A 55,488-nucleotide genomic window follows, 5' to 3' on the forward strand; every position below is an offset into this window, starting at 1 on the left:
TGATCCGACGGGTAATGCGGCGGTCAATGCCGAATTGTCGAAGAACCGTGCGCAGAGCGTCAAGGGAGCGCTGGAGAAGCTTGGTTTTGCAGCGGACAAGGTCGTGCTGGAAAAGCCCGCCGAGGCAACAACGACGGCTACCGACAATTCGGCCGCACGTCGGGTCGAGGTCACGGTCAAAGGCTGATCGGTCTGCAAATGCGAGAAAGGAGAGCGGGGCCCTCGGGCTCCGCTTTTTTTTTTGGCCGAGTCGCGACTCGCTGTGAAAGAAAAGCGGCACCGATCGGCTGATGAGTCGATGAGTCGATCCAGATTTTTGAATCCGAAAATGCTGCACCGATGTTACAAAAATGCTGCGGTGAATCCGCTTGTTGCTAATGCCGGACTTATCCACAAGCGAAGATCGTTCGCCGGGGCTTTTTGCTCCTTTTTTGTTGGCGACCCGAAAGCTTCATGTCAGCTTCAAATCATCGGACGACAGAGACGCAAACCACCGGGACATCAAGGGTAGTTGCAAGACTAGCCAGAAGAGAACGGACGGATTGACGAGGACATCGACCGATAGCCTGGTCACGGAACGTAGCGATTCCCACGAGTTGATACGGACCCGATCGGGTACAGGAAATGCAGTCCATCGCTTGGACAGCGACTGTTTCGGCAGACGCAAGAAAAGATGATGAAGGGCTTTCCAGGTGCGGCCGGCCCCCGAAAGGGGGCCGACCAAACCGTCGCCGGATTGTTCCGGCGTGCGCCGCAACGCATCGTTTTGCGGGCTGCTGATCGCAAGAGAAGCGGACCGGGATGGAGTGAGGCGGGGTACGTGGGGCAAAGTCGGATAGTGGGGGTTGGCAGCAATGCCGGCCCCCATTTCGTATGCGCGCGCGATCGAGCTGCACGCATCGCTGCGCACAGGGCGCCATATTCTCTCCCATTTTATTTTCGTCCCAGTGACTTTCGTCACACCAGCGTCAAATGCGGCTGCTTAGTTGCATCTTGCGACCCGGAGACGTTCCCGATCAGGAACCGATCCCACTTTCCCGGCCGAGCCCACGCGGGCCGGCCGGGAACCTTTCCCTTCCTTTCCGCATTGTCTCGTCATCGTTGAAACGATGTTCGGGCGCGACCGAACGTTCACAAGTCTCCGGGCATCAGCGTGTGTCCGGCGGGTTCAGAAAGGGTAGAAATCATGGGTTTGATTATCACATTGATCGTCGGCGGTGTCATCGGCTGGCTCGCCAGCATCGTCATGCGCACCGATGCGCAGCAGGGCATCATTCTGAATGTCGTCGTTGGCATCGTCGGGGCATTTCTCGGCAATTTCCTCGGCAGCTTTTTCGGCATGGGTGCCAGCCTTGACACGTTCAGCCCGATCGGGCTGCTCTGGGCCTTTATTGGCGCCGTTGTGCTGCTTGGCATCATCAACCTGATCCGCCGCGGCAGCGTCCGCTGAACGGCATGGCGGCGAGGATATGCCTCGCCGCCATTGTGCTAGGCGATGTCAGATATTTGAGTTACCAATGTGATGCCTGCAATGTCAGGCGCCAACAACGATCGTAGGGGGTCATCATATGACTTGGATTATCGCTATCATCATGGGCGGCATCATCGGCTGGCTCGCCAGTATCGTAATGCGCACCGACGCTCAGCAGGGCATTTTCCTCAACATCATCGTCGGCTGTATCGGATCGATTCTCGGCCGCTTTCTGTTCAGCAGCTTCCTCGGCGGCGGGCATCTTCGTGGCGACGCCTTTGATCCGATGACCTTGCTCACCGCATTTCTCGGCGCGGTGATTCTGCTCGGGATCGTCAACCTTGTGCGGCGCGGTCGCGTCCGCTGACCGCAAACCACTATCGCCGGGCCTGTAGCGGCCGGCGGAAAGAAGAGGGTGGCCGCCGCCGGGCGCGCCGCCCTTTTTCATGCCTGCAACCCACTGGAAATAAAAAGAAGACAGGCCTATGGGCCGCGGTCCAGGACACAAGGGGGTCGTGAAGTTTCGCCTCTTGCAAGGGGTGATTTAATTAGGTAATACACCTCGTGCAGGATTGATCCTGTCATGCGGGGTTGAGGGGACAGGTGCTGTTGCGCCTGCCGCACGATATGCCGCGCAAGGCGGGGGAGGGATTCGGCGTGAACTACGAGCGGAAAGTGGATTCGATGGACAGCCTGGCGGGCACGCAGAGCTATTATGAAGAGACGGATAGCCGTCGCAACCGGACGCGGCTGATCGTGGCACTGGTGCTGATCGCGCTTGCGCTGGCGGCGACATGGTACGCCTTCAACGCTAGCAAGAGCGGTGCGGCAGGCGCCGACGGGGCCGCGGCGGGCGGACCTGGTGCAGCAACCGTTCCCAACATCACCGTCGTTATTCCCGGCCGCCAGTCGGTCGAAGCGACGATCTCGACTAACGGCACGATCGCGGCACGCCGCGAAATGCCGGTCGGCGTCGCCGGCGAAGGAGGCCAGGTCGTGCGCGTGCTCGTGGAACCCGGTCAATGGGTTAATGCCGGACAGCCGCTCGCCATCATTGATCGCTCGGTTCAGGCGCAGCAGGCGGCCAGCCTCGCGGCGTCGATCCGTGTAGCGCAGGCCGATGCCGATCTGGCGCAGGCCGAACTGACGCGCGCTCAGGCGCTGGTTTCGCGCGGTTTTATCTCAAAGGCCGATATGGACCGCAAGCGGGCGACCCGCGATGCGGCTAATGCGCGTGTTCGCGTCGCGCAGGCGCAACATGCCGAGGCGCAGGCGCGTAACGGCCGTCTCAACATCGTCGCGCCGGCCGCCGGGCTGGTTCTGACGCGGCAGGTGGAAACGGGTCAGATCGTCGGCGCCGGTAGCGGCGTGCTGTTCCGCATGGCGCGCGGCGGCGAGATGGAATTGATGGCGCAGATGGCCGAGGCCGATCTGCAGCGTGTGCGCGTCGGCACGCGTGCGACGATCAGCCCGGTCGGCAGCAACCTGCAGATCGCGGGTCAGGTATGGCAAGTTTCGCCGGTCATCAATCCCGACACACGGCAGGGCATGGTCCGCATCGCGGTTCCGTATAGCGCGGCGCTGCGTCCGGGCGGCTTTGCCGATGCGCGGCTCGTGTCGGGTACCGAAGAGGCGCCCATGCTGCCGGAAAGCGCTGTGCAAAGCGGCCCCGAAGGCAATTTCGTCCTGATCGTCGACAACAAGAACGAGATTCAGCGCCGCGCGGTCAAGGTCGGCACGGTGACTGACGATGGCGTATCCATCGCGTCGGGCCTGAGCGGTAACGAGCGCGTTGTCGTGCTCGCGGGCGCTTTCCTCAACGTCGGCGACAAGGTGAAGCCGGTCGTTCAGAAATCATCGCAGTAACCCGGATCGGTCGCGCAGTCTTTTGGTGCACAAGGGCGTTTGAATCATGAGCTTTCGCAACATCTCCGCCTGGTGCATCCGCAATCCGGTGCCGCCCGTCGTCATGTTCGTCCTGTTGCTGCTGGCGGGTGTCGTCAGCTTCAACCGGATGGACGTGAACGACAATCCGGACGTCGAGTTTCCCGCGGTTCAGGTCATAGTGGCGCAGCCGGGCGCGGCGCCTTCGGAACTTGAAACGCAGGTCACGCAGCGTGTCGAGGCGGCGGTTCGCGGTGTCAGCGGCGTCGATGAAATGTCGTCTTATGTCGGCGAAGGCAACAGCCGGACGATGGTGCAGTTCGCGATCGGCACGCCGATCGACCGCGCCTATAATGACGTCAATCAGGCGGTTTCGCAGATCCGCAGCGACCTGCCCGACGGCATTCTCGAACCGCAGGTCGTTCGCGTCGACATCGCGGGCGGTCCGATCACCTATTTCGCCGTCGAAGCGTCGGACATGACGCTCGAGCAATTGTCGTGGTTCGTCGACAACAGCGTCGCCAAGGAATTGCTGTCGATTCCGGGCATGAGCCAGGTCCGCCGTTCGGGCGGCGTCGATCGGGAGATTCGCGTCATTCTCGACCCCGCGCGCATGCAAAGCTATGGCCTCACCGCCAGCCAGGTGAATCAGCAACTGCGCCAGACGAACGTCAACGCCGCGGGCGGTCGCACCGAAATCGCAGGGTCCGAACAAGCCGTCCGTGTGCTCGGCAACGCCGCCAATGCTTTCCAGCTCGGCGACACGCGCCTTTCGATCGGCAATGGCCGCACCGTTCGCCTGTCCGACGTCGCCAAAGTCACCGACGGCTATGCCGAACAGCGCAACCTTGCGAAGATCAAGGGGCGGCAGGTGCTCAGCTTCTCGATCGAAAAGGCCAAGGGCGCCTCGGATGTCACGATCCACGACGAGACGATGAAAAAGCTTGCGGAGATCAAGAAGAACAACCCGAAGGTCGACTTCAAGATCCTCTTCACGCGCACCGAATATACCAAGGAGCAATATCGCAGCTCGATGGCCGCGATGATCGAGGGCGCGATTCTCGCCGTCGTCGTGGTGTTCCTGTTCCTGCGCGACTGGCGCGCAACGCTGATCAGCGCGCTGGCGATCCCGCTGTCGGCCATCCCGACCTTCTGGTTCATGGACCTGATGGGCTTTTCGCTGAACAGCCTGTCGCTGCTCGCGCTCAGCCTGGTCGCGGGGGTGCTCGTCGACGATGCGATCGTCGAGATCGAGAATATCGTCAGGCATATGCGAATGGGCAAGACCGCCTATCAGGCGTCGATCGACGCCGCCGACGAGATCGGTCTGGCGGTCGTCGCAACGACGATGTCGATCGTCGCGGTGTTCCTGCCGGTGGCGCTGATGCCGGGCGTTTCGGGCCAGTTCTTCATCCAGTTCGGGATGACCGTCGTTTTTGCGGTGCTTGTCAGCCTGGCGGTCGCGCGCATGATCACGCCAATGATCGCCGCCTATTTCCTCTCGGCCGAGGGCGAACAGGACCATGCTGCGGGGCCTTGGGTCGATCGTTACGAACGGCTGCTCGCCTGGACGCTCGACAGCACGAAGCAGCAAGCGAGGAAGGCGCGCTACGAAGATGTGCCGACGCAGCTGACCTATCTGGCCGTTCCGCTTGTCCTTGCCGGCCTTTCCGTCCTGTTTTCGATCTATTCCTATTTCCAGCCGGTTCCGGTCGGACAGGACGCGCCAAACGCGGCGCTGCATTTCCTGCTGCTGACGCCGCTGTCGGCGATCGGCGTTTTCCTTGCGGCAAGCTTGCTCGCGATCCTTCTCGGGGCGCTCGCTTATGTGATGGGAATGCGCGACTGGGCTTTCACCCGCTGGGCGACGTTCATGGTTCAGCGCGCCTGGGCGCGCCTGTTCGACCATCGCGTATGGATCGTCGGGGTTGGCGTTCTCGCCTTTGCGCTCAGCATCGTGCTGTTCATGACCTTGCCGCAGCAGTTCCAGCCGACGACCAACAGCGATTATAGCCAGGTCCGTTACGAACTGCCCCCGGGCTCGACCTTGGCGCAGAGCGAAACCATTGTGCGGCAGATCGGCGCGATCCTCGACGATAGCCCCGTGGTCGAAACGGCGTTTTACGACGTCAATGTCGGCGGCGGAAACGCCTTCATCACGCTCAAGAAAAAGCGGCCGATGAGCAGTGTCGAATGGGAACGCAGCCTGCAGCCAAAGCTGGCGGCGATCCCCGACGCGCGCGTGTCGTTCCAGAGCCAGTCGGGCGGATTTTCGGGCCGTGACATCACGATGGTCATCGGCGGCGACGATCCGGTCGCGCTCGACAAGCATGCGCGCCTGATCGTTTCGCAGATGCTGAAGCTGAAGGAGCTGCGTTCGCCGCGCGTCGAAGGCGACATTCCGCGTCCTGAAATCATCGTCAATCCGCGGATGGATCTTGCCGCCGAACTCGGCGTGACGACGGCATCGCTCAGCCAGACGATCCGTATCGCGACGCTCGGCGATATCGACCAGAATGCCGCCAAATTCTCGCTGTCCGATCGCCAGATCCCGATCCGCGTGCTTTTGTCGGAAGATTCGCGCCGCAGCCTTGCGACGATCGAGAATCTGCCGGTGCCGACCTCGCGCGGCACCACCGTACCGCTGAAGTCGGTCGCCGAAATCGGTTTCGGTGCCGGGCCGACCGAATTGCGCCGTTACAACCAGACGCGGCGCATCGTGATCGGCGCCGATCTGGCACCGGGCCTGGTGACGGGCAACGCGCAGGAAAAGATCGACGCGCTGCCCGCGGTCAAGAATATGCCGCAGGGTATCCGCAAGGTCGTCCAGGGCGACGCCAAATGGCAGGCCGAACTGATCCAGAACTTCCTGATCGCGGTGGTTTCGGGGCTGATGTTGGTCTTCTCGACGCTGGTGCTGCTCTATCGCCGCTTCCTGTCGCCGCTGGTCAACATGTCGTCGCTGCTCCTCGCGCCGCTGGGCGGACTGCTCGGATTGCTGATCACTGGCATGGAAATCTCGATGCCGGTGTTCATCGGATTGCTGATGCTGCTCGGCATCGTCGCGAAAAACTCGATCCTGCTCGTCGATTTCGCGATCGAGGAAATGGACCATGGCGTCAGCAAGATGGACGCCCTGCTCGATGCGGGGCGCAAGCGCGCGCAGCCGATCGTCATGACAACGGTCGCGATGGTCGCGGGCATGGTGCCGACCGCGCTGTCGCTGTCGGGCGACGGCGCATGGCGTGCGCCGATGGGCGTCGTCGTGATCGGCGGCCTGATCCTGTCGACGATGCTGACGCTGCTGATCGTTCCTGCGGGCTTCAGCCTCGCCGACAGCATCGAAAAGCGGCTCGGTCGCTTCTTCTCGAGCAACCTGCTCACCTACAAGAAGGGCGACGACACCAAGCCGCATGGGGAGCCGGCGCCACATCCGGCCGAATGAGGATGCGTTCCGGTTGCAACCTTTGCCCGGTGACGCCATTTGATAATCATGACGGAAAGCGTTTCGCCGCAAACTGATACTGGACACGCCCACCCTTTGCGGGTGGGCGTTGCCGTTCCGACGGGTGGGCTGAACATCCGCGTCGTGGCGACCGGCATGCTGGTCTTCATGGCGTTCGTCTTCATCGGCGCCAAATATTATCAGGATGTCCATCCCGCCATCGGCTTCGTACGTGCCTTTGCAGAGGCGGCGATGGTTGGCGGGCTCGCCGACTGGTTCGCGGTCACAGCGCTGTTTCGTCACCCGATGGGCATCCCGATCCCCCACACCGCGATCGTCCCGCGCAACAAGAACCGCATCGGCGACACGCTTGCGCGCTTCCTGCTCACCAATTTCCTGCTGCCGCGCCTGATCGCGCGCAAGATGCAGACGGTCGACGTCGCGGGCGCGGTCGGCAAATTCCTGTCGCAGCCGGGCGAGGGCGGGGGACGGCTGCGGCTTGGCGCCTCGCGGATTATCGCCGACGGGCTCGGCGCGCTCGACCAGCAACGGCTGGGCGGCATGGTCAAATCGGCGATCGCCGACCGTTTGCGCGAACTCGATGTGGCACCGCTGCTCGGGCAGGCGCTACAGGCCGCGCTCGCCGAGGGACGGCATCAGCCCCTGCTCGACGCGATGGTGAAATGGGGATCGAAGACGCTCGAACTCAACGAGCATCTGATTCACCAGATGGTGCATGACAATTCGAACGCGATCGTCCGCTTCACCGGGCTCGACGAGAGCATCTCGAACCGCATCGTCGCGGGGCTGTCGAAACTGCTCAGCGAAATGGCGGTCGACGAGACGCATCCGCTTCGGATCCGCGTCGAGGAGGGCCTCGCCAAGATGGCGCTCGACCTGCAGCACGATCCCGAGGTGAAGGCGAAGGTCGCCAAGGTCCGCGACGAGCTGCTCGAAAACAAGGCGGTCAAGCGCTGGCTCGACGGTTTGTGGGAGCAAGGGCGCACCGCGTTGCTGAAAGCGGCACGCAACCCCGACACAATGCTGGCGGGGCGGATCGGCGAACTCGTCACCCAGTTCGGCTCGATGCTGGGCGAGGATGCCGCGATCAAGCGCACGCTCAACCGCTACGCCCGCCGCGCGGTCGTCGGCGTGGTCGACAGCTATGGCGAAACCGCGCTCAAGCTGGTGTCGGACACGATCCGCGGCTGGGATGCCAAGACGATCACCGACCGGCTGGAAAGCGCCGTCGGCGACGACCTGCAATATATCCGTATCAACGGCACGCTGGTGGGCGGGCTCGTCGGGGTGCTGATCCACACGGTCGATGTGCTGATCTAGATATCGCGGACGAGGCCCTCGCGAAACGTTGGATAACATAGTGTCCAGTTGAGCAGGCGTTTTGCCCTGCCATTCGCGACGCGGCGATTCTCGGCGTAGAACGCGCGGGCGGCGGGCGACAAGCCCGCTTCCTCGATCGATTGTAGCGGGGGCAGAGGAGCGCCAAGCATCGCAGAACCCCATTCGACCAGCCGGTTCTGGTGGCACGGCTCGTCGTCGGCGAGGTTGTAGACACCCGCCGGTCCCGTGAACGACGCGATGACCCCACCCGCGATATCGTCGACATGGACGCGACTGAACACCTGTTCGGGCAGGTCGATACGATGCGCGCGGCCTTCGGCAATCCGATCGAGAATCGAGCGGCCGGGGCCGTAGATGCCGGGAAGGCGAAAGACGCTGACGTCGCTGCGTAGCGCCTGCCACGCGGCATCGGCGGCGTTGCGATCGGGGCGGCGGCCGCGAATGGGCGCGCTTTCATCGACCCACGCGCCACTCGCATCGCCATAGACCCCCGTGGAGGACAGATAACCGACCCAGCGTGCGGGGGCGAGCGCGACGGCATCGCCGTAACGCGCGAGAACCGGATCGATACCTTCCACCGGCGGCACCGACGACAGGATATGCGTTGCCCCGCGCAGAGCCGCGAACACGGCTGCCTCATCGCCGAAAGCCAGGCTGTCTCCGCGCCCGTCGCGTGTCGTTCCCGCGACCTCCCAGCCGCGCGCCCGCAGGCGGTTCGCTAGGTGGCTGGCGGCATAGCCCATTCCGAAAATCAGCATCTGTCCCATCGCGCGCCTTATTGCGCGTCGGCGCCACCATGCCTAGATCGATAAGATGACCGATGCCTCTTCCACACCCGTCCTTCCCGTCACCATCCATCGCGGCGACTATCGTCCACCTGAATGGCAGATCCCCGATATCGTGCTCGATTTCACGCTCGGGATCGACGCGACGAAGGTCGGCGCGGCGCTGTCGGTGGTGCGCCACGCCGATGCGCCGGTGCCGCTGCTGCTCCGCGGCGACGGGCTGAGCGCGGCCGCGGTGCGCGTCGATGGTGAGGTGTGGAACGACTGGCGGATGGAGGGCAGCGATCTGATCGTCGACCTGGGCGAACGGACCGCGGCGACGGTCGAAGTCGATACGGTGATCGACCCCGCTTCAAATACCCAGCTTTCGGGTCTCTATGCGTCGGGCGGCTTGCTCTGCACCCAATGCGAGGCCGAAGGATTCCGCCGCATCACCTTCCACCCCGACCGGCCCGATGTGCTCAGCCGCTACAAGGTGCGGATGACGGGAGACAAGGCAGCCTTCCCGATCCTGCTGTCGAACGGCAATTGCATCGATCAAGGCGAAGAGGGAAATGATCATTGGGCGCTGTGGGAAGACCCGTGGCCGAAGCCCTCCTATCTCTTCGCGCTCGTCGCCGGCGACCTCGTGGTGAACCGCGACAGCTTCACGACGATGTCGGGGCGTCAGGTCGAACTCGGCATCTGGGTGCGGGGCGGCGATGAGGATCGCACCGGCCATGCGATGCAGGCGCTCAAGGACAGCATGGCGTGGGACGAGCGCGTCTATGGCCGCGAATATGACCTCGACCTGTTCAACATCGTCGCGGTCAGCGATTTCAACATGGGGGCGATGGAGAACAAAGGCCTCAACGTCTTTAACACCCGCTACATTCTTGCCGACGCCGACACCGCGACCGACGTCGATTATGACGGCGTCGAGGGCGTCGTCGCGCACGAATATTTCCACAATTGGTCGGGCAACCGCGTCACCTGCCGCGACTGGTTCCAGCTCAGCCTGAAGGAAGGCTTCACGGTCTTTCGCGACCAGAGTTTCTCGGCCGACATGGGGTCGCCCCCCGTCAAGCGGATCGAGGATGTTCGCCTGCTTCGCGCCGCGCAATTCCCCGAGGACGCAGGGCCACTCGCGCACCCGATCCGGCCCGACAGCTTTCAGGAAATCTCGAACTTCTATACCGCGACCATCTATAACAAGGGCGCCGAGATCATCCGCATGATGGCGACGATGGTCGGTCCCGAACGCTTCCGTAAAGGCACCGACCTCTATTTCGACCGCCACGATGGCGAGGCCGCGACGTGCGAGGATTTCGTCCGCGCGATCGAGGAAGGCGCGGGAATCGATCTGGCGCAGTTCCGCCTGTGGTACAGTCAGGCAGGAACGCCGCGGCTCAAGCCGTCGCTGGCCGAAACGGGGGGCGAGTGGTCGCTCGATATCGTGCAGACGGTGCCGCCAACGCCGGGTCAGCCCGAGAAGCTTCCGATGATGATGCCGCTGCGCCTCGCCGCCTTCGCCATGGACGGCAGCGGAGACGCATTTGCCGACACACTGATCACGGTCACGGGTGCGACCCAGCGCATTGCGCTCGGGAAATTTGCTGCGCGTCCGGCACTGTCGGTCAACCGCGGCTTTTCGGCGCCGATCATCCTCGATTTCGAACGCGGGCCGGGTGAACTTGCCTGGCTCGCCGCGCATGATGACGACCCCTTCGCGCGCTATGAGGCATTGCAGCAACTGATGTTGGACACGCTGGTTGCTACGATATCGGGAGAGGCGAGCGATAACCGGGCGGTGATCGACGCGATCGGGCAGACGCTGACGGGCGCGACAAGCGACCCCGCTTTCGTCGCCGAGGCTGTGCTGCTGCCGAGCGAAGCGTTCATCGGCGACCAGATGGTCACCGTCGATCCCGACGCCATCCGACGTCAGCGGCTCGCGTTACAGGCGGCGATCGGAACCGCGCTCGAAAGCGAGTGGCGGAAAATCCTTGGCGGGGCTGCACCGCCCGCCACCGATTTGTCGCGCAAGGCGAAGGGCGGCCGCCGCCTGCGCGGTGTCGCGCTCGCCTATCTCGCGGCCACTGGGGCCGCCGACGCGCCCGCGCTCGCGTTCCGCATCTTCTCCGATGCCGACGGCATGACCGAACGGCAGGCGGCGCTCGCAACGCTGGCGCACGGCGACAGCGACGAGCGCGTCGCGGCGCTCGACATCTTCTATCAGCGCTACCGCGACAATCCGCTCGTCCTCGACAAATGGTTTCAGGTGCAGGCGTGGTCGCTCCGCCCCGATACCGTCGATGCGGTAAAGGAACTCGCGCAGCATCCCGACTTCACGTTGGCGAACCCGAACCGCGTCCGCTCGCTCTATGGGGCGCTGACTGGCAATCAGGCGGCGTTTCACCAGGCTGACGGGGCGGGATATCGGTTGATTGCCGATCTCGTCATCGCGCTCGATCCCAAAAATCCGCAGACGTCGGCGAAGATGATCCCGCCGCTCGGCCGCTGGAAACGTTTCGACGAGGGACGGCAGGCGCTGATGAAGGCCCAACTGGAACGCATCCTCGCGCAGCCCGGCCTGTCGCGCGATGTCACCGAGCAGGCGTCGAAGAGTTTGCTCGGCTGATCAGGACGATGAGAAAAGCTTGGTTCCCACAACGCCGATAACGATCAGCGCCATAAAGCCGATCTGGACTCCGTTCACCTTCTCGCCGAACCAGAATATGCCGCCGATGATGACGCCGACGGCGCCGAGGCCGGTCCAGATCGCGTAGGCGGTTCCGGCCGAGATGCCGCGCATCGCGAAGGCTAACAGCGCCATATTGACGAAGCTCAGCGAGATCGGGACGAGGGAGGCTTGCCACGAGCCGATCGTCGCAGCCCACTTCAGGCTGAGCGCCCAGAGGATTTCGGTAACAACGGCGATCGCGAGGATGACCCACGCCATAAAGATTCCTTTCGAACAACGGGCTCGAAAGGAAAGGGCGCAACCGGAAACCCGGAAGAGGCTACGCGTCGACAGATGAAATAGAGCCGCGGCCCCTAATGCGACCAATGCAAAATGGCAACCCGATGCGGGCGGCTTTTTAGCCGCCGATCCAGCCGGTCACTTCGACCGCGACCTTGTTCGCCGCACGCGTAAGCGCTTCGCCAACGGGCTTGGCCTCGACCTTGCCGCCGATCGCCTCGCGTGCCTCGAAGCGGCGCTGGGTCACCGACTTGCCGCCCGCCGACACCAGCATCGCCTGATAGACGACGACGGCCTCGTTCGTGGCGGCATCGACGCCGAATTCCATCAACTGCCCTGCGAGCTGTTCCCCCGGCGCGGTCAGATATTGCCCTTCGTCGAGCACGACGCGCGAGGTGCTCGCGGAAACCGTTTCGGACACCAGTCGCTGGAACAGGCGTGAGGGCGCCTCGACCCATTGCGCGTCCTTGACATAGGTGACGCTCGATCCATCCTGCTGCACCGGGATGCGCGTTGTGCGCAGTTTTTGCGGCGCAGTCGGGATCAGGATCGTCAGTGTCGCGGCGTCGGCCGCGGTGCGCGCACCACCCGCGCTCGGTGCCTTAGCGGCATCGAGCGTCAGCAGAAAAGGCGGGGTCTTGCCGCCGAGACCGAAGCACGCCGACAGCGAGGCGGCGGCGACAGCGGCGAGGAGCGGGACGCGGAGGCTGCGAAAGGAAGTGGGCATGGGGGCTCTGGTCCTCATTCTTTATAATCGGGCAGCTTGCTGCCGCCGATGACAGCGCCGGCGCCCTGCTGGTCGAGCTTGTCGGTCAGGCTGGACAGCGAGGCGGAAGTACGGCGGAGGTCGCGGATCAGCGCGTTTGCTTCGGGGATCGTCGTCTCGCTGAAGGTCTTGAGTCCCGGCCGCGCGTCGGAGATCGCGCCTTCCAGCGTCGCCATCGACGCGTTGGCGGACTTCAGCGTATCGCGCAGGTTCGCCATTGCGGGGTCGACGTTGCGGTCGATCGTGCCTTGCGCCGACGCCGCGAGACTGCCGATCTGTTCGGCCGCTACGCCGGTCTGCTGAATCGCGATACGCGTGTCGGCGAGCGCGCGTTCGATTGCGGGGCCGTTGCGCGCGAGGATCGCCGTCGACGCTTCGACATTTTTCAGGATGCCGCGGATGCTTGCCTGATTTTCGTCGTCGGCCAGTTCGGCCAACCGCTCGCTCAGGGTCGACAGGCGCTGGAGCAACTGCGGCGCGGTGTTGAGCAGTTCGCCAAGGCCGCCGACGCGCGTCGGGATGACGGGCTTGCCCGCGGGGCCCTTGTCGGCGATCGCCGGTGCGCCCTTGACCGCGCCGTCGAGCGAGATTTGGGACACGCCGGTGAAACCGACGCCCTCGAGCGCGGCGGTGGTGCCCTGCAGCACGGGCACGCCTTCGTTGACCTCGATGCGGACGCGAACGAATTGTGGATCTTCGGGCCACAGCGCGATTTGCTTGACCTGACCGGCAGGCACGCCAGAGAATTGCACCGCAGCGCCCTTGTTCAATCCGTCGACCGATTGTTTGAAGAAAATATCATATTCGCGCTTCTCGCCGCCGCTGTCGTTCGCCAACCAGACGATGAAAAAGGCGAGCGCCGCCGTAAAGAGAAGCACAAAGGCGCCAACGAGGACGTTGTTCGAGCGTGTTTCCATCAGCTGTTCCTATCGCCACCCAACACGGGCCGCTGGGCGGTTTGGTTCCCGCCTGCTGCCGCGCGCCCGCGGGGGCCGTTGAAATAATCCTGTATCCACGGATGCTCGGTGGCAAGCAGTTCCGGGATCGTGCCGACCGCAATCACCTTCTTTTCGGCCAGAACCGCAACGCGGTCGCAAGTTGCATAGAGCGAGTCGAGGTCGTGGGTGATCAGGAAGACGGTGAGCCCCATCGTGTCGGCAAGTTCGCGGATCAACTCGTCGAACTTCGCGGCGCCAATCGGGTCGAGACCCGCGGTCGGCTCGTCGAGAAAGAGCAAGGCGGGATCGAGCGCGAGGCTGCGCGCGAGGCCGGCGCGTTTGACCATCCCTCCCGACAGTTCGGCGGGATATTTCGGGCCGGCATCGGGCGGCAGGCCGACCATCGCCACCTTATAGGCCGCAATTTCGTCGAGCAGCTTCTGATCGGTCCTTGGATAATATTCGCGCAATGGCACCTGAATATTTTCCGCAACGCTCAGCGTGGAGAATAACGCGCCGCCCTGGAACATCACGCCCCAACGGCGGCGCAGGTCGCGCGATTCCTCTTCGTCGGCAATGGTGTCTAGTGTCTTGCCATAGACCTCGATCTCGCCCGAGGTCGGCGTCTGCAGCCCGATGATCGACCGCATCAGGACGGATTTGCCGGTGCCCGATCCGCCGACCACCCCCATGATCTCGCCCGATCGGACGTCGAGATCGAGATGGTCGTGGATCACGGCGTCGCCAAACTGGTTGACGAGGCCGCGAATGCGGATCGCATAATCGAACTCTTCGGGCCGCACCGCGTCGGCGGCGGCCAGTTCTTCTTCGAGCTGTTCGTCGATCGGATCGGCCATCAATTCCATCCGATCGATGAGAAAAAGACCGCGAACATCGCGTCGAGCACGATGACGAGGAAGATGGCAGCGACGACCGCGGAGGTTGTGCGCTTGCCGACTTCTTCGGCGTTCTGGCGCACCTGCATACCTTCATAACAACCGGTGACGCCGATCAATATGCCGAACACGGGCGCCTTGATCAGCATCGCCCAGAAATCGGTCATGGGAATGATGTCGCGCAGCATCTGGATATAAGTGATGGGGGGGATGTCGAGCCCGATCCAGCAGAACACGCCGCCGCCCGCGATCGCGCACAGGCTGGCGTAAAAGCCGAGAAGCGGCATCAATATCGTTGCGGCGGCGACGCGCGGCAGTACGATCGCCTCCATCGGCGAAACGCCGATCGTACGCATCGCGTCGATTTCTTCGGTCAGCTTCATCGTGCCTATCTGCGCGGCGAAGGCGGAGCCCGATCGGCCGGCAACCATGATTGCGGTCATCAGCAGGCCGAGTTCGCGGATCGAGGCGCGGCCGACAAGGTTGATCGTGAACACCTCAAGCCCGAATTGCCGAAGCTGCACCGCGCCCTGCTGGGCGACGACGATACCGATAAGGAAGGTCATCAGGCCGATGATCGGGAGCGCGTCGACGCCGACGGTCTGAAAGCGGGTGACGATGGCGTGCCAGCGGAGGCGCCGCCGTGCGCGCAATTGCGTGCCGAGCGCGAGGATCATCGCTCCGAAAAAGCCGATGATGCCTAGCAGTTCGTTCCATACCCCGACGCTGGCGATCCCGACTTGTTCGAGCATCCGCGTCATCGCCGGGCGGCGGTCGCGGTGAACGCGATATTCGCTCTTGTCGCTGGCCAAGGCATCTAGCAGGCGCTGTGCTTCGGGACTGGCGCCGGTGACTTTCGCACCATGTTCCTTGACGGTGCGCGTGACGATCCACGCGCCGACGGTGTCGATCCGTTCGAGAGCCGAGAGGTCGAGTGTCGAGATCGGGCCAAGCGCGTCGAGCCTCGCCGGCAGGTCGCCGAGACGCGCCAGCGTCAGCCGGCCCGTGAAGCGGATATCGGTGCCATTGGCACCGTCGCTTTGTTCGAAATCCGCTCTGGCCACCATATTGCTGTGGACTCTGACTTATTTGCCCCACCACGGCAAGCAAATCCCGCCCCTCTTGGCGCTCGCGCAACGCGCTTCTATGGTGGGCGGATGGAAACCCCGCCTATCCTGCCGCCTGCCGACTATGTCCACCGCGTTGCGATGTATGATATGGACCGGACGATAACGCGATCAGGGACTTACAGCGGGTTCCTCATGCATGTTGCGCGACGGCGCCAGCAATGGCGGTTGCTGTTGCTGCCGCTTGTCGGGATAGCGGGCGCCGCCTATTCGCTCCGGCTGATCGACCGGTCGCGGCTGAAAGCGATCAACTTGCGCCTACTCGTCGGCAAGCGCTTTCGCCGTACCGAAATCGCGCCGCTGGCCGAAAGCTATGCCGACAAAGTCGTCGCACACGGGCTCCATCCCGCCGCGCTCGAACAGATCGCTGCCGACCGCGAGGCGGGATACCGGCTGCTCCTCGCGACTGCATCCTTCCACCTGTATGTTGAGGCGATCGCCCGGCGGCTGGGCATTGACGATGTTCTCGCAACGCAACTCGACGAGGTCGACGGCGCCGATCATATCCATGCGCGATTGTCGGGCGACAATTGCTATGGCGACGCGAAGTTCGCGCGGATCGACGGCTGGATGGCCGCCAATGATATCACCCGCGACAGCACGCACATCCGCGCTTATTCGGACCATGTATCCGACCACCCCATGCTGCATTTCGCCGACGAGGCGGTTGCCACCACCCCGTCGCGAAAACTCAAGCGGCTCGCGCCGCAAATGGGTTGGCAGGTCGTCGACTGGCGCGCGCGGCGCGGTCGTTAGACCGCGTCGAGCGCCTGCGCAAAGTCGGCGATCAGATCGTCGGGATCCTCGATGCCGATCGACACGCGCACGAGATTATCGGTGATCCCGAGCGCCTTTTTGCGTTCGTCGGGGACCGACAGATGCGTCATCGCCGCGGGATGGCTCGCGAGTGTTTCGGTTCCGCCAAGGCTGACAGCGAGCTTCGCGATCTTCAGTGCATCGAGGAAGCGGAAGCTTTCTTCTTCGCCGCCCTTGATGAACAGCGAGAAGGTCGAGCCAGCGCCGGTGCAATGGCGGTCGAAAATATCCTTCTGGCGCGCATCCTGAATAAATCCGAGATAGCCGAGCCCGTCGACCTTGGGATGATCGCGCAGGAAAGTGCAGACCTTCAGCGCATTTTCCCCCGCGCGGTTCATGCGCAGTTCGAGCGTTTCGAGGCTGCGCAACAGCATCCACGCGGTGTTGGGGTCACAGATCGTGCCGATCGTGTTGCGCATCGGGCGGATGATGTTGAGCAGGCGCTGGTCGCCCGACACGCCCCCCGCGACGAGATCCGAATGACCGCCGGCATATTTGGTGAGGCTGTAGACGACGAGTTCGGCGCCCTGCTTGATCGGCTTTTGCCACAGCGGGCCGAGGAAGGTGTTGTCGATCGCGATCGGCGGCTGCTGCTCGCCGGGGAAAGCGGCGTCGCGCGCGCTGCGGACGGCTTCGACGTCGACGAGCGCGTTCGTCGGGTTCGCCGGGCTTTCGAGATAGACGAGCGCGACCTTGCCGCCCTTTTCAGTCGCGAGCGCTTGCGCCCGCGCCAGAATATCGTCGATCTCTTCGCGCGTTGCGCCCGCCGGAAAGTCGAGGAAGCTGACACCGAAGCGCGACAGGATGCGTGCAATCAGCGACTCGGTTGCGGCATAGAGCGGCCCAGAGTGGACGATCACGTCATTCTGGCTCACCAATGCGAGGAGCAGGGTCGCAATGGCCGACATGCCGCTTGAAAAGACAAGGCTATCGTCGGCGCCGTCCCAGACCGCGAGGCGATCCTCAAGGATTTCCTGGTTCGGGCCGTTGAAGCGCGAATAGACGAGTCCGTCGGCGGGCCCTTCGCGCTTGCCGGTGATATGCTCGAAGAAGCGCTTGCCGGCGGCCGCGCTTTCGAAGGCGAAGGTCGAGGTGAGGAAGATCGGCGGCTTGAGCGAGCCTTCGGACAGCACGGGGTCGTACCCGAGTCCCATCATCAGCGTCGCGGGGCTAAGCTCGCGATCGCCGATTTTCCTGATATTCGTCTTGGGTTTGCCGCGCATGGCCATGGGGATGCTCCTTGAGGTGTTGGAGCCCTGTATAGCACGCCGGTTTCGTTTGAAACTATATTGCGCGGCATGAACCGCAAGGCGCCAGGGTCATGCAATATAGGCAACGGCCCAGATCGTGCCGATCAGCAGCGGGACGCCGATAATGTCGAGCGCCAGTCCCGCCTTCAGCATGCGGGGCAGGGCGATATGGCCGGTCGCCCACGCGAGCGCGTTCGGGCCGGTTCCCGACGGGAGCATGAACCCCCAACTCGCCGCCATCGCGACGGGCAGCGCGAGGAGAATGGGATCGACCCCGGTGGCGGCGATCAATGCGGCGAGCACCGGCATGATGCCGCTGGCGGTCGCGACATTGCTGGCAAATTCGGTGATGAGGATGGTGAGCGCCACGATGATCGCCGCGAGCGCAATTGTCGGGATGCTGCCGAGCGGCGCGAGGACGGCGCCGAGCCATGCCGCAAGCCCGCTCGCGGTGATCGCCGCGGCGAGCGCGAGGCCGCCGCCGAACATCATGATGACGCCCCAAGGCGCGCGGTCGGCCTCTTTCCAGACCAGCAGCGGGCGGCCGGTGCCGTCGGGCAGCACGAACAGCAAAAGGCTGCCCGCGACCGCGATGGTCCCATCGGTCAGTGCACCCTGCGGCAGAAAGGGTTCGAGCCACGGCTGCGCGATCCAGGCGATCAGGACGAGCAGGAAGACCGGAACGACGCGGCGTTCGGCGGTCGACCAGATCGCCTGCTTGCCGAGCGCAGCGGCGGCGCCCTGGCCGTCGAAGGGATGCGCCGACAGCCGCTGGACGCGTGCCACGATAAACATTGCCGCGGGGGTGGCGAGCAGAACGACAGGAATGCCATAGGCCATCCAGTCGAGGAACGAGATGCGCAGCCCCAGCGCCTTTTCGATCAGCCCCGCGGCGATCGCATTGGTCGGGCTGCCGACCAGCGTGCCGAGCCCGCCGATCGATGCGGCAAAGGCGATGCCCATCATCACCGCGCCGGCAAAACCCTCGGTTTCGCCCTCACGAATGCCGCCGGCGCGGACGACGGCCAGCGCGATCGGGACCATGATCAGCGTGGTCGAGGTGTTGGAAATGAACATGCTGAGCAGCGCGGTGGCCGCCATGAAAGCGAACAGCAGTCCGGCCGCGGTCGGCGCCGCGCGTTTGAGCAAGGCGAGCGCAAGGCGCCGGTGCAGCCCGACGCGCTCGATCGCGAGCGCCAGAAAGGCGCCGCCGAGGATCAGGAAAAGGATTGGAGAATAATATTCCTTGGCGATGGCATTGGCGTCCATCACCCCGAACGCGGGGACGAGCAGGAAGGGCAATAGCGCGGTGACGGTCAGCGGCAGCGCCTCGGTCATCCACCAGATCGCCATCAGCACCGTCATCGCTGCGACGTGCCATGCGGTGGTTTCCATGCCCGCGGGGGCGGGCAGCGCGAGCATGACGGTGAAGGTCAGCAGGCCGCCGATCAATCCAAACAGGCGCGTGCGTGTCATCCGTCCCCCATTATTCTACCACTTACCCGTCATCCAGGCCTTCGCGGGGATGACGAATGGTAATCGGACATTGCTTAATTCGCGAGACCGATCACCGACAATTGGCGGCCATAGCTATTTTCGCCTTTGTGGCACGCGCGGCGATAGCTGAAATAATCCTCCGCCTCGGCATAGGTGTCCTGCCCACCGATGGCAATTCGGGCTATGCCCGCAGCGGCAAGGCGCGCCGCGACGTACGCGGCAATATCGAACATGGCATGGCCGGGTTTGCCTGCCGCGAAGAAGCGTTCGTTCGCGGGATCCTCGGCGGTGAAGCGTTGCACGAAACTCTCATCGACTTCGTAAGAGGCACGCCCGATACACGGCCCGATCGCGACCGCGATATTGGCACGGCTGGCGCCCAGGCTTTCCATCGCATCGAGCGTCGTATCGGTGACCCCGGCAAGCGCGCCTTTCCAGCCGGCATGCGCCGCCCCGACAACGCCGGCGTTGCGGTCGGCAAACAGCACCGGCACGCAGTCGGCGGTTAATATGCCGAGCAGAATGCCCGGCGTCCGGGTTGCGAGCGCATCGGCCTCGGGGCGCGCAGCTAGGTCGGCGTCGCCATCGACGATCACGCAGCGGTCGCCATGGACCTGATAGAGGCCGGTGAGCGCTGCGCCGGGGACGAGCGCCTCCGCCACGCGTCGCCGGTTCTCGGCTATCAGCGTGGGATCGTCGCCCGACCCGAGACCGCAGTTGAGCGAGGCAAGCGCGCCGGTCGATATGCCGCCGCGGCGGCCGAAAAAACCGTGCGCTGTGCCAGCGAGGGTCGGCGCGGTGACAAACGGCGCGGTCACAGGTCGAGCCTGAAAAAACGATCCTCGTCGACATGATTGCCGACGCGAAATTCATTGCGGCCGACGTCGTGGAAACCGTAGCGACGATAGAATGCCTGCGCCCGGTCATTCTCGGTGAAGACCGTGAGGTACAGGATCGACGCCCGCTCGCGCGCCCAGGCGATGCCCCATTCCATCAATGCGACCGCGACGCCCGTGCCCTTCGCGGCTTCGGCGACATAAAGCTGATGTAACTCGACGGCATCATTGGTCGGCTGTTCGGGGGGAAGGTCGAAATCGACCGGGCCCATCTTGATATAGCCGAGGATCGCGCCGGCTTCGCTGCGGACGAGCGCGATGTCATGGTCATCACTCGCGATCTGCGCGCGCACGCGGTCGGGCGGATTCCAGTCCGCGAGGAAAGTGGCCAGGTCGGCGGGGTCATAGATGGTGCCGAACGTGTGGGTGAACGATCCATTGGCGAAGGCCGCGATGGCCTCCGCGTCGCCGGTCGTTGCCAATTGGATGGCGGTCATGCGGCATCTCCTGTGAAACCTGCAGGCACTGGCCAGCCCGATGCGGTGAAGGCCATCATCTTGAACAAGTCGCCCATCGCGTCCGACTGCACGAGCCGGTCGCGCTGGCCCTTCAATTCGTCGGCGCGGGCGGGTGCGGCGGCGGCGAGCGACTGGAGCCGCGCGTCAATGCCGAGTCGTCGCAGCCAGTCGCCCTGCGTCGCCGCCGGGCTCGCGGACACGCCCCTATTTTGCGCGGATGCGGCGAGCGCAGTGAAATCGACATGCGCGGTCAGGTCAACCTCGCCCGGATCGGCGAAGGCGTCGACGAACCGATGCGCCTTCACGGCCTGCAACGTGTCGCCTGCGGCGGGGCCGGCGTAGCCATAGTCGATCGCGAGCATCGCGCCGCCTTGCCGCGCCAGGCGAAAGGCGCAGCGCTGGATGATCGCCGCCGAGACGGGCGCCGTTTCGACGATCGTGCCTTCGGGCTGGCTATGCAGAGAGGCGGGTATCGTGTCGTCGGCCGGAATGTCGCCCGCGACGGGTGCCAGCACGCCATTGCGACGTTCGACCATGCGTTCGCGCCAGCCGTTGATGGTGCGGATATATTGATGGATCGGCAGCGCATCGAAAAATTCGTTCGCAACGATGATCAGCGGCGCGTCGTCGGGGAGCGCGTCGACCTCATCATGATGCGTGGCGCCTGGCAGGCGCGCGCGCTGTGCGGCGCGCAGAGCCGGGCTCGTCTCGACCAGTTGAACGCCGAGCGGCGTACAACCGAACCGCGCCATCACGCGCAGGGCATCGACGGCAAGCGTACCGCGGCCGGGGCCAAGTTCGACATAGTGAAACGCCGGACTGCCCGCGCGCTGCCACAGGTCGGCGATCCAGATACCGATCATCTCGCCGAACATCTGGCTGATTTCGGGCGCGGTGGTGAAATCGCCCGCGGCGCCCAGCGGATCGCGCGTTGCATAATAATGGCCGTTCGCGGCCGCCATATAGTCGGCGACCGTCATCGGCCGCGCCGCCGCAATCTCGCTGATCAGCTGGTCGGGACTCGGCGGTCCGTCACGCAACGCTGTCGAGTCCAGCCACCGGCTCGATCCGCTTGCGGCGGCCCTTCGCGGTGGTGACGAGCCAGAAGCCGATCAGCAGCATCGGCACAGTCAATGTCTGCCCCATCGTCAGTCCCCACGACAGCGTGCCAAGTTGCACATCGGGCTCGCGCACGAACTCGACCGCAAAGCGGCTGAGGCCATAGATGATTGCGGCCATGCCGAACAGGAAGCCGGGCTTGTAACGCGCATCGGTGCGCCAGAAGAAGAAGGCGAGGATCGCCATCATCAGCAGGCCCTCCAGCCCGGCCTCATAAAGCTGGCTCGGATGGCGCGGGTCCATCGTGCCGCTATCGGGAAAGATGATCGCCCATGGCACGGTGGTCGCGCGGCCCCACAGCTCGCCATTTACGAAATTGGCGAGGCGGCCAAAGAACAGGCCGAAGGGAACGACGCAGGCGACATAATCGCAGAAGCGCAGGAAGCTCAGCTTTTCCTTGCGCGTCACATACCAGATCGCGACCAGCACGCCGATCACCCCGCCATGGAGCGACATGCCGCCGTCCCACAGCTTGAAGACCTCGAGCGGCTTCTGGATATAATTACCGAGGTTATAGAAGAGCACATAGCCAAGCCGGCCGCCGAGGATGATCCCAAGCATCGCAAAGAAGATCATGTCGTCGGCGTGGCGCCGCGCCATCGGGGCGCCGGGCTGCGCGATGAGCTTGAGCAGATACCAGTAACCGACGAAAATCCCGGCGAGATAGGCGAGCGCGTACCAGCGGATCGGCAGGCCAAAGACGCTGAACGCGATCTCGGAGTTTTCACCCATGAGATCGTGGAAGTTCACATATTGCGTTGCTTCGGCTAAGGTTGCAAAAAGAAACATATAGTCGCGCGGTCCTTCCCCAGGAGAGGCCTCCCCATAAGGGGTAAGGCGAGCGAGACCAAGAGGAGAGATGAAAGATGCCATCAGCGCTCGATTTGCGCCTGGAAGCCGCCTATAATCTGATCACCGGTCCGGGCGGACCGATCCAGGTCGGGTCCGTCGAACGCTTCGGCCACCAGCTTCCCATCATTGCCAACGCGCCGACCAACCTGGCCGACTATGTTGCGTTTTTTGCTGCGCAGCATGGCGATGCGACCTTCCTTGTCGAAGGCGACGAGCGGCTTTCGTTCAAACAGGTGTATGTGGCGGCGCGGCAAGTGGCCGCAGGTTTGGTTGAGGGCCATGGCGTCCAGCGTGGCGACCGCGTGGGGCTGGCGATGCGCAACGCCAATGCGTGGTGCGTGACCTATATCGGTATCCTGATGGCGGGCGGCTGCGCCACGCTTCTCAATGGATGGTGGCAGGGCGGCGAACTCGCGGCCGGCATCCTCGATAGCGAGGCGAAGCTCGTCATCGCCGACGTACAGCGCACCGCGCGGCTCGAAGGCGCCGAGCATGGCGCGAAGATCATCACGCTCGACCTCACCCAGCCAATCGACCTGGCGATCGCTCCCATCACCGGTGCCGGCGGTGGCGCTTCAACCGTGCTGCCGGTGCTCACCGGGCAGGATCTGGCGACGATACTCTTCACCTCGGGCTCAACCGGCCAGTCGAAAGGCGCCTATTCGCGCCACGAGGCGGTGTGCCAGGCGATCTTCAACTATGTCACCCAGACCGCGAGCATGGTCCATCTGCTGACCCAGGACGGGCTGATGCCGGACATCCAGCCCGCGACGCTGATTTGCACCCCCTTGTTCCACGTCACCGCCGAAATTCCTGTCTTCCTGCAAAGTCTCGCATTGGGCCGCAAACTCGTTCTGATGCCCAAGTGGAACGCCGATGAAGCGATGCGGCTGATCCAGGACGAAAAATGCAATTATTTCGTCGGTGTGCCGCTGATGAGCTATGAAATCCTCACCAGTCCGAACCGCAAGAATTACGACCTGTCGACGTGCAAAAGCTATGCCGGCGGCGGCGCGCCGCGTCCGCCCGAACATGTGCGGCGCCTTGCGTCGGAGATGGGCGAGGCCAAGCCCTTGCTCGGTTACGGCCTGACCGAAACCAATGCCGTCGGCTGCGGCATCATCAACGAAAACTATGTCGCCAAGCCGATGTCGACCGGCCCGGCTTCGAAGCCGCTTGTCGATCTCGCGATCCTCGACGACAATGGCGAACCGGTTGCTCAGGGCGGCGTCGGCGAAGTCTGCATCCGTTCGGTGTGCAATTTCGAAGGCTATTGGAACAATGAGGCGGCGACCAAGGCGGCCTTCTTCGACAATGGCTATTTCCGTTCGGGCGACCTCGGCTATCTCGACGAGGACGACTATCTGTTCATCGTCGATCGCAAAAAGGACATCATCATCCGCGGCGGCGAAAATATCAGCTGCCAGGAAGTCGAAGCGGCAATCTATGAGCATGCCGAGGTCAATGAATGCGCAGTGTTCGGCCTTCCCGACGAGCGGCTCGGCGAGTGCGTTGGTGCTGTTGCCTGGATGAAGCCGGGCAGCAGCGTAACCGCCGACGATCTGGTCGCCTTCCTCAGCGCGCGGCTTGCGCCCTATAAGGTGCCGTGCAAGATCTGGATGTCGAACGACGCGCTGCCCAAGCTCGGCAGCGAAAAGATCGACAAGGTCAGCTTGCGGAGCCACTATCGCGACGAATATGCGGCGGAGGCCGTCGTGTAACCAACCGAAGGAAAGGAGCGAACAGGGATCATGGCCGAGGCTGACACTCCCGTCGCTCCTTCAGAGCCGACCCAGCCGGTGCGCGTCTATCGCCACCGGCTGCCGGCACGTATCTGGCATTGGATCAATGCTGTGACCTTGCTCATCCTCCTGATGAGCGGGCTGACGATCTTCAATGCACATCCGCGTCTTTATTGGGGCGAATATGGCGCGAATTTCGACCGCGCATGGCTTGTGATCGGTTCGACGCCGGATAGCGGTTATCTGCGCGTCGGCGACTTGCGGATCGAAACCACCGGTGTGCTTGGTCGCTGGACCGACGCACAAGGCGCGGAAAGAACCTGGGCTTTTCCTGGCTGGGCAACGATCCCGACGAGTTACAGCCTTGCCGACGGGCGGCGCTGGCATTTGCTGTTTGCGTGGATACTGTCGATTGGCCTGACGCTCTACATGCTCTGGACGTTGCTGGGCGGGCATTTGCGCAAGGATTTGCACGTCCGCCGCGCCGAATGGTCGCTGCGCCATATCTGGCACGATGTGAAGCAGCATGCGCGGCTGCGCTTTCCGCGCGGCGAAGCGGCGGCACGTTACGGCATCTTGCAGAAACTGAGTTATATCGGTGTCATCTTTGTTGCACTGCCGCTGATGATCGCCACCGGGCTGACCATGTCGCCGGGGATGAATGCGGCGTGGCCGTGGCTGCTCGATGTTTTCGGCGGCCGGCAGTCGGCGCGGTCGATCCATTTCATTACCGCATCCGCGCTCGTCGCGTTCTTTCTCGTCCATGTTGCGATGGTGCTGTTCGCCGGGCCGGTGAATGAGGTTCGCTCAATGATCACCGGCTGGTTTCGCCTGCCGCCCGAGCGGGGAGAGGGCGTGTGAGCGAGATCGTCCTTCCCCGCCGCCAATTGATCGCACGCGCCGGCGGGCTGGTCGCCGCGGCAGGGGCACTGCCGCTGCTCGCGGGCTGCGATGCGATCAACGACGCGCCCGCGGTGCGCAAGATTTTGTCGATGGGCGAGGAGATGAACCGTGCGAGCCAGCGCGCGCTGATCGACCGCAATGCGCTCGCGCGCGAATTCAGTTCCGCCGACCTGTCACCCTATTTTCGCCCCAACGGCACGCGTCTGCCCGCGGGCGCCGCCTATGCCGCGCATGCGGCGAGCGGCTTTGCCGACTGGCGCATCCAGATAAGCGGGCTCGTCGCGCGGCCGTTGTTGCTGTCGATGGCCGACATCCGCGCGCTGCCGCAGCGGACGCAGATTACGCGCCACGACTGCGTCGAGGGATGGAGCGCGATCGGACAGTGGACGGGGGTGCAACTCAGCCGCATTCTTGCCGCGGCGGGCGTGAAGGAAAGCGCACGATTTATCGTCTTTCGCTGCGCCGACCGGCTCGGCGACGCGTTCTATTATGAAAGCTGCGACATGGTCGATGCTCTGCATCCGCAGACGATCATGGCATGGGCGCTTAACGACGCAGTGCTGCCGATCGCCAACGGCGCGCCGGTGCGGCTGAGGATCGAGCGCCAACTCGGCTACAAGCATGCCAAATATGTGAATGCGATCGAGGCGGTCGCGAGCCTCGACCAGATCGGCGCAGGCAAGGGTGGCTATTGGGAAGACCGCATCGATTATGAATGGTATGCTGGTATCTGACGGCAGTCTTTTGCGATGCGGATGTTCGGTGTTCAAATATGTCGATCTTGCGTCCCTTTCTTTCCCGGGTCATTCGCCAGGGGCGGCTGACCGTCCTCGCGCCCGATGGTTCGCAGGAGGAATTCGGCCAGCCTGCGCCTGGCTTCCCCAGCGTCATCATTCGTTTCACCAGCCGCCGAGGCATGCGCCGCATCATCCTCGACCCGCGCCTCGGCGCCGCCGAGGCGTTCATGGACGGGGAGATGGAACTGGTTCGCGGCGACATCATGGATCTCGTCGGCCTGATCCGCATGAACACGCCATGGGATCGCGGTGCACGGCTGCACGACAAGACATGGCTTGGCCGGCGCGCCGAATGGGCGAAGACGCGGCTCGGCTCGATCAACCGTCGGCGCCAGTCGCGCGCGAACGTCAAACATCACTACGACATCGGCAACGACCTCTACCGGCTCTTCCTTGACGGGGACATGCAGTATAGCTGCGCCTATTGGCCGCGCCCCGACATGACGCTGGAGCAAGCGCAGGACGCGAAAAAGGCGCATATTGCCGCAAAACTTGTGCTCGCGCCCGGGCAGCGTATCCTCGATATCGGGTGCGGCTGGGGCGGAATGGCGATCACGCTCGCGACGCTCGAAAAGGTCGAGGTGCTCGGGATCACACTGTCCGAGGAACAGCACGCGCTTGCGCAGCAGCGCGCCGAAGCGGCAGGCGTTGCTGACCGCGTCAAATTCGAGCTGATCGACTATCGCGACCTCGCCATGCGCGAGGCGGGGCAGTTCGACCGCATCGTTTCGGTGGGCATGTTCGAACATGTCGGCGCCCCCAATTTCGACACCTTCTTTCGCGCCGCCGCGAACCTGATGACGGCCGACGGCGTGATGCTGCTTCACACGATCGGTCGCTTCGGAAAACCTGGCGCGACCGACGCTTTCACGCGCAAATATATCTTTCCGGGCGGCTATATTCCCGCGCTCAGCGAAACGCTGGCGGCCAGCGAGAAGAGCCGGCTGATCGCCACCGATATCGAGACGCTACGGCTGCACTACGCGCTGACTTTGCGCCAATGGTATGCGCGCACGCTCGCGCATGAGGCCGAGATTGTCGCGATGATGGGTGCGCGCTTCTTTCGCATGTGGTGCTTCTATCTCGCCGGTGCGACCACGGCATTCGAAAGCGGCGGCATGGGCAATTATCAGATCCAGTTCGCGCGCAGCCGCCATGCGTTGCCGCTGACGCGCGACTATATGGGCGAGGCGGAGGGACGCTACGTCGGATAGCGCGCGTTCATGACGTCCCAGCTCAGCACGACGAGCTTTTCGAGAACCTCCAGATCCACGTCGGCGAGCTTGTTGATGTAAAGGCAGGACTTGCCATTCTTGTATTTGCCAAGCTTGACGAGCAGCGCGTCGGCCTCGGGCTGGCGGTCGAGGTAATGGCCCATCAGATAGAGCGTCATTGCGGCCTTGCGCGGGCTGAATCCGGCGCGGCACATCGTCCCCGAATGGCCGCTGTCGTAGAGATAGTCATAGCTGCCATAGCCGATGATCGACGGCCCCCACATCTTCGGCTCGAGGCCGGTGACCCGGCGATGCACCGCGTCGATGATCCCGGCTTCCTCGCGGCGTCGCGCCTCGGGCACAGCTGCGATGAAGTCGGCGACGGTCACGTCCGTGGCTTTGGTCTTGATGTCGGCTTTGCCCATGGCCTTTCTCCCTGACGCGAGAATAGCGTTTCGGGAGGAGGAAGCCAATCAGCCGTGCCGCGCGGCGGAACGGATCACGCCGGCGAGTTGCCGCTGGTTTCAGAGCACCTCGCGCGACGACGGCAAGGCATGGGACGACAGCTGGTTCATGGACTGGACGCGGGTCGCCTGAGCGCTGTCGCGTCTCTGGCCAATCCGGTTGCACCGTCGGCAACGGCCTGCTAGCCGCGCCCGCGTCTCTCCCTTGCCAAAGGTGCCATCATGTCCGAGTCCTTCAAGCGCGTCGTCCTCGCCTATTCGGGCGGCCTCGATACCAGCGTCATCCTGAAGTGGCTGCAGGTCACCTATGGCTGCGAGGTCGTAACCTTCACCGCCGACCTCGGGCAGGGCGAAGAGATCGAGCCCGCGCGCGCCAAGGCCGAACTGATGGGGGTGAAGCCCGAGCATATCTATATCGACGATGTGCGCGAGGAATTCGTCCGCGACTTCGTCTTCCCGATGATGCGTGCCAATGCCCGCTATGAGGGCGATTACCTCCTCGGCACCTCGATCGCGCGCCCGCTGATTTCGAAGCGCCTCATCGAGATTGCAAAGGAAGTCGGCGCCGATGCGGTCGCGCATGGTGCGACGGGCAAGGGCAATGACCAGGTGCGTTTCGAGCTCAGTGCCTATGCGCTCAACCCCGACATCAAGGTCATCGCACCGTGGCGCGAATGGGACCTCACCAGCCGCACCGCGCTGATCGACTTTGCCGAGAAAAATCAGATTCCGGTGCCGAAGGACAAGCGCGGCGAAAGCCCGTTCTCGACCGACGCGAACCTCCTCCACACCTCGTCGGAAGGCAAGGTGCTCGAGGATCCTTGGGAAGAGACCCCCGACTATGTCTATTCGCGCACGGTGAACCCGGAGGATGCGCCCGACACCCCCGAATATATCACGGTCGATTTCGAACGCGGCGACGGCGTCGCGCTGAACGGGCAGGCGATGTCGCCGGCGACCTTGCTCGCGGCGTTGAACGACCTCGGCCGCAAGCATGGCATCGGCCGTCTTGACCTTGTCGAGAACCGCTTCGTCGGCATGAAGTCACGCGGCATGTACGAGACGCCGGGCGGCGAAATCTATGCGCGCGCGCATCGCGGCATCGAAAGCATCACGCTCGATCGCGGCGCGGCACACCTCAAGGACGAGTTGATGCCGAAATATGCCGAGCTCATCTACAACGGCTTCTGGTTCGCGCCCGAACGCGAAATGCTGCAGGCGGCGATCGATCACAGCCAGGCGAATGTCACCGGTACCGTCCGCCTCAAGCTCTACAAGGGCAACGCGAGCGTCGTCGGCCGCAAGTCGCCGCTCAGCCTCTACAGCGAACGCCATGTGACGTTCGAGGATGATGCCGGCGCCTATGACCAGAAGGACGCGGCGGGCTTTATTAAATTGAACGCCCTGCGCCTGAAATTGCTCGCGAAACAGGGGCAGTAAAAGGTCCGGGCACGGATATGGCCCTTGCGTGGTCGGGCGTAAATCAGTGAAAATATGAAAGAAAAACAGCGGAGCGTGCCCATATGGGAGGGGAAGTCCCATGCCCAACGACCACGCCTTTGCCCCCGCAACCCATGACTGGCAGCCCTGCCGCGTCGTCATTCCGCGCGCCGGATTGATGCTCGACCGTTATGGGGTCCGTCGCCGCTTGATCTGGCCGGGTCGCTATCTCGTTCGTCATTCGCGAACATTCGGACACAAGCTTCACCGCATCGACAACAGCTGATTCGGCCGGCACCGGATTGCCGGTGGCGCCGCCCTCGCGACCGGCGGTACACTTCCGTTTATGCGCTTCTTCGACTTCTCAGCGTGGCAAAGCATCGGAACGACGGGGCTCGGTATCGCTGGCGGGGCGAGTTTGGCGCATCGACCGGCGGCCGACGACGCTGCGGACGGTTCCAGCGGCGCGGAGAAAAAATGAGGGGTTAGCAAGGCATACCCTCCTGCGCTAAGGCGCGATCCATGACTGCGACCCGTTTCTTTTCCGACAATGCCGCGACCGTCCACCCGGCGGTGATGGACGCGCTGGTGGCCGCCAACCAGGTCGATACGGCCTATGATGGCGACGCGCTCAGCCAGTCGCTCGATGCGGCCTTTTCCGAGCTGTTCGAGACCGATTGCGAGGTCGTGTGGATCGCGACCGGCACCGCGGCGAACAGCATCGTGCTCGGCCATTTCGTGCGGCCGTGGCAGGGCATCCTCTGCTACGAGGAATCGCATATTGAGGTCGATGAGGGCGGCGCGCCGACCTTTTACTCGGGCGGCGCCAAGCTGATGCCGCTGCCGGGGCGCGGCGCGAAGATCGACACCGCGGCGCTGAAGTCGCGTATCGCCGGAATCCGTCAGGATGTGCATCAGGTGCAGCCCGCCGCGATCAGCATCACCAATGCCACCGAATATGGCCTCGCGTGGCGCGCCGCTGAAATCGGCGAGATCAGCGAAATTGCCAAGGGCAAGGGCATGAAGCTTCACATGGATGGTGCGCGCTTTGCCAACGCTGTTGCCTTCCTCGGCTGCGCGCCCGCCGACGTAACCTGGCGCGTCGGGGTCGATGCGCTGACGTTCGGCTTTACCAAAAATGGCGCAATGATGGCCGAGGCGATCGTCTTTTTCGGCGGCAGCGGCGGGAGCGGGGTGCGTGAACTCAAGAAGCGCGGCGGACACCTGCTGAGCAAGGGGCGGTTCGTGGCGGCTCAGATTCGGGCTATGTTGGCGAACCACCTGTGGCTCGCGAATGCGCGCGCCGCCAATGCGGGTGCGGCGAAGCTCGCGGCGGCGTGTGGTGGCCGGTTGATGCACCCGGTCGAGGCGAACGAGCTGTTCGTGCGACTGACCGCAGACGAGGCCGCAAAACTGCGTGCCGCCGGCTTCGATTTTTACGATTGGGGCGAGGGCGCCGCGCGCCTTGTCGTCAGCTGGGATCAGGATGCCGAAGCGGTCGCACCGCTCGCGGCTGCGATCGGCGCATTGTGAGTAGCGAGCAGCCACCCACGCTGCTCAGCCCGCGCATCCTCCTGCCCTTCATGTTGGTGACGTTGATCTGGGGATCGACCTGGATCGTCATCACGGGGCAGCTTGGCGTAGTTCCGCCCAGCTGGTCGGTGACCTATCGCTTTGCGGTTGCGGGGATCGCGATGTTTGCCTTTGCGATGATCCGGCGCGAGAGGCTGTGGCCGGGCTATCCCGCGCTCGCCTTTGCCGTGGTGCTGGGCATCGCGCAGTTCGCGCTGAACTTCAACTTCGTCTATCGCGCCGAACAACATATCACCTCGGGCCTTGTCGCGGTGCTGTTCGCGCTGTTGATCGTCCCCAACACCCTGCTCGGCCGCATCTTCCTGACGACCCCGCTTCAGGGTCGTTTCCTTACGGGCGCAGGGATCGCGATCGTCGGGGTGGGCATGATGATCGTGCACGAATATCGCGCCGCAGCGCTCGGTCCGGCGGCGGTGCTAACCGGCACCGCCTTCACGCTGGCAGGGGTCCTCAGCGCTTCGATCGCCAATGTCATGCAGGGCAGCCGGATCGCCCGCGCGCAGTCGATGACGGTGATGCTGGCTTGGGCGATGCTGTTCGGTACGCTCGCCGACGGCAGCTATGCCTGGATCACGACGGGGCCGCCGGTCATCGAAACGACCGCTGTCTATATCGGCGGCGTGCTGTATCTTGGCGTGATGGCCAGCGCCTTGGCCTTTCCACTCTACTTCAATGTGATACGAGCGGTCGGGCCGGGGCAGGCGGCGTGGTCGAGCGTGCTCGTTCCGATCATCGCCATGGGCTTTTCGACCGTCCTTGAGGGATATCGCTGGGCGCCGCTGTCTATCGCGGGCGGCGTCGTCGCGCTGATCGGACTGGTGATCGCGGTGGCGAAACGGCCCGAACGGCCGTCGCTCAGCGGCAATACCGTTTCCGTTCCCGTCCAGCCCGAGATCTAGGGACAGGATCTAGTTGCCATCAGTGTATTGCCGTATTAATACGGCCTCATGAAGATATTCACCAGCGCGCTCCTCTTTTTCGCAGCCCTCCCGGCGACACCGGTCGCGGCGCAGTCCATATGCACGGCAGGCACCTACACCGCGCCCGATGGCGATTTCGTCGTGCTTGTCCAGACGCCGGCGGTTCCCGCTCCGGCGCTGCGCTACCTGTTCCGCGACGGCCGGCGCGGCGCGACGTCGGATGCCGCCGCCCCGCTGGCCTGTGGAGCCGAAGGCGTGGCAGTGAACGGCAAAACGTGGAAGCCGATCGCCTTTCGCGAAACCCCCGCGACCTTCGACAGCGTCGGGACGAAAATGACCGGCGTGCTGATCGAGCCGCCGGGCGCGCCCGATGCGAAGCGACCGCTCGTCGTCATGGTACACGGGTCCGAACGCACCTCGCCGATCGGCGGCGTCTATGGCTATGCGATGGCGGCCCAAGGCCTTTCGGTCTTCGTCTATGACAAGCGCGGCACTGGCGGGTCCGAAGGCGAATATACGCAGAATTTCGAACTGCTCGCCGAAGATGCCGCGCACGCACTCGAACAGGCTCGCAGCATGACAGCGGGGCGTTCCGGCCGTGCAGGCTTTTTCGGCGGTAGCCAGGGCGGCTGGGTCGCCCCGCTCGCAGCGACGCGCACCAAGGCTGATTTCGTTGCGATCGGTTTCGGGCTCGTCGCCTCGCCGATCGAGGAGGACCGCGAACAGATGGTGTCGGAAGTGCGCGCCGCCGGGCTTGGCGACGATGCGGTTGCATTGGTCAATCGCCTGTCGCAAGCGACTTCAGGGTTGTTGCTGTCCGATTTTCACACCGGTTATGAGGCGCTCGACGCGGTGCGGGCCGAGATGGCGGGCAAGCCATGGGCGGCGAAGATCGAGGGCGAATATAGCGGCGCGATCGCACGCATGCCGAACGACGATTTGCGCCGCATCGGCCGCGCGCGCGTCGACAATCTCGAACTGATCTGGGACTATGATGCGGTCGCCGCGCTGAAAAAGCTCGACACCCCGCTGCTCTGGGTGCTCGCGGGCGAGGATCGCGAGGCGCCGATCGAGACGACGCGCGGGGCGCTGCTCGGCCTCGCGAAGGCGGGCAAGCCGGTCGACGTCTATCTGTTTCCCGACACCGACCATGGCATGTTCGAATTTACGACGGCGGCCGATGGGTCACGCGAGGTCACCCGGATCACCGACGGCTATCTGAAATTGCTCGGCGACTGGATCAAGATCGATGCGCGGGGCACCTATGGTCGCGCCGAACATCTGACAAAGGGTGTCAGCCCGCGCTGATCCGCTCGATATCGGCGCCGACCGCCTGCAATTTCTCTTCGAGCCGCTCGTAACCGCGGTCGAGGTGATAGACGCGGTTGACCTCTGTCGTGCCCTCGGCGGCGAGGCCGGCGATGATCAGGCTCATCGAAGCGCGCAGATCGGTCGCCATCACCGGCGCGCCGACCAGTTGATCGACCCCGCGCACCACGGCGCTGCGGCCGCGCACATCGATGTCGCAGCCCATGCGCGCCAGTTCGGGAACGTGCATATAGCGGTTTTCGAAGATCGTTTCGGTGAACAGCGACGCGCCCTTGCCGAGCGTTGCCATCGCCATGAACTGCGCCTGCATGTCGGTTGCGAAGCCCGGATAGGGCGCGGTCGACAAAGTGACGGGTTCGGCGCGGCCCGACATCGCGACGCGGATTCCGCCCTTGGTTTCCTCGACTGTCGCGCCGGCCTGGCGGAGCGCGGCGAGCGTCGCTTCCATCTCGTCGGCCTTGGCGCCGACGAGTTCGACGTCGCCCTCGGTAATCACGGCGGCGCAGGCATAGCTGCCCGCCTCGATACGATCGGCCATGACGCGATAAGTCGCACCATGAAGCCGATCGACGCCCTCGATCGTCAGCGTTTCGGTGCCGATGCCGTCGATATGCGCGCCCATTGCGACGAGGCAGTTGCACAGGTCGACGATTTCGGGCTCGCGCGCCGCATTTTCGAGGACGCAGGTGCCCCTGGCGAGCGACGCCGCCATCAAGGCATTTTCGGTCGCGCCGACCGACACGACGGGAAAGGTGAACTTCCCGCCCGCGAGGCGCCCGCCGGGCGCGACGGCTTTGACATAACCCGATGTGAGCTCGATCTCGGCCCCGAACGCTTCGAGGGCTTTCAAGTGAAGGTCGATCGGGCGGTTGCCGATCGCGCAGCCGCCGGGCAGCGACACGGTGGCTTCGCCGGCGCGCGCGAGCAGCGGGCCCAGCACAAGGATCGAGGCGCGCATCTTGCGGACGATGTCATAGGGCGCGACGGTCGAGGTCAGCGTCGTCGTGCGCGCGGTCATCACGCGGCCGAAATCCTCGGGCCGCGATCCCTCGATCGTCGTCGAGCAACCGAGCTGGTTGAGCAGGTGCCCGAAGCCATCGACGTCCGCGAGCCGCGGCAGGTTGCGCAGCGTCAGCGGTTCGTCGGTGAGCAGCGCGCACGGCAGCAGCGTGAGCGCCGCATTCTTGGCACCACTGATGGGGATACGGCCCTTGAGTCGCTGGCCGCCGCGAATGACGATCTGATCCATCGGCTGTCTTTAGCGCATGCGTGGGGCCGCGCAAGCGGACTGACTATGCGGGCGGCGGCAGTCGATATCCCACGTCGCTGTCGAACTGGGTCTGTGCCTCGCGCTGGCCCTTGCTCATGAAGATATAGCCGACGACCGAGAGGATCAACAACGCGACGCCAAGCACCGGAACGCCGCCGCGCGTCGCCAGAATCAAGATGATCCACGCGATGTTGACGATGCCGAGGATCAGGAAAATCTTTTGGTTATTACCTGCAAAGCCATAGACGTCGCGTCCGTCGGCGGAGCGGACGCCGTGGATCCCCTTCAGGTCGAACGCGTTGTAAAGATAAAAGCGGCCGCGCGCGCCCGGCACCAGTTCGGCGGCGACATTATCCTTCACGACAGCGTTGCGGATCGTTCGCGTTATGCCGTCGGCCTGTTGAAAGGTGATGCTGCGGAAAATCGACACGCCCCCTTTGGCGCGTTTGAGGTCGGCGGTTTCGATGCTGCCGTCGATGATCGAGGTAGGCATTGTCGGATCCCCTGCTGTGGCGCGACCCGGGGAGCCGCAGGCTAATCGATCCGGCAGAATAAGGGAAGGCACGCGCTTGGTCGAGCTACCGCCGGCGACGCGCGGCTTTCGTCGTGGCTTTCCCAGTGAAAATATGAAACTATTCGCCTTGAGAACGGGGTTAACTGGCATAGCGTAAAACGGAACGACTTTTCACAGGGGAGAAGGTCATGCGGAATAATGTCGTCACCATCGTCACTACGGCCACGTTGATCGCCAGCCAGCTTGTTGTTCCGGCGATGCCGCAAGCGACGACTTATCCCTATCCACCGCCGGGCGGACCGCAGATTCAGCCACCGCGCCCGGGCAACGGCTATGGCTATCAGGGGACGATCCGCTGCGAATCACGGAATAACAACACCCAGCGTTGCAACGTCCGCACCGACAATCGCGTCGATTTGCAGCGGGTGATCGGCGGGCGCTGTTCGAAGGGACGCGACTGGGGCTTCACGGCCAACCAAATCTGGGTGTCGGGCGGATGCCGGGCTGAATTTGCTTATGGCTATGCGAATGACGGCGGCGGTTATCCGACTCCACTGCCGCAGCCTGTCGATGACTATGCCGGCACGCTGAACTGCGAATCGTGGAGCTATAAATATCAGCAGTGCAATGTCCGGACGAATGATCGCGTCGAACTCGTGCGCAAGATCGCCGGCAAGTGCAACGCCGGGCGCCAATGGGGTTACACGGGCGAATATATCTGGGTCGACAAGGGCTGCCGCGCCGAATTCGGCTATGGCTACCGGAATGTCCGGCCGCCCGAGAAGGACAAGGACAAGGGGCCGAGCACCGGGCTGATCATCGGCGGCATCGTCGTTGCGGGCGGATTGATCGCGTTGCTCGCAAGCCAGAAAAAGAAAAAGGCCGGAGACACCGCCACGACCGAAGAAAGCGTGACGACGCATCCATCGCGCGGACCGGCGACGCTGAGCGCGAACCTCGGCAACCTGCCAGCTGCGGCGCGCCCATCGGTGCAAAATTGCATGAACGACGCGGCGCGGCAGATCGGCATTACCGGTGGAACGCGGCTGTCCTACGACAAGCTGGTGTCGCTCGAACAGGGCAATGGCGGCTGGCGCATTCGTGCGACGATGACCGCGACCTACCCCGACGGCGCCAAGCAGGTCGAAATGTATTGCCGCGCGACACCGAGCGACATCATCCAGCTCGACTTCACCTAGACAGAAGGGGCGCTTCCGCTATCGCAGTCATCCCGGCGCAAGCCGGAATGACGAATGCCGAGACGAGAGCGGGGGTGAGACTTCAATGGCCAAGGATGGCGGACCCGCAGCAGCGATATGGTCGCGGGCTTATCGGCTGCTGACGATCACGGCGCTGTTCTGGGCCGGAAATTCGATCGTCGGCCGCGCCGCGCGCGATCTGGTGCCGCCCGCGGCCTTGTCCTTCTGGCGCTGGACCTTTGCGCTGTTGCTGCTTCTGCCCCTCGCCTGGCCGCATCTGAAGCGCGACTGGCCCGTGTTGCGGGCGAACTGGACGATCGTGGCGCTGCTTGGCGCGCTGGCGATCGGGTCGTTCAACCTGCTACTCTACACCGGCCTCCAGAGCACAACTGCGCTCAATTCGATGCTGATCCAGTCGGCGCTCCCGGCGCTCGTTCTTGTAGCGGGCGCGTTGGTTATGGGCGACCGGACAAGCCTGCGTCAGGTCGCGGGGGTGCTGATCTCGCTCATCGGGGTGCTCGCGATCATCGCGCGCGGCGACCCTGCCATGCTGTGGGGTCTACAGCTCAATATCGGCGACGCGATCATCGGCGGCGCGGTGCTGCTGTGGGCGCTCTATTCGGTCCTGCTTCGCCGCCGTCCTGCCGTTCATCCGCTCAGCTTTCTCGCGGCCTCGATTGTCGTCGGGATCGTGGTGATCGTGCCCGTCTATGCGCATGAACTCTGGTCGGGACGGCTGATCGTTCCGGCGATGGGTAGCGCGCTCGCCATCGCCTATGTCTCGATCTTCCCTTCCTTCCTCGCCTATCTTTTCTTCAACCGCGGAGTCGAGCTGATCGGGTCGGCGGCGACCGGACAATATATGAATGTGATGCCGCTGATGGGCGCCGGGCTCGCGATGCTGTTCCTCGGCGAATTGCTGCACCTGTTCCATATCGCAGGGCTGGCGCTGATCGTTGCCGGGATCGTGGTTGCCGGGCGACCGCCACAGTCGGCGGCCGAAAGTTAGGCGAGCGCCTCCTCGACCTGCGCCAGGCGGTCCTTGCCGAAGAACATCTCGCTGCCGACGAAAAAGGTCGGGATGCCGAACACCCCCCGCGCGACCGCGGCCTCGGTGTTGGCGATCAGCTTTGCCTTGATCTCGGGCTCCTGCGTGCGCGCAAGGATCGCGGGGCCATCGAAGCCGTTTGCCGAGAGGAAGGTCGCGATGACCTCGGGGTCGTCCATCTTCAGGCCGTCTTCCCACATCGCGCGGTTCACCGCATCGACATAATCGTCGAGATTGCCTTCGTCGTCGGCGACGACGGCGCCGCGCATGATCGTCAGCGTGTTGACCGGGAAGTGCGGATTGATGCGGAATTTGGTGAGGCCATGCTTCTCGATAAACCGCCGCATCTCCAGATTTTCATAGGCGAGCTTTGCGGGAGCGTCGGCATATTGGATCATCGGCGCCTTGTTGCCCGTCGCCTTGAAGATGCCGCCGAGCAGGCAGGGGGTGATGATCAGTTCGGCGCCGGTGCGATCGAGCAGTTCGGGCAGCGCCTTCATGCAAAGATAGGCGTTCGGGCTGCCGAAATCGAAGATCAGTTCGAGGCTTTTGCTCACCATGTTTCTCCCCAGGGACGGAGGTCGAGTTCGTGGGTCCACGCACTTTTGGGCTGTTTGTGGAGCATCACATAATTGGCCGCGATCGCGGCCGGGTTGAGGATCAGATCCTGCGCCTTGGCATTATCGAAATCGGGATGGCGGCCCTTGATGAAATCGGTGTCGATCGCGCCGTCGATCACCGTGTGCGCAACATGGATGCCCTGCGGCCCCAATTCACGCGCCATCGACTGGGCCAGCATGCGGAGTGCTCCTTTCGCACCCGAAAAGGCCGAGAAACCCGATCCCCCGCGCAAGGATGCCGTCGCGCCGGTGAAGATGATCGTGCCGCGGCCGCGCGTCGCCATGCGCTTCGCCGCCTCGCGCCCCATCAGGAAGCCGCCGAGGCACGCCATTTCCCAGACCTTGGTATAGACGCGGACGGTCGTCTCGCTAATCGGGAAGTTGACGTTCGCGCCGATGTTGAACACCGCGACCTCGACCGGACCGACCTCGGCCTCGACCTGGTCAAACAGCGCGATCATCGCGTCTTCTTCGCGGGCGTCCGCGGGAAAGGCACGCGCCAGATGCCCCCCGTCGCGAATCGACTGCGCGAGCGCTTCGAGCTGGTCGGCGTTGCGGGTACGGCGGTTGACGCAGGCGGTGAGGCCCTCGGCGGCAAAGGCGCGGGCGATCGCGCCGCCGGTGGCGTCTCCGGCCCCGATGATGACGGCTGCGGGATTGGGCATGCGCGACTCTCCTCTTGTGCCCGATAGTAACTATGATAATCATAGTGACAAGCGATAATTTTGCCGTGGAGTAGAGCAATGCCCAAACGCACCGATCTGTCGGATACATTCTGCCCTGTCGGCCGGTCGGCCGAATTGCTTGGCGACCGCGCGGTGTTGCTGATCCTGCGCGAGCTGTTCTTTGGACGGCGGCGCTTCGAGGTGATCGCGGTGAATACAGGGATTGGCCCGCAGCTTGTCTCCTCCCGGCTCAAGCTGATGGAAGAGCAGGGAGTGGTCGAGCGCCAAGCCTATCAGGCGCGCCCGCCGCGCCACGAGTATCGCCTGACCGCGAAAGGGAAGGATCTGTTCGACGTTCTCTACGCGATGCGGAACTGGGCAGAGCGCTGGGCCTATGCGGCGGGTGAGACGGGGTCAGGCCCGGCGATGCGCTATACCCATCGCGCCTGCGGAGCCGATGTCGGAACGTCGACCGTCTGCCCCGGGTGCGAAGAGCCGCTTCGCTATGGCGATCTGAAGGGCGAACCGTCGGAGGCGCTCAGGGCTGAGCTGGCGGGACGGACGGGATAGACGTCCGGCCACGTTGTGATACGCTCTCGTCTCGATGTGAAGGAGGCGAATTTGCGCGGTCGATCCTGGCTCTGCCTTGCTACCCTCTCCGCTTTTTCAGTGCCCGCGCATGCGATTCCGCCACCGCCGCCACCACCCGACCCGGCAGCGATGATGGAAGCCGATAGGTTGGCGCACGATCTGCTGGCCGACCTCGACGAGGGAAGTTTGCGGTATCGGACGGTTTCCGCAGTGTCCGGCGACGCGCTCAGCTGGCTGGCGACGATTCATCCCGATGTTCGCGAGCCCGCCGTTCGCGACGCATTTTATGCCGCCGTTTCTGCCCGCGCAGGCGCGGTCTGGCCCGAGGAGCGCTCCAACATCGAAGCTGCGGTTGGCAATCAGTTTCGGTTTATGTCGGCGGCCGACCTGATCGCCGCACGTGGTTTCATCGAAAGCCCTGCAGGAAAGAATTTTGCCCGGTTGCTTGTAGGCTCCGGCTTCGGCCTGGCCGACCGAGCGGCGGCTGCGGTCCTGTACCGCCGGGTGTTTCCGGAATTTTCGGAGATGCTCGCTGCGGCGCAGAAGCCGGCGGCCGAATAGGCGTCAGGCCTTTTCCAGCGTGCATTGCAGTGGATGCTGGCCCTGCCGTGCGGCGTCCATCACCTGATTGACCTTGGTCTCCGCAACTTCATAGCTGAACACACCGCAGACGCCGACGCCTTGCTGATGGACGTGCAGCATCACCTGCGTCGCCTGTTCGATATCCATGTTGAAGAAACGCTGGAGCACCATCACGACGAATTCCATCGGCGTGTAATCGTCGTTGAGCAGCAGCACCTTGTACATCGAGGGCTTTTTGGCCTTCGCACGGGTGCGCGTCGCGATGCCGACTCCGGGGGTGCCCGGCGAGCCGTCGTCCTTGTCCGCCATGGCGCGGGGCGGAAGCGTGGTCGAAACTGGAAACATCATGAACCGGAATATCGCAAGCTGCGGGCGAAGCGCAAGAGGCGCGCGCGCGGATTTTAACCTCTCGTTCGCCAGCCGGCTATCGCACCCCAAAAAAACAAGAACCGCCCGCTTCCGCGGAAGCGAGCGGCCTTGGGGGTGTCGGCGCAGGCGGGGAGGGAGGGGGAAGTGCCCGCGCCAACGGAAGTTGAAAGCGCCTTAAGCGGCCTTCAGCTTCGAAGTGATGACCGAAACGCGGTTCGAGATCGGCGCGAAGCTTTCGTTCGTCAGCTTGACGACGAGTTCGCTGGTCTTCGAGGTCTGCGCAACAGCGGCGTCGAAAGCCTTCTTGCTGTTTTCGGCATAGAGCTTGAAGAAGTCGGCCGGGGTCTTGACGGCGGTGTAGCCCTTCAGCGCGGCGGTCGTGTCTTCAAAGCTCTTGCGAGCGAAGGTCACGCCCTCCTGGCCAATCACTTCCATGTTCTTGGCAGCGATCTTGCCGGCTTCGACGAGCGCTTCGACGTTCGCCTTGTTGAATTCGACAGCTTCTTCAGCAAGCTTGCTGGTCTTGCTCATCGCTTCCTTGGCCTTCGCGTTGAAGTCGGCGGTCAGGGCTTCGGTGCGGGTCTTCGCTTCGTCGGCGAACTTCTTGACGGTGTCGTTCATGGTCTTGAATCCTTTGGTGGCGGCTGCGACCGGCTTCGGTGCGGCCTTGAGGGGCTTGGATGCAATTTTCACGGTCGCCTTCTTGGGGGCGACCTTCTTGGCAACCGCCTTGGGAGCAGCAGCCTTTTTCGCGGCCGGCTTGGCTTTTGCCTTCACCGTCTTGATCTTTGCGGGGGCCGGGGCGGCCTTCACTGCGGCCGGGGCGGCAGTTTCAACCGGAGCGGCGGGAGTTGCCACCGGCTTCGGGGCGGTTTCCAGCGTCGCGGCTTCGAAAGCCTTTTCGGCACTATCCATCTTGGTAGCCATCGGTGTACTCCTCTATGTTGCAGTGCACAATATAGGAGTGGCGCGGCGATTTCAAGGCTATTTTTGTGCACTGCACAAAAATTCTTTCGCCGCGCCCCGAAGGCAGGATATTCGCTAGATATTACCGTTGTTTGACATAGCGGCCGGGCGCATCCTCGATCGCCTTTTTCAGACCTTTTCCGGGAATTCGCGCGCCCTTTACCGTCGTTTTTGCGCTATCCTGCTGCGAAATCCAGTCGATCCAGTGCGGCCACCAGCTGCCCTTGGTCTCCTCGGCGCCCGCAACAAATTCGTCGAGGGTCGCGGCGTTGCTGTCGCCGGTCCAATATTGATATTTGCCCGCAGCGGGTGGGTTGACCACCCCGGCGATATGCCCTGAACCGGCAAGCAGGAAGGTCTTGGGCCCGGACAAATGGTCCATCAAACGCCAGACGCTGGCGAGCGGCGCGATATGATCCTCCCGCCCCGCTTGAATGAAAGCCGGGGTTTCGATCTTTTTGAGGTCGATCGGTGTTCCCATGGCCGACAGGCTGTTCGGGATGACCAGGCGATTGTCGCGGTAGAGTTCGACCAGATATTGTCGATGCCACTTCGCGGGCAGGTTCGTCGTATCGCCGTTCCAGTAAAGCAGGTCGAAGGGCGGATAGTCGTTGCCGAGCAGATAATTGCTGACGACATAATTCCAGATCAGGTCGCGCCCGCGCAAGCTGTTGAAGGTCGCGGCCATATAGCGGCCGTCGAGGAAGCCCGGCGCCGAAAGCTGCTGAAGCAAGGCCAGATAGCTATCGTCGACGAACATCTTGAGGTCGCCGGCGTGCTCGAAATCGACCTGCGCAGTGAAGAAGGTCACCGACTTGACCTTTTCGGCCTCGCCGCGCGCCGACAGCATCGCGAGCGTCGCCGCGAGGGTCGTGCCCGCTACGCAATAGCCGATTGTGTGGACCGCAGGGACGTCGAGCGCCGCGCGCACCGTGTCGATCGCATCGACCTGCGCCGCGATATAATCGTCCCAGACGATCTCGCTCATCGATGCGTCGGCCGATTTCCAAGACACCATGAACACGCTGAGGCCCTGTTCGACCGCCCAGGCGACGAAGCTTTTCGCGGGATTAAGATCGAGAATGTAAAACCGGTTGATCCACGGCGGGAAGATAAGGAGCGGGACGGCCAGCACCTCCTTCGTCGTCGGTGTGTATTGGATGAGCTGATAAAGATCGGTCTCGTGGATCACCTTGCCCGGCGTCGTCGCGATATTGACCCCGACCTCGAACGCGTCGGGATCGACATGGGAGAGCTGGCCGCGCGACAGGTCGGTCAGCATGTGCTTCAGGCCCTTGAGCAGGCTTTCACCGCGCGTCTCGACCGCGCGCTTGATGACCTCTGGATTGGTGAGCGCAAGGTTGGTCGGCGCCATCGCGTCGGCCATCGCCTTCGCGGCAAATTCCATCTTCGCGCGCGCGGCGGGGTCGGGCCCGTCCAGCTGACGCGTCGTCGCCAGCATCTGTTCGGCGAGGAGGCCGTAGGTCTGGCGGATCATCGCGAAGACCGGATTGGCGGTCCAGTCGGGATCGGTGAAACGGCGATCTTTCGCCTGCGCTTCCGGGCTGCTGGCGGGGGTCATCGGATTCAGGGTCGCGAGCGAGGTCCAGAAGGCGACGCCCTGGTCCCACATCTTCGACGATTGTTCGGTCCACAGTTTCGTTGCCGGATTGTCGAGCCATTTGGCGGGGTCGAACAGCGCGGCAGCGCTCCCGTTGCCGTCGTTCGCCTGGCCCAGCGCATATTCGAGCATCATTTGCTGCGCGCGGCCGATAACACTCGTCCAATGCTGCATGTCATCGGGCGACGGCAGGAAGGGGTTGGGAGCCTCGGTCGTGTCGTCTTTGCCCGTATCGCTCATATCTGTTCCTGCTGGTCTGTGCGGATATTATGCCTATAACAAGCCGCGACGCGGCTGGCGAGGTTGCCGCTCGCGTCAATTCAAACGCATACGCAAAGGAGTTGTTCTAGTTTCCCATGTCCGAAGATGAATTCTATCGCATCAAGCGCCTGCCGCCCTATGTCATCGCTGAAGTCAATGCGATGCGTGCGGCCGCCCGCGCCGCGGGAGAGGACATCATCGACCTGGGGATGGGCAACCCCGATCTGCCGCCGCCGGCGCATGTCATCGAAAAGCTGTGCGAAGTTGCGATGAAGCCCGACGCACACGGCTATTCGCAGTCGAAGGGCATTCCGGGGCTCCGGCGCGCACAGGCGAATTATTACGGCCGCCGCTTCAACGTCGACCTTGACCCCGAAAGCGAGGTCGTCGTGACGATGGGGTCGAAGGAAGGGCTCGCCAGCCTTGCGACCGCGATCACCGGCCCCGGCGATGTCGTGCTGGCACCGAACCCGAGCTATCCCATCCACACCTTCGGTTTCATCATCGCGGGCGCGACGATCCGCAGCGTGCCGACGACGCCGAACGAGGATTATTGGCGCGCGCTCGACCGCGCGATGGCTTTCACCGTACCGCGTCCGTCGATCCTCGTCGTCAACTATCCTTCGAACCCGACGGCCGAGGCCGTCGATCTCGCTTTCTACGAGCGGCTCGTCGCGTGGGCGAAAGAGAATAAGGTCTGGGTGCTTTCTGATCTTGCCTATTCAGAGCTATATTACGACGGCAACCCGACCCCTTCGATCCTGCAGGTTCCGGGCGCGAAGGATGTCGCGGTCGAATTTACCTCGATGTCGAAGACCTATTCGATGGCGGGCTGGCGCATGGGTTTTGCCGTCGGCAACAAGCGCCTGATCGCGGCGATGACGCGCGTGAAGTCGTACCTGGATTATGGCGCGTTCACGCCGATCCAGGCGGCGGCGTGCGCGGCGCTCAACGGGCCGCAGGATATCGTCCAGAAGAACCGCGACCTGTACCAGAAACGACGCGACGTGATGGTCGAAAGCTTTGGCCGCGCCGGTTGGGACATTCCGAGCCCCAAGGCGTCGATGTTCGCCTGGGCACCGCTGCCGCCCGCGCTCAAGGAAATGGGCAGCCTCGAATTTTCGAAGCAGTTGCTCACCCATGCCAAGGTCGCGGTCGCGCCGGGCGTCGGTTACGGCGAGGACGGCGAAGGCTATGTCCGCATCGCGATGGTCGAGAATGAGCAGCGTATCCGGCAGGCGGCGCGGAACATCCGCAAATTTCTGGCGATGCACGGCGTGAACACGCCGTCGGTTGCGGCCGGGGGATGATGCGATGGTAAATAGGGACTGTCCCTATTTGACGCCGTCGCGATCGGATCGTTGGTCTGCGCCCAAATTAAATGGGGACAGTCCCTATTTGTTGGTGTGCCGATGAATCTCGACGCCGGCGCGATTGCGCAGACGATCCAGCTGTCGGTCACGCCGGTGTTCCTGCTGGTCGCGACCGGCAGCTTGCTCAATGTCATCGCCGGGCGTCTCGCGCGCGTCGTCGATCGTTCGCGCAATCTGATGGAGCGCTGGGCGGAGACCGAAGGGCTCGACCATGAACGCATCGTCGCCGAACTGCGCATCGCCGACCGGAGGATGGGGATCATCAACAACTCGATCCTCTCCGCAGTGGCGTGCGGGATCGTCGTCTGCCTGCTCGTTGCGCTGCTTTTTACGCAGGCCTTTACCGGCATCAATCTCGGGGTTGCGGCGTCGTGGGCCTTTGCCGCGGCGATGCTGTTGCTGCTTATATCGCTGATCCTGTTCCTCATCGAGGTCAGGCTGGCGGTGCGCGCGATCCACGTGCCGATGGAACTGCTCGAGCTTGAGGAAATGGGCTGGAAGAAGCGGCGCGGCGGGAAATAGCAACCGACGTCCCCGGGGAAGGCGGGGCTGCGGGCGGGCTTTAGGGATGCCAACGATCCCCGCCTTCGCGAGGATGACGAAACCGGATCAGGGCGCAACGCTCGCCCGATAGGTTGGCGTCACTCGTTTCCGGCTCGCCTGTTCATAGGCATAGCCCGCCGCAAGGATGTCCGCATCGCTCCATTTGCGGCCGATGAACGAAATGCCGATCGGCAGCCCGTCGACCGCGCCCATCGGCACGGTCAGGTGCGGATAGCCGGCGACGGCGGGCAGCTGGCTCACGCTCGGGCCGTTATAGCTATCGCCTTTCGAAAGATCGCTGATCCACGCGGGGCCGTTGGTGACCCCGACGATCAGGTCGACATTGGGGGTTTTCAGCAGTCGGTCGATGCCTTCGGGGCCGGCAAGGCGCACCGCTTTTTCCCGGGCGGCGAGATAGGCGGGGCTGTCGAGGCCTCCCTTCGTTTCGGCCAGCTCGAACGTCCCTTGGTCGAACCACTTCAGCTCCTCGGGGTTCGCCTTGTTGAACGCAATGACGTCGGCGAGGGTCCTGGGGGTGGCGGCGTTCGGCAGGCTGCCGAGATAGGTCGCCATGTCGGCCTTGAGCTCCGTGAGCAACACCTCGAATTCGGCGGCCCCGAGGCCCTCGGTGCCTTTGCGGCTGTCCGCGATCTCGACGACCGTCGCGCCGAGTTGGGTCATTTGTTTGAGCGCCACATCGAACAGCGCCGCGATGTCGGCGCGGTCGCCGACACGGTCGCGCAGCACGCCGATGCGTTTGCCCTTCAGCGCATCGGGCGATAGCGCGGCGGCATAGTCGGTCTTGCGCGCGTCGGCTTCCGCCGTCGCGGGGTCGGCGGGGTCGCTACCCGCGATCGCCGTCATCACCGCCGCTGCATCGCGGACAGTGAGCGTGATCGGCCCCGCGGTGTCCTGGCTGTGGCTGATCGGAACGATGAAAGTGCGGCTGACGAGCCCGACGGTCGGCTTGAATCCGACGACGCCGTTGACGCCGGCCGGGCAGGTGATCGACCCATCGGTCTCGGTGCCGATCGCGAGCGGCGCGAGGCTGGCCGCGACGGCGGCGGCGCTTCCCGACGATGAGCCGCATGTGTTGCGGTCGAGCGCATGCGGATTCCTGGTGAGCCCGCCGACCGCGCTCCAGCCGCTCGTCGAATTGTCCGAGCGGATGTTCGCCCATTCGCTGAGGTTGGCCTTGCCAAGGATGATCGCGCCCGCGTTGCGCAGCCGCGCGACGATCGGGGCGTCGCGGTTCGTCACATTGTCCTTGAGCGCAAGCGAGCCCGCGGTCGTCGGAAGCGGGCCGGCGGCCTCGATATTGTCCTTCAGCAAAATGGGAATGCCGTGAAGCGGCCCGCGGGCCTTGCCCGCCATGCGCTCGTCGTAAAGGCGCTTCCCCTCGGCGCTGAGGTCGGTCTGCGGCATCGTCGCGATCACGGCGCCGAGCTTGGGGCCATAATCGTCGATCCGTCCGATCCGGTCGAGGTAGACGAGCGCCATCAGGCCTTCATAAATTCGCCCGCTTTCCATCTCGGCCCGCAGCGTCGCGGCATCCTTGCCCTCAACTTCGGGAAGTGGTGGAGGCATTGCGGCGGCAGGAGCGATGGCGAGCAAGGCGAATGCGGCGAGCAGCGAAAATTTTTGCATGCGCCGCAGGCTGGCAGCCGTAGCGGCAATTGCAAGCGGGGAATTTCGGTTCGCCCCAATCGCGTTGACACCACTCCCTCCGGTCTGCTCCCTTGGCAGCGGGAGATTATAATGACCGATAAAGCTGCCTCGTCGCAGGGCATCGCCTCGCCGGCCACCGGCGCTTCCGCGCAAACGCGGACGATGCTGTGGATCCTGCTGATCGTCTATATCTTCAATTTCCTCGACCGGCAGATCGTCAACATCCTCGCGGAACCGATCAAGGCCGACCTCGGGCTTTCGGACACCCAGCTCGGGCTGCTCGCCGGGCCCGCTTTCGCGGTGTTCTATGCGCTGCTCGGCATTCCGATCGCGCGCTATGCCGACAAGGATGGGACGAACCGCGTCCGCCTGATCGCGCTCGCGCTCGCGATCTGGTCGGCGATGACCGCCGTGTGCGGGCTCGCACAGAATTTCGTCCAGCTGTTGTTCGCGCGCATCGGCGTCGGCGTCGGCGAGGCGGGGTGTACCCCCGCCGCACACTCGCTGATTTCGGACAGCGTCGCGCCCGAAAAGCGTTCATCGGCGATCGCTTTCTACGGGCTTGGCGTGCCGATCGGATCGCTGCTCGGGCTGATCATCGGCGGGATCGTCAACGATCTCTACGGGTGGCGTATCGCGCTGATGATGGTCGGCGCGCCGGGCTTGCTGCTCGCGCTTGTCGTGTTGTTCGTGATGCGCGAGCCGCGGCATAGCCGGACCGCCGAAGCCGCGGCGACCGCCGCTGCGGTGACCCGGCTTTCGACCGGCGAAGCGATGCGCGAAATCTTCGCTTCGCGCGCGTTCATCTACATATTGATCGCGTCGTCGGTCGTCGCCTTTCTCGGATATGGCAAGGCGCTGTGGACGATCAGCTTTTTCATCCGCAGCCACGGGCTGTCGACAACCGAAGCGGGGCTGTCGATGGCGGTCGTGCTTGGGCTCGCCGGCGTGTTCGGCACCTGGCTCGGCGGCAAGATGGCGGACAAGTTCGGCGCGCGCGACAAGCGCCACATCCTGACTTTTCCGGCCTTTGGCATGGCGCTCGCGGCGCCGATCCTGTTCCTTGGCTATTTCATGGAGGACTGGCGGGTCGCGGTCGCGCTGCTGATCATTCCGACGATCCTGAACTCGGCCTATTACGGGCCTGCCTATGGCTGTGTGCAGGGGTTGGTGCGTCCGCAGGCGCGCGCCGTGGCCGCCTCGGTCATGCTGTTCGGGCAAAATCTGATCGGGCTCGGTTTCGGGCCGTTCCTGTTCGGCGTGCTGTCCGACGCGCTCGCCCCCGTCGCTGGGCAGGAAAGCGTGCGCTGGGTGCTCTATGGCGCCGCGTGGCTCGGTCTCATCCCCGCTTTCTTCTTCTGGCGTGCGAGCCTCAGGCTCAACGCCGAGCTGAAGTCGGGTTAATAGGGCGGGTCGACCTTCGCGCGCTGCGCCTTGGCGGCGTCGACCCACCAGTTGAGGTCGTCGGCGAAGCGGGGAAAGCTTTTTACCAGTCGCGCGCCATCGTCGCCGACAGGCTTGCCGTCCCCATCGAACGCCCCACCAATCCGTCCGACGGGCAGAATCGACGACGTCACCGCCATTCCCATCTCGCCGAGTGTATCGCGCCAACCCATCATTGCCCGCACTCCCGACCAAGGGCCAGCCGAGTAACAGGCGATCGCTGCGGGTCGCCGGAACCATTCCTCGAGATAGTGATCGGTGAGGTTCTTGAGCCCCGGCTGTGGCCCCCAATTATATTCGCCGGCGACAAACAGGAAGCCGTCGGCAGAGCGGATCTTACCTGCGAGTTCCTCCATCGCGGGCGGCGCCTCGCCTTTGGGATATTCCTTGTACATGCGGTCGAGCATCGGCAGGTCGACCGCCTTCGCATCGATCAACTCGGCGCTGTCGCCGCGTGACTCGATCGCCTCGACGATCCATTGCGCAAGCTTGATGCCCTGCCGGTCGCGGCGATAGCTGCCGTAGAAGACGAGGATGTGGCGGGGCATATGGGTTCCTAGGGTTGGATGGTGATCGGGATGCCGTCGGGCACGATATCCCACAGCTGCTTTATTTCGGTGTTCGACAGCGCGATGCAACCGTCGGTCCAGTCGTGCGCGATCGGCGGTCCGGGCCAGGCGTTCGGTTGGCCGTGGATGAAGATGTCGCCGCCGGGCGAGCGTCCCTTTGCCTTGGCAAAAGCTCGGTCGGAGGCGTTGGGGTATGATATGCGCAGCGACAGATGATAGGCGCTCGCCGGGTTGCGGCCGTTGATCCGGTATGTTCCCTCGGGCGTGCGCTCGTCGCCCTCGAACTGCTTGTGCCCCGTCGGCGCATCGCCGAAGCGGATATTCGTGTAGCGGACGATTTCGCGGTTCGCCGCATAGGCGATCAGCACACGCTCGCTCTTGTCGACGAGCAGGCGGTCGGCCTTGGTGCCCATGGGCAGCGGCGGCTGCGAATTTGCGGCGCCGCAGGCGGCGAGGAACAGGCAGGCAAAGGGCGTGAGGAAGCGCATCGCTAGATCCTACGACTTTGGCGCAGTCCGGCAAGTGGTTGCCAGCACCGCGTTGCCGGCTAAGGTGGGGATGGGGGGATCAACAATATGACCATATATCGCACGCCGGACGCGCGTTTCGAAGCGTTGCCCGACTGGCCATTCGCGCCGAAATATACCGAAATCGCGGACGGGCTTCGCGTCCATTATGTCGATGAGGGCGCCGCCGACGCAAAGCCGGTGCTGATGCTGCATGGCGAGCCGACCTGGTCCTATCTGTACCGCCATATGATCGGCCCCGCGGCCGCAGCGGGTTTTCGCGTCGTCGCGCCCGACCTCATCGGCTTCGGCCGCTCGGACAAGCCGCTCGATCGTGGGACTTACAGCTATGCGGCGCAGGTGGCGTGGATGCGGCAATGGATCGAGGCGCTCGACCTTAAAAACATAATCCTCGCCTGTCAGGACTGGGGCTCGCTGATCGGGCTGCGTCTCGTTGCCGAAATGCCCGAGCGCTTCTCCGGCGTCGCGCTGTCGAACGGCGGCCTGCCCGAAGGTCAGCCTGCGCCGCGCGCCTTTGCGATCTGGCGCGCCTTTTCGCGCTACAGCCCGGTGTTCCCGATCGGAAAGATCGTCAAAGCCGGCACCAAGCGCGAACTGAGCGCCGCCGAGATTGCCGCCTATGACGCGCCCTTCCCGACGCGCGCATCGAAGGTCGCGGCGCGTATCTATCCGTCGTTCGTGCCGCTGGGCGAGAATGTCGCGGTGCCCGATCAGAAGCGGGCATGGGCGGCGCTGGAGGCGTTCGACAAGCCGTTCCTGTGCTGCTTCTCTGACGGCGACCCGATCACGCGCGGCGGCGATGCGCTGTTCACCGCCCGCGTTCCGGGGACGCAGGGCGCCGCGCACCGCACGTTGAAGGGCGGTCACTTCATCCAGGAAGACGACCCGGCGGGCTTCGTCGCGGCGATTCGCGACGTGGCGACCACCGGGGCGGTCGTCAGTCGCTGAACGGATCGCGGATCAGGATCGTATCCTCGCGCTCGGGGCTCGTCGACACGAGTGCGATCGGGGTTTCGATCAGCTCCTGAACGCGCTGGATATATTTGATCGCCTGCGCGGGCAGGTCGGCATAGCTGCGCGCGCCCGCGGTCGTTTCCTGCCAGCCGTCCATTTCCTCGTAAATCGGCTCGACCTCGGCCTGATCGGCCGAATGGGCGGGGAAATAGTCGAGGATCTTTCCACGCAGCCGGTAGCCGGTGCAGATGCGGATCGTGTCGAAGCCGTCGAGCACGTCAAGCTTCGTCAGCGCGATGCCGGTAACGCCCGATACCGCGCAGCTCTGGCGCACCAGAACCGCGTCGAACCAGCCGCAACGGCGCTTGCGCCCGGTGACGGTGCCGAATTCATGCCCGCGCTCGCCGAGCTTCTGACCGATCTCGTCCTCGAGTTCGGTCGGGAAGGGGCCGCTGCCGACGCGCGTGGTATAAGCCTTGGCGATGCCGAGCACGAAGCCGACGGCGCCGGGGCCGAGGCCCGAGCCTGATGCGGCGGTGCCGCTGACGGTGTTCGAGCTGGTGACGAAGGGATAGGTGCCGTGATCGACGTCGAGCAACACGCCCTGCGCGCCTTCGAACAATATGCGCGCGCCCGCTTTACGGACTTTTTTCAGACGCTTCCATACCGGCTGCGCATATTCGAGGACATAGTCGGCGATTTCGGTGAGGTCGGCGATCAGCCGCTCGCGGTCGATCGGCGGTTCGCTGAAACCGGCGCGCAGCGCGTCGTGGTGCGCGGTCAGGCGGTCGAGCTGCGGTTCGAGCTTGTCGAGGTGCGCGAGGTCGCAAACGCGGATCGCACGGCGACCGACCTTGTCCTCATAGGCAGGGCCGATGCCGCGTCCGGTGGTGCCGATCTTGCCCGCGCCCGCGGCGGTTTCGCGCAGCGCGTCGAGATCGCGGTGAAAGGGCAGGATCAGCGCGCAATTGTCGGCAATCGCAAAATTCTCGGCATTGATGACGACGCCCTGACCGCGCAGCTTGGTGATCTCGTCGCGAAGGGCCCATGGGTCGAGGACGACGCCGTTGCCGATGATCGACAGCGTGCCGGTGACGATACCCGACGGGAGCAAAGACAGCTTGTAGACCTGCTCGCCGACGACGAGCGTATGGCCGGCATTATGACCGCCCTGAAAGCGGACCACGGCGTCGGCGCGGCTGGCGAGCCAATCGACGATCTTGCCCTTGCCCTCGTCGCCCCATTGCGACCCGATGACGGTAACATTTGCCATGATGCTGTCCTGCTGAACTAGGCCCCAAAACGACAGGCGCGGCCCGGCGCGGCCTTAGCGGATTTGGCCGGAGAGGCAACCCAAAGCGGGATGATTTTGCGACATTTGCGGGCGAGATTGATACGGCTGCGACAATGGAGATGGGCGATGAGGAAACAAAGCTGGTTTGGATATGTCGCGCTGGCGACCTTCGCGGTCGCGAGCGTGAGCGTGCAGGCACCCTTCGCCGACGCGCGCGAGAAGATGCGCGACCGACTGCGCGAGCGGCTAGCCGAGCGCATGGGGGCGGATGAGGTCCCCAAGGTGCCCGGCAGCGAGATGATTTCCTATGGCAGCGACCCGTTGCAGGCGCTGGACGTCTGGCGCGCCAAAGGGACGAACGGACCGGCGCCGCTGGTCCTGTTCGTCCATGGCGGCGGGTGGAAACGCGGCAGCAAAGACAATGCGACGGGGCGCTTCAAACCCGAACATTATCCTGCGGCTGGTTACACGTTCGCTTCGATCAATTATCGGCTCGTGCCCGCGGCGACGGTCGAGCAGCAGGCGGCCGATGTCGCAAGCGCGCTGAAGGCGCTGGTCGACCGTGCCGATACGCTTGGCATCGACCGGCGGCGCATCGTGCTGATGGGGCATAGCGCGGGCGCGCATCTGGTGGCGCTGGTCGGGACTGACGAACGCTATCTGAAAGGCGTCGGCCTGTCCTTTGCCGACATCTCGGGCGTAATCCCGATCGACGGGGCGGCCTATGATGTGGCGGCGCAGATGAAGGATGGTCCGCCGATCATGCAGAAGACCTATGCGCAGGCGTTCGGGACAGATCCGGCACGGCAAAAAGCGGTTTCGCCGACGTCACAGGCGGGTGCGCCGAACGCGCCCGACTTCCTGCTCCTCTATGTTCAGCGCGCCGACGGCGTGCGGCAGGCGAAGGCGTTGGGCGCAGCTCTTGAAACTGGCGGAAGCCGCGTCGAGCACGGGAGCTTTCCCGGCGAGGGGCTGAAGGGTCATGCCGAAATCAACCGCAGCCTTGGCGATCCCGCTTATGCGCCGACGGCGACGGTCGATACGTGGCTGAAACGCGTGTTCGGGCGTTAGAATCGCGTCGTTGCGAGCGTAGCGAAGCAATCCAGAACGGGGTAGGACGCTCTGGCTTGCTTCGCTACGCTCGCAATGACGTCTGAGTAGAGTGAGGATATGCCGCTATGACCAACCCCGACGCGCCCTATCATGCCCATATCTATTATGACCCCGCCGAGCGGCCCGCCGCTGCGGTGCTGCGCGATGCTTTCGGCAACGACCCCGCGATCCTGTTTGTCGGCGTGATGACCGATGGCGCGGCGGGGCCGCATCCGATCGCGCAATATGAGGTGCATTTTCTCGGTGGAGCGGTTCCGGCCGTGATCGCGGCGATCGAGGCGACGGGGCTTCGGGCGCTGGTGCATCCGCTCACCGACGACGATCTCGCCGATCATACGACACTAGGGCACTGGATCGGCGAACCCGTCGAACTCGACGTGACGGTGCTCGATCCGCCCGGGGTCAACCAGGGCATCCCGCGTTTCGGAATTTCTGACTTTTAGACTTCGACCGGCCCATCGGGGCCGAGGCGCCAGCCGCAACCGAGCGCGCGCGCATCGTCGCTTTCGGACAGTGCCGCGACGGTCTGCCAGTCGTCGGCGCGCAGGCTTGCCGCAAGCGCTGCATCGTGGCCGAGCGGCAGGAAGATGCGGCGGTCGGCGTCATCTTCGGCGCCGAGCCCCGCATCGATCAGCGGATCGGGGTAGAGCGAGAAGCCGACGGCCGCTTCTTCCTGTTCGCCGACCGGAATCGAATAGCCGCCGCCACGGCCGACTGCATCGCCTTGCCCCGGAACGAAAATCTGGAAGCCGAACCAGCTTTGATAGGCGAAGCCGTGGCGCTCGGTGGGGTCAAGCGTCAGCGTGACACGCTCGCGCACTGGCGCCGCGATGGCTTCGAGCGCGTCGATGCGTGCGGTCAGCACGCCGGTGGTGTCGAAAACGCGGAGGTCGGCAATCGCCTGATCGAACGGGCCGGTGGCGCGGAGCAGCGGCAGATAGGCTTGAGCACCCAGCCGGGTCAGCGCGCCGGCATCCTTGGCGTCGAGTTCGTCGCGGAGCTGCTGGATATCGACATCGACGGGGAGCGGACCGCTGGCGAGCAGGTCGACGACGTCGGGCAGGGTGAAGTCGATCGTGACGGGGCCGATGCCTGCGGCTTCCAGCGCGTCGATCGCGACGGTGACGATCTCGCGCGCTGCGGCGACGCTGTCGCTGCCGATCAGTTCGGCGCCGACCTGCAGCATCTCGCGCGCCGGGCGGAGCTGGCTCGCGCGCAGCTTCACGACCTGTCCGGCGTAGCAGAGGCGCAGCGGGCGCGGCGCCTTGGCGAGCAGCGAGGTTGCGATGCGGCCGACCTGCCGCGTGATGTCGGGACGCAGCGCGAGCGTGCGCTGCGACACCGGATCGGTGAAGCGGAGGAGGTCGCGGGTACTGCGGTCGTCATCACCGCCCAGCGTCTCACGAAATTCTGCGAGCGGCGGCGACACGCGGCCATAACCATGCGCGCGCATCGCATCGACGAGCGCGCGGGTCACGCGCGACGCGGCCTCCGCCTGTTGGGGGAGGCGATCGCGCAGCCCTTCGGGCAGCAGGGCAGGGGCCTTGGTCATGCGTGCGGCCTTAGGCGGGTGGCGGGAGCGTTTCAACCGCTCCCGCCGGATGATCAGAACTTCAAACCCTTCACCGTCTTCACACCGGGAAGCTGGCAGAGCTGCCACAGCAAAGGCTCGGGCATCGGCGAATCGAGCGACAGCAGCAGCACCGCTTCGCCCCCGGCTGCGCGGCGGCCAAGATGGAAGGTGCCGATGTTGAGCCCGGCTTCGCCAAGCGCGGTGCCGATGCGGCCGATGAAGCCCGGCGCATCTTCGTTGACGATATAGAGCATGTGACCGTCGAGGTCGGCCTCGACCTTGATGCCAAACATCTCGACAAGGCGCGGATCGCCGTTGCTGAACAAGGTTCCGGCAACCGAGCGGTCGCCATCGCTGGTCGCGACGGTGACGCGGACGAGCGTGTGGTAGTCGCCGTCGCGGTCGTGGCGAACCTCACGAACGTCTAGCCCGCGTTCGCGAGCGAGATGCGGCGCGTTGACCATGTTCACGCTGTCCGAATAGCGGCGCATCAGGCCGGTGAGCACCGCGGCGGTGATCGGCTTGAGGTTGAGTTCGGCGGCGGCGCCCTCGACTTCGACCGAGATCGTGGTGAGATTGTCGTGCGCGAGCTGGCCGACGAGGCTGCCGAGCTTTTCGGCGAGGCTCATATAGGGGCGCAGCTTCGGAGCTTCCTCGGCCGACAGGCTTGGGACGTTGAGCGCGTTGGTGATGCCGCCGGTGAGCAGATAGTCGCTGATTTGCTCAGCGACCTGAATGGCGACGTTGACCTGCGCTTCGTCGGTAGAGGCGCCCAAATGCGGGGTGCAGATGAAGTTCGGCGCGCTGAACAGCGGATGATCGGCCGCCGGGGGTTCCTGCGCAAACACGTCGAGCGCCGCGCCCGCAACCTGACCCGACTCCAGTGCGTCCTTCAATGCCGCTTCGTCGATCAGCCCGCCGCGCGCGCAGTTGATGATGCGCACGCCCTTCTTCGCTTTCGCGATATTTTCGGCCGACAGGATGTTGCGCGTCTGGTCGGTCAGCGGCGTGTGCAGCGTGATGAAGTCGGCCTTGGCGAGCAAGGTGTCGAGATCGGCCTTTTCGACGCCGAGTTCGATCGCGCGCTCGGGGGTCAGGAAGGGATCGAAGGCGACGACCTTCATGCGCAGCCCCAGCGCGCGCTCGGCGACGATGCTGCCGATATTGCCGCAGCCGATCAGGCCGAGCGTCTTCGACGTCAGCTCGACGCCCATGAAGTCATTCTTCGGCCATTTACCAGCCTGGGTCTTGGTATTGGCTTCCGGAATCTGACGGGCGAGGGCGAACATCATCGCGATCGCATGTTCCGCGGTGGTGATGCTGTTGCCGAAGGGCGTGTTCATCACAATGACGCCCTTCTTCGACGCCTCGGGAATGTCGACATTGTCGACGCCGATCCCGGCGCGGCCGACAACCTTCAGGTTCGTCGCGGCGGCGAGGACGTCGGCGGTGACCTTGGTAGCGGAGCGGATTGCGAGGCCGTCATACTCGCCGATCATCGCGATCAGCTCGTCCTTGGTCTTGCCGGTGATTTCGTCGACCTGAATGCCGCGCTCTTTGAAGATCGCGGCGGCTTTGGGGTCCATTTTGTCGCTGATGAGGACTTTGGGTGCAGTCATTTCGATATTCCTATTTTTCGTCACCCCCGCGAAGGCGGGTGTCCCGCTTTCTTGTTCGCTGCTGGGCGTAACTCGGAAAAAGCGGGATTCCCGTCTTCGCGGGAATGACGATTGAGAGATTAGGCGGTGAGGCTCGCGTAAGCCCAGTCGAGCCACGGGCCGAGCGCTTCGACATCGGCG

Annotated in this window: 55 protein-coding genes (2 of these 55 running past the window's edge); 28 read left to right on the forward strand and 27 right to left on the reverse strand. The window is 63.9% G+C overall.

Features of this window, described 5'->3' with window-relative positions; translation table 11 throughout:
• The 6 genes from AC3A43_RS15335 to AC3A43_RS15360 all read left to right on the forward strand — a co-directional run.
• A protein-coding gene (locus AC3A43_RS15335; protein WP_487793417.1) for a DUF2853 family protein crosses the window boundary here: on the forward strand, positions 1 to 187 show its 3' portion. Its footprint begins 923 nt before the window's first position; only the last 187 of its 1,110 coding nucleotides appear in the window; its start codon lies off the left edge, out of view; its stop codon occupies positions 185 to 187.
• 999 nt (positions 188 to 1,186) lie between these two features.
• On the forward strand, positions 1,187 to 1,450 hold the full coding sequence (locus AC3A43_RS15340) for a GlsB/YeaQ/YmgE family stress response membrane protein (protein WP_428632616.1): 264 nt from the start codon (positions 1,187 to 1,189) through the stop codon (positions 1,448 to 1,450).
• A 118-nt stretch (positions 1,451 to 1,568) separates the two neighbouring features.
• Positions 1,569 to 1,838: a GlsB/YeaQ/YmgE family stress response membrane protein gene (locus tag AC3A43_RS15345; RefSeq protein WP_487793418.1), complete on the forward strand. Its 270-nt coding sequence runs from the start codon at positions 1,569 to 1,571 to the stop codon at positions 1,836 to 1,838.
• Positions 1,839 to 2,155: 317 nt separating this feature from the next.
• The gene (locus AC3A43_RS15350; RefSeq protein ID WP_487793775.1) at positions 2,156 to 3,337 is read left to right on the forward strand and encodes an efflux RND transporter periplasmic adaptor subunit; all 1,182 of its coding nucleotides are present in this window, start codon (positions 2,156 to 2,158) and stop codon (positions 3,335 to 3,337) included.
• A 46-nt stretch (positions 3,338 to 3,383) separates the two neighbouring features.
• Positions 3,384 to 6,800 (forward strand): efflux RND transporter permease subunit, encoded by a 3,417-nt coding sequence (locus AC3A43_RS15355; RefSeq protein ID WP_487793419.1) that lies wholly within the window; start codon positions 3,384 to 3,386, stop codon positions 6,798 to 6,800.
• Between the two features lie 48 nt (positions 6,801 to 6,848).
• Entirely contained in the window at positions 6,849 to 8,141 is a 1,293-nt protein-coding gene (locus AC3A43_RS15360; protein WP_487793420.1) for a DUF445 domain-containing protein, read from the forward strand.
• Here the strand turns inward: AC3A43_RS15360 and AC3A43_RS15365 are convergent.
• A complete protein-coding gene (locus tag AC3A43_RS15365) occupies positions 8,138 to 8,929 on the reverse strand; it encodes an SDR family oxidoreductase (protein ID WP_487793421.1) in 792 nt (263 codons plus the stop codon). The genes AC3A43_RS15360 and AC3A43_RS15365 overlap by 4 nt on opposite strands.
• Positions 8,930 to 8,975: 46 nt before the next feature.
• Here AC3A43_RS15365 and pepN point away from each other — a divergent pair, with 46 nt between their 5' ends.
• A complete protein-coding gene (gene pepN, locus AC3A43_RS15370) occupies positions 8,976 to 11,567 on the forward strand; it encodes an aminopeptidase N (RefSeq protein WP_487793422.1) in 2,592 nt (863 codons plus the stop codon).
• On the opposite strand, the gene AC3A43_RS15375 is transcribed toward pepN, so the two are convergent.
• The 5 genes from AC3A43_RS15375 to AC3A43_RS15395 form a co-directional block, all read right to left on the reverse strand.
• Positions 11,568 to 11,888 (reverse strand): DMT family transporter, encoded by a 321-nt coding sequence (locus AC3A43_RS15375; RefSeq protein WP_487793423.1) that lies wholly within the window; start codon positions 11,886 to 11,888, stop codon positions 11,568 to 11,570.
• 139 nt (positions 11,889 to 12,027) lie between these two features.
• A complete protein-coding gene (locus AC3A43_RS15380; protein ID WP_487793424.1) occupies positions 12,028 to 12,636 on the reverse strand; it encodes an ABC-type transport auxiliary lipoprotein family protein in 609 nt (202 codons plus the stop codon).
• Positions 12,637 to 12,650: 14 nt separating this feature from the next.
• Positions 12,651 to 13,592, reverse strand: a complete 942-nt coding sequence (locus AC3A43_RS15385; protein WP_487793425.1) for an MlaD family protein — start codon at positions 13,590 to 13,592, stop codon at positions 12,651 to 12,653.
• On the reverse strand, positions 13,592 to 14,470 hold the full coding sequence (locus AC3A43_RS15390) for an ABC transporter ATP-binding protein (protein ID WP_487793426.1): 879 nt from the start codon (positions 14,468 to 14,470) through the stop codon (positions 13,592 to 13,594). The genes AC3A43_RS15385 and AC3A43_RS15390 overlap by 1 nt, the downstream gene beginning before the upstream one ends.
• A complete protein-coding gene (locus AC3A43_RS15395; RefSeq protein ID WP_487793427.1) occupies positions 14,470 to 15,576 on the reverse strand; it encodes an ABC transporter permease in 1,107 nt (368 codons plus the stop codon). The genes AC3A43_RS15390 and AC3A43_RS15395 overlap by 1 nt, the downstream gene beginning before the upstream one ends.
• Positions 15,577 to 15,666: 90 nt before the next feature.
• Here AC3A43_RS15395 and AC3A43_RS15400 point away from each other — a divergent pair, with 90 nt between their 5' ends.
• Complete coding sequence (locus tag AC3A43_RS15400) at positions 15,667 to 16,392, forward strand: HAD family hydrolase (RefSeq protein ID WP_487793428.1); 726 nt, start codon at positions 15,667 to 15,669, stop codon at positions 16,390 to 16,392.
• Here AC3A43_RS15400 and AC3A43_RS15405 read toward each other — a convergent pair.
• The 6 genes from AC3A43_RS15405 to lgt form a co-directional block, all read right to left on the reverse strand.
• On the reverse strand, positions 16,389 to 17,681 hold the full coding sequence (locus AC3A43_RS15405; RefSeq protein ID WP_487793429.1) for a cystathionine gamma-synthase family protein: 1,293 nt from the start codon (positions 17,679 to 17,681) through the stop codon (positions 16,389 to 16,391). The genes AC3A43_RS15400 and AC3A43_RS15405 overlap by 4 nt on opposite strands.
• A gap of 90 nt (positions 17,682 to 17,771) precedes the next feature.
• Entirely contained in the window at positions 17,772 to 19,178 is a 1,407-nt protein-coding gene (locus AC3A43_RS15410) for an SLC13 family permease (protein WP_487793430.1), read from the reverse strand.
• 74 nt (positions 19,179 to 19,252) lie between these two features.
• Positions 19,253 to 20,017: a peptidoglycan editing factor PgeF gene (pgeF, locus tag AC3A43_RS15415; RefSeq protein ID WP_487793431.1), complete on the reverse strand. Its 765-nt coding sequence runs from the start codon at positions 20,015 to 20,017 to the stop codon at positions 19,253 to 19,255.
• Entirely contained in the window at positions 20,014 to 20,532 is a 519-nt protein-coding gene (locus AC3A43_RS15420; RefSeq protein ID WP_487793432.1) for an N-acetyltransferase family protein, read from the reverse strand. The genes pgeF and AC3A43_RS15420 overlap by 4 nt, the downstream gene beginning before the upstream one ends.
• A complete protein-coding gene (locus AC3A43_RS15425; RefSeq protein WP_487793776.1) occupies positions 20,529 to 21,533 on the reverse strand; it encodes a class I SAM-dependent methyltransferase in 1,005 nt (334 codons plus the stop codon). Before AC3A43_RS15425 ends, AC3A43_RS15420 begins: the two co-directional genes overlap by 4 nt.
• A 52-nt stretch (positions 21,534 to 21,585) precedes the next feature.
• Positions 21,586 to 22,461 carry a prolipoprotein diacylglyceryl transferase gene (lgt, locus tag AC3A43_RS15430; RefSeq protein ID WP_487793433.1) on the reverse strand — a complete coding sequence of 292 codons (876 nt, stop codon included), beginning with the start codon at positions 22,459 to 22,461 and terminating at the stop codon, positions 21,586 to 21,588.
• A gap of 77 nt (positions 22,462 to 22,538) precedes the next feature.
• Here lgt and AC3A43_RS15435 point away from each other — a divergent pair, with 77 nt between their 5' ends.
• Genes AC3A43_RS15435 through AC3A43_RS15450 form a run of 4 tightly spaced genes read left to right on the forward strand, consistent with a single transcriptional unit; the run spans position 22,539 to position 27,180 of the window.
• Positions 22,539 to 24,245, forward strand: a complete 1,707-nt coding sequence (locus AC3A43_RS15435) for a class I adenylate-forming enzyme family protein (RefSeq protein WP_487793434.1) — start codon at positions 22,539 to 22,541, stop codon at positions 24,243 to 24,245.
• A 30-nt stretch (positions 24,246 to 24,275) separates the two neighbouring features.
• Positions 24,276 to 25,127, forward strand: a complete 852-nt coding sequence (locus AC3A43_RS15440) for a cytochrome b/b6 domain-containing protein (protein WP_487793435.1) — start codon at positions 24,276 to 24,278, stop codon at positions 25,125 to 25,127.
• 5 nt (positions 25,128 to 25,132) lie between these two features.
• A complete protein-coding gene (locus tag AC3A43_RS15445) occupies positions 25,133 to 25,903 on the forward strand; it encodes a molybdopterin-dependent oxidoreductase (RefSeq protein WP_487793777.1) in 771 nt (256 codons plus the stop codon).
• Between the two features lie 38 nt (positions 25,904 to 25,941).
• Complete coding sequence (locus AC3A43_RS15450; RefSeq protein ID WP_487793436.1) at positions 25,942 to 27,180, forward strand: class I SAM-dependent methyltransferase; 1,239 nt, start codon at positions 25,942 to 25,944, stop codon at positions 27,178 to 27,180.
• On the opposite strand, the gene AC3A43_RS15455 is transcribed toward AC3A43_RS15450, so the two are convergent.
• A complete protein-coding gene (locus tag AC3A43_RS15455) occupies positions 27,168 to 27,605 on the reverse strand; it encodes a DUF1801 domain-containing protein (RefSeq protein ID WP_487793437.1) in 438 nt (145 codons plus the stop codon). The genes AC3A43_RS15450 and AC3A43_RS15455 overlap by 13 nt on opposite strands.
• Here AC3A43_RS15455 and AC3A43_RS15460 point away from each other — a divergent pair.
• From AC3A43_RS15460 to AC3A43_RS15485, 6 genes are all read left to right on the forward strand, one after another.
• Positions 27,604 to 27,777 carry a hypothetical protein gene (locus AC3A43_RS15460; protein WP_487793438.1) on the forward strand — a complete coding sequence of 58 codons (174 nt, stop codon included), beginning with the start codon at positions 27,604 to 27,606 and terminating at the stop codon, positions 27,775 to 27,777. The genes AC3A43_RS15455 and AC3A43_RS15460 overlap by 2 nt on opposite strands.
• An 89-nt stretch (positions 27,778 to 27,866) precedes the next feature.
• Positions 27,867 to 29,084, forward strand: a complete 1,218-nt coding sequence (locus tag AC3A43_RS15465) for an argininosuccinate synthase (protein WP_487793439.1) — start codon at positions 27,867 to 27,869, stop codon at positions 29,082 to 29,084.
• 100 nt (positions 29,085 to 29,184) lie between these two features.
• Entirely contained in the window at positions 29,185 to 29,370 is a 186-nt protein-coding gene (locus tag AC3A43_RS15470) for a hypothetical protein (protein WP_487793440.1), read from the forward strand.
• A 236-nt stretch (positions 29,371 to 29,606) separates the two neighbouring features.
• Complete coding sequence (locus tag AC3A43_RS15475; protein ID WP_487793441.1) at positions 29,607 to 30,617, forward strand: threonine aldolase family protein; 1,011 nt, start codon at positions 29,607 to 29,609, stop codon at positions 30,615 to 30,617.
• 50 nt (positions 30,618 to 30,667) lie between these two features.
• Positions 30,668 to 31,576, forward strand: coding sequence for a DMT family transporter (locus tag AC3A43_RS15480; protein ID WP_487793778.1), 909 nt, complete (start codon positions 30,668 to 30,670; stop codon positions 31,574 to 31,576).
• Between the two features lie 48 nt (positions 31,577 to 31,624).
• Positions 31,625 to 32,905, forward strand: a complete 1,281-nt coding sequence (locus AC3A43_RS15485; RefSeq protein WP_487793442.1) for an alpha/beta hydrolase family protein — start codon at positions 31,625 to 31,627, stop codon at positions 32,903 to 32,905.
• Here AC3A43_RS15485 and murA read toward each other — a convergent pair.
• Positions 32,892 to 34,175, reverse strand: coding sequence for a UDP-N-acetylglucosamine 1-carboxyvinyltransferase (gene murA, locus AC3A43_RS15490; protein ID WP_487793443.1), 1,284 nt, complete (start codon positions 34,173 to 34,175; stop codon positions 32,892 to 32,894). The two genes, AC3A43_RS15485 and murA, sit on opposite strands and share 14 nt — an antisense overlap.
• 43 nt (positions 34,176 to 34,218) lie before the next feature.
• Entirely contained in the window at positions 34,219 to 34,689 is a 471-nt protein-coding gene (locus AC3A43_RS15495) for a hypothetical protein (RefSeq protein WP_487793444.1), read from the reverse strand.
• 209 nt (positions 34,690 to 34,898) lie between these two features.
• Between AC3A43_RS15495 and AC3A43_RS15500 the strand changes: the two genes are divergently transcribed.
• The gene (locus AC3A43_RS15500) at positions 34,899 to 35,909 is read left to right on the forward strand and encodes a DUF3011 domain-containing protein (RefSeq protein WP_487793445.1); all 1,011 of its coding nucleotides are present in this window, start codon (positions 34,899 to 34,901) and stop codon (positions 35,907 to 35,909) included.
• Between the two features lie 85 nt (positions 35,910 to 35,994).
• Complete coding sequence (locus tag AC3A43_RS15505) at positions 35,995 to 36,918, forward strand: DMT family transporter (RefSeq protein ID WP_487793446.1); 924 nt, start codon at positions 35,995 to 35,997, stop codon at positions 36,916 to 36,918.
• Here the strand turns inward: AC3A43_RS15505 and AC3A43_RS15510 are convergent.
• Positions 36,915 to 37,517, reverse strand: a complete 603-nt coding sequence (locus AC3A43_RS15510) for a DsbA family protein (RefSeq protein ID WP_487793447.1) — start codon at positions 37,515 to 37,517, stop codon at positions 36,915 to 36,917. The genes AC3A43_RS15505 and AC3A43_RS15510 overlap by 4 nt on opposite strands.
• Positions 37,511 to 38,242 carry an SDR family oxidoreductase gene (locus tag AC3A43_RS15515; protein ID WP_487793448.1) on the reverse strand — a complete coding sequence of 244 codons (732 nt, stop codon included), beginning with the start codon at positions 38,240 to 38,242 and terminating at the stop codon, positions 37,511 to 37,513. Before AC3A43_RS15515 ends, AC3A43_RS15510 begins: the two co-directional genes overlap by 7 nt.
• A 78-nt stretch (positions 38,243 to 38,320) precedes the next feature.
• On the opposite strand from AC3A43_RS15515, the gene AC3A43_RS15520 reads away from it, so the two are divergent.
• Both AC3A43_RS15520 and AC3A43_RS15525 read left to right on the forward strand, forming a co-directional pair.
• Positions 38,321 to 38,812, forward strand: coding sequence for a winged helix-turn-helix transcriptional regulator (locus AC3A43_RS15520; protein ID WP_487793449.1), 492 nt, complete (start codon positions 38,321 to 38,323; stop codon positions 38,810 to 38,812).
• Positions 38,813 to 38,980: 168 nt separating this feature from the next.
• Entirely contained in the window at positions 38,981 to 39,394 is a 414-nt protein-coding gene (locus AC3A43_RS15525; protein ID WP_487793450.1) for a hypothetical protein, read from the forward strand.
• 3 nt (positions 39,395 to 39,397) lie between these two features.
• On the opposite strand, the gene clpS is transcribed toward AC3A43_RS15525, so the two are convergent.
• The 3 genes from clpS to AC3A43_RS15540 all read right to left on the reverse strand — a co-directional run bounded on the left by clpS (position 39,398) and on the right by AC3A43_RS15540 (position 42,611).
• The gene (gene clpS / locus AC3A43_RS15530) at positions 39,398 to 39,760 is read right to left on the reverse strand and encodes an ATP-dependent Clp protease adapter ClpS (protein ID WP_487793779.1); all 363 of its coding nucleotides are present in this window, start codon (positions 39,758 to 39,760) and stop codon (positions 39,398 to 39,400) included.
• A gap of 198 nt (positions 39,761 to 39,958) precedes the next feature.
• Positions 39,959 to 40,711 carry a phasin family protein gene (locus AC3A43_RS15535; protein WP_487793451.1) on the reverse strand — a complete coding sequence of 251 codons (753 nt, stop codon included), beginning with the start codon at positions 40,709 to 40,711 and terminating at the stop codon, positions 39,959 to 39,961.
• Positions 40,712 to 40,832: 121 nt separating this feature from the next.
• A complete protein-coding gene (locus tag AC3A43_RS15540; RefSeq protein ID WP_487793452.1) occupies positions 40,833 to 42,611 on the reverse strand; it encodes a PHA/PHB synthase family protein in 1,779 nt (592 codons plus the stop codon).
• 116 nt (positions 42,612 to 42,727) lie between these two features.
• Between AC3A43_RS15540 and AC3A43_RS15545 the strand changes: the two genes are divergently transcribed.
• On the forward strand, positions 42,728 to 43,942 hold the full coding sequence (locus AC3A43_RS15545) for an LL-diaminopimelate aminotransferase (protein ID WP_487793453.1): 1,215 nt from the start codon (positions 42,728 to 42,730) through the stop codon (positions 43,940 to 43,942).
• Between the two features lie 102 nt (positions 43,943 to 44,044).
• Positions 44,045 to 44,527, forward strand: coding sequence for a DUF2721 domain-containing protein (locus AC3A43_RS15550; RefSeq protein WP_487793454.1), 483 nt, complete (start codon positions 44,045 to 44,047; stop codon positions 44,525 to 44,527).
• 87 nt (positions 44,528 to 44,614) lie between these two features.
• On the opposite strand, the gene AC3A43_RS15555 is transcribed toward AC3A43_RS15550, so the two are convergent.
• On the reverse strand, positions 44,615 to 46,195 hold the full coding sequence (locus tag AC3A43_RS15555; protein WP_487793455.1) for an amidase: 1,581 nt from the start codon (positions 46,193 to 46,195) through the stop codon (positions 44,615 to 44,617).
• Between the two features lie 111 nt (positions 46,196 to 46,306).
• Between AC3A43_RS15555 and AC3A43_RS15560 the strand changes: the two genes are divergently transcribed.
• Positions 46,307 to 47,620, forward strand: a complete 1,314-nt coding sequence (locus tag AC3A43_RS15560) for a spinster family MFS transporter (RefSeq protein ID WP_487793456.1) — start codon at positions 46,307 to 46,309, stop codon at positions 47,618 to 47,620.
• On the opposite strand, the gene AC3A43_RS15565 is transcribed toward AC3A43_RS15560, so the two are convergent.
• Positions 47,617 to 48,207, reverse strand: a complete 591-nt coding sequence (locus tag AC3A43_RS15565) for an NADPH-dependent FMN reductase (RefSeq protein ID WP_487793457.1) — start codon at positions 48,205 to 48,207, stop codon at positions 47,617 to 47,619. The genes AC3A43_RS15560 and AC3A43_RS15565 overlap by 4 nt on opposite strands.
• 8 nt (positions 48,208 to 48,215) lie before the next feature.
• Positions 48,216 to 48,716, reverse strand: coding sequence for a L,D-transpeptidase family protein (locus AC3A43_RS15570; protein WP_487793458.1), 501 nt, complete (start codon positions 48,714 to 48,716; stop codon positions 48,216 to 48,218).
• An 87-nt stretch (positions 48,717 to 48,803) separates the two neighbouring features.
• Here AC3A43_RS15570 and AC3A43_RS15575 point away from each other — a divergent pair, with 87 nt between their 5' ends.
• Positions 48,804 to 49,703, forward strand: a complete 900-nt coding sequence (locus AC3A43_RS15575) for a haloalkane dehalogenase (RefSeq protein WP_487793459.1) — start codon at positions 48,804 to 48,806, stop codon at positions 49,701 to 49,703.
• Here the strand turns inward: AC3A43_RS15575 and AC3A43_RS15580 are convergent.
• The gene (locus AC3A43_RS15580) at positions 49,693 to 50,982 is read right to left on the reverse strand and encodes an adenylosuccinate synthase (protein ID WP_487793460.1); all 1,290 of its coding nucleotides are present in this window, start codon (positions 50,980 to 50,982) and stop codon (positions 49,693 to 49,695) included. The two genes, AC3A43_RS15575 and AC3A43_RS15580, sit on opposite strands and share 11 nt — an antisense overlap.
• 279 nt (positions 50,983 to 51,261) lie before the next feature.
• Here AC3A43_RS15580 and AC3A43_RS15585 point away from each other — a divergent pair, with 279 nt between their 5' ends.
• The gene (locus tag AC3A43_RS15585) at positions 51,262 to 52,074 is read left to right on the forward strand and encodes an alpha/beta hydrolase (protein WP_487793780.1); all 813 of its coding nucleotides are present in this window, start codon (positions 51,262 to 51,264) and stop codon (positions 52,072 to 52,074) included.
• Between the two features lie 107 nt (positions 52,075 to 52,181).
• A complete protein-coding gene (locus tag AC3A43_RS15590) occupies positions 52,182 to 52,559 on the forward strand; it encodes a DOPA 4,5-dioxygenase family protein (RefSeq protein ID WP_487793461.1) in 378 nt (125 codons plus the stop codon).
• Here the strand turns inward: AC3A43_RS15590 and AC3A43_RS15595 are convergent.
• The 3 genes from AC3A43_RS15595 to AC3A43_RS15605 form a co-directional block, all read right to left on the reverse strand.
• The gene (locus AC3A43_RS15595; RefSeq protein ID WP_487793462.1) at positions 52,556 to 53,668 is read right to left on the reverse strand and encodes an ATP phosphoribosyltransferase regulatory subunit; all 1,113 of its coding nucleotides are present in this window, start codon (positions 53,666 to 53,668) and stop codon (positions 52,556 to 52,558) included. The genes AC3A43_RS15590 and AC3A43_RS15595 overlap by 4 nt on opposite strands.
• A 53-nt stretch (positions 53,669 to 53,721) precedes the next feature.
• Positions 53,722 to 55,308 (reverse strand): phosphoglycerate dehydrogenase, encoded by a 1,587-nt coding sequence (serA, locus tag AC3A43_RS15600; protein WP_487793463.1) that lies wholly within the window; start codon positions 55,306 to 55,308, stop codon positions 53,722 to 53,724.
• 119 nt (positions 55,309 to 55,427) lie between these two features.
• Positions 55,428 to 55,488, reverse strand: the 3' portion of a protein-coding gene (locus AC3A43_RS15605; RefSeq protein WP_487793464.1) for a phosphoserine transaminase. It continues 1,067 nt past the right edge of the window; only the last 61 of its 1,128 coding nucleotides appear in the window; its start codon lies beyond the right edge, outside the window; the stop codon is at positions 55,428 to 55,430.

The organism is Sphingopyxis sp. Soil_C_28 (assembly GCF_057657055.1).

Excerpts from the sequence above, each read along its gene's own strand:
- AC3A43_RS15340 (WP_428632616.1), top strand. The coding sequence starts at position 1,187 with ATGGGTTTGATTATCACATTGATCGTCGGCGGTGTCATCGGCTGGCTC.
- AC3A43_RS15345 (WP_487793418.1), top strand. The coding sequence starts at position 1,569 with ATGACTTGGATTATCGCTATCATCATGGGCGGCATCATCGGCTGGCTC.
- AC3A43_RS15350 (WP_487793775.1), top strand. The coding sequence starts at position 2,156 with ATGGACAGCCTGGCGGGCACGCAGAGCTATTATGAAGAGACGGATAGC.
- AC3A43_RS15355 (WP_487793419.1), top strand. The coding sequence starts at position 3,384 with ATGAGCTTTCGCAACATCTCCGCCTGGTGCATCCGCAATCCGGTGCCG.
- AC3A43_RS15360 (WP_487793420.1), top strand. The coding sequence starts at position 6,849 with ATGACGGAAAGCGTTTCGCCGCAAACTGATACTGGACACGCCCACCCT.
- AC3A43_RS15365 (WP_487793421.1), bottom strand. The coding sequence starts at position 8,929 with ATGGGACAGATGCTGATTTTCGGAATGGGCTATGCCGCCAGCCACCTA.
- pepN (WP_487793422.1), top strand. The coding sequence starts at position 8,976 with ATGACCGATGCCTCTTCCACACCCGTCCTTCCCGTCACCATCCATCGC.
- AC3A43_RS15375 (WP_487793423.1), bottom strand. The coding sequence starts at position 11,888 with ATGGCGTGGGTCATCCTCGCGATCGCCGTTGTTACCGAAATCCTCTGG.
- AC3A43_RS15380 (WP_487793424.1), bottom strand. The coding sequence starts at position 12,636 with ATGCCCACTTCCTTTCGCAGCCTCCGCGTCCCGCTCCTCGCCGCTGTC.
- AC3A43_RS15385 (WP_487793425.1), bottom strand. The coding sequence starts at position 13,592 with ATGGAAACACGCTCGAACAACGTCCTCGTTGGCGCCTTTGTGCTTCTC.
- AC3A43_RS15390 (WP_487793426.1), bottom strand. The coding sequence starts at position 14,470 with ATGGCCGATCCGATCGACGAACAGCTCGAAGAAGAACTGGCCGCCGCC.
- AC3A43_RS15395 (WP_487793427.1), bottom strand. The coding sequence starts at position 15,576 with ATGGTGGCCAGAGCGGATTTCGAACAAAGCGACGGTGCCAATGGCACC.
- AC3A43_RS15400 (WP_487793428.1), top strand. The coding sequence starts at position 15,667 with ATGGAAACCCCGCCTATCCTGCCGCCTGCCGACTATGTCCACCGCGTT.
- AC3A43_RS15405 (WP_487793429.1), bottom strand. The coding sequence starts at position 17,681 with ATGGCCATGCGCGGCAAACCCAAGACGAATATCAGGAAAATCGGCGAT.
- AC3A43_RS15410 (WP_487793430.1), bottom strand. The coding sequence starts at position 19,178 with ATGACACGCACGCGCCTGTTTGGATTGATCGGCGGCCTGCTGACCTTC.
- AC3A43_RS15420 (WP_487793432.1), bottom strand. The coding sequence starts at position 20,532 with ATGACCGCCATCCAATTGGCAACGACCGGCGACGCGGAGGCCATCGCG.
- AC3A43_RS15425 (WP_487793776.1), bottom strand. The coding sequence starts at position 21,533 with ATGACGGTCGCCGACTATATGGCGGCCGCGAACGGCCATTATTATGCA.
- lgt (WP_487793433.1), bottom strand. The coding sequence starts at position 22,461 with ATGTTTCTTTTTGCAACCTTAGCCGAAGCAACGCAATATGTGAACTTC.
- AC3A43_RS15435 (WP_487793434.1), top strand. The coding sequence starts at position 22,539 with ATGCCATCAGCGCTCGATTTGCGCCTGGAAGCCGCCTATAATCTGATC.
- AC3A43_RS15440 (WP_487793435.1), top strand. The coding sequence starts at position 24,276 with ATGGCCGAGGCTGACACTCCCGTCGCTCCTTCAGAGCCGACCCAGCCG.
- AC3A43_RS15450 (WP_487793436.1), top strand. The coding sequence starts at position 25,942 with ATGTCGATCTTGCGTCCCTTTCTTTCCCGGGTCATTCGCCAGGGGCGG.
- AC3A43_RS15460 (WP_487793438.1), top strand. The coding sequence starts at position 27,604 with ATGGCCTTTCTCCCTGACGCGAGAATAGCGTTTCGGGAGGAGGAAGCC.
- AC3A43_RS15455 (WP_487793437.1), bottom strand. The coding sequence starts at position 27,605 with ATGGGCAAAGCCGACATCAAGACCAAAGCCACGGACGTGACCGTCGCC.
- AC3A43_RS15465 (WP_487793439.1), top strand. The coding sequence starts at position 27,867 with ATGTCCGAGTCCTTCAAGCGCGTCGTCCTCGCCTATTCGGGCGGCCTC.
- AC3A43_RS15470 (WP_487793440.1), top strand. The coding sequence starts at position 29,185 with ATGCCCAACGACCACGCCTTTGCCCCCGCAACCCATGACTGGCAGCCC.
- AC3A43_RS15475 (WP_487793441.1), top strand. The coding sequence starts at position 29,607 with ATGACTGCGACCCGTTTCTTTTCCGACAATGCCGCGACCGTCCACCCG.
- AC3A43_RS15480 (WP_487793778.1), top strand. The coding sequence starts at position 30,668 with ATGTTGGTGACGTTGATCTGGGGATCGACCTGGATCGTCATCACGGGG.
- AC3A43_RS15485 (WP_487793442.1), top strand. The coding sequence starts at position 31,625 with ATGAAGATATTCACCAGCGCGCTCCTCTTTTTCGCAGCCCTCCCGGCG.
- murA (WP_487793443.1), bottom strand. The coding sequence starts at position 34,175 with ATGGATCAGATCGTCATTCGCGGCGGCCAGCGACTCAAGGGCCGTATC.
- AC3A43_RS15495 (WP_487793444.1), bottom strand. The coding sequence starts at position 34,689 with ATGCCTACCTCGATCATCGACGGCAGCATCGAAACCGCCGACCTCAAA.
- AC3A43_RS15500 (WP_487793445.1), top strand. The coding sequence starts at position 34,899 with ATGCGGAATAATGTCGTCACCATCGTCACTACGGCCACGTTGATCGCC.
- AC3A43_RS15505 (WP_487793446.1), top strand. The coding sequence starts at position 35,995 with ATGGCCAAGGATGGCGGACCCGCAGCAGCGATATGGTCGCGGGCTTAT.
- AC3A43_RS15510 (WP_487793447.1), bottom strand. The coding sequence starts at position 37,517 with ATGGTGAGCAAAAGCCTCGAACTGATCTTCGATTTCGGCAGCCCGAAC.
- AC3A43_RS15515 (WP_487793448.1), bottom strand. The coding sequence starts at position 38,242 with ATGCCCAATCCCGCAGCCGTCATCATCGGGGCCGGAGACGCCACCGGC.
- AC3A43_RS15520 (WP_487793449.1), top strand. The coding sequence starts at position 38,321 with ATGCCCAAACGCACCGATCTGTCGGATACATTCTGCCCTGTCGGCCGG.
- clpS (WP_487793779.1), bottom strand. The coding sequence starts at position 39,760 with ATGTTTCCAGTTTCGACCACGCTTCCGCCCCGCGCCATGGCGGACAAG.
- AC3A43_RS15535 (WP_487793451.1), bottom strand. The coding sequence starts at position 40,711 with ATGGCTACCAAGATGGATAGTGCCGAAAAGGCTTTCGAAGCCGCGACG.
- AC3A43_RS15540 (WP_487793452.1), bottom strand. The coding sequence starts at position 42,611 with ATGAGCGATACGGGCAAAGACGACACGACCGAGGCTCCCAACCCCTTC.
- AC3A43_RS15545 (WP_487793453.1), top strand. The coding sequence starts at position 42,728 with ATGTCCGAAGATGAATTCTATCGCATCAAGCGCCTGCCGCCCTATGTC.
- AC3A43_RS15550 (WP_487793454.1), top strand. The coding sequence starts at position 44,045 with ATGAATCTCGACGCCGGCGCGATTGCGCAGACGATCCAGCTGTCGGTC.
- AC3A43_RS15555 (WP_487793455.1), bottom strand. The coding sequence starts at position 46,195 with ATGCAAAAATTTTCGCTGCTCGCCGCATTCGCCTTGCTCGCCATCGCT.
- AC3A43_RS15560 (WP_487793456.1), top strand. The coding sequence starts at position 46,307 with ATGACCGATAAAGCTGCCTCGTCGCAGGGCATCGCCTCGCCGGCCACC.
- AC3A43_RS15565 (WP_487793457.1), bottom strand. The coding sequence starts at position 48,207 with ATGCCCCGCCACATCCTCGTCTTCTACGGCAGCTATCGCCGCGACCGG.
- AC3A43_RS15570 (WP_487793458.1), bottom strand. The coding sequence starts at position 48,716 with ATGCGCTTCCTCACGCCCTTTGCCTGCCTGTTCCTCGCCGCCTGCGGC.
- AC3A43_RS15575 (WP_487793459.1), top strand. The coding sequence starts at position 48,804 with ATGACCATATATCGCACGCCGGACGCGCGTTTCGAAGCGTTGCCCGAC.
- AC3A43_RS15580 (WP_487793460.1), bottom strand. The coding sequence starts at position 50,982 with ATGGCAAATGTTACCGTCATCGGGTCGCAATGGGGCGACGAGGGCAAG.
- AC3A43_RS15585 (WP_487793780.1), top strand. The coding sequence starts at position 51,262 with ATGGGGGCGGATGAGGTCCCCAAGGTGCCCGGCAGCGAGATGATTTCC.
- AC3A43_RS15590 (WP_487793461.1), top strand. The coding sequence starts at position 52,182 with ATGACCAACCCCGACGCGCCCTATCATGCCCATATCTATTATGACCCC.
- AC3A43_RS15595 (WP_487793462.1), bottom strand. The coding sequence starts at position 53,668 with ATGACCAAGGCCCCTGCCCTGCTGCCCGAAGGGCTGCGCGATCGCCTC.
- serA (WP_487793463.1), bottom strand. The coding sequence starts at position 55,308 with ATGACTGCACCCAAAGTCCTCATCAGCGACAAAATGGACCCCAAAGCC.